This window comes from Stenotrophomonas sp. C-A (genome assembly GCF_054030835.1).
Genome location: NZ_CM132916.1, coordinates 1,348,984 through 1,405,366, shown reverse-complemented (window position 1 = coordinate 1,405,366; position 56,383 = coordinate 1,348,984). Strand labels below are relative to the sequence as shown.

Here is a 56,383-nt window from a genome sequence, read left to right as displayed (position 1 = left end):
CAGGTGCCATGCGCGTGCATTGGCGCCCAGCCGGGTCCACTCGGACTCATCCATCGCCAGCGCGCGCTCGACGGCCTGTTCCAGCGCCTTCTCATCCACATGCCAGGTCCTGGACAGATGGCAGGGCTCGCCCTCGTGCGCGGCAACCAGGATGCCTCGGCTGTCGTCGATCATCTGATTCATCGGCGCGCCGTCGCAGGTGATCACCACCGCCCCGCAGCTCATCGCTTCCACCAGGTAATGGCCCCAGCCTTCGGTCTGCGACAGGCACAGGTGGAACGCATGTTCGTTCTGCAGGCGCTGCACCTCCTGGTCGAGCAGCCGCTCGCGGACGATCCTCAGGTTCGCGGCACCGCCCTCATCTTCGTCCGAAGGGCCGCCGCGCAGGATGGTCAGCAAAGGCCATTCGGGGTGCCGTTTCCAGACATTGACGAGTGCAGCCGTCCCCTTCATGCGGCTGGTACCGGCCGCATGCAGGAAGCTGCGCGGCCTGCGCGGCACCGCCGGGTCGTAGCGGTCACGGCTGCAGAAACCGACCTCCAGTGCGCGCATGCCCAGCGCGTTGAAGATGCGCGTGGCTTCTTCGGTCTTGGTCAGCAACGCATCGAACCGCGGCAGGATCCGCAGGCTGCGTGCGGACACCCATTCCGGATTCGGGATCAACAGATTGACGTTGGCCAGTCCGAAGCTCGCCGGCCGGACATGTTCCAGCGAGATGTTGATGTCGAACCGGGCCGGCGTGCGCCCCAGGCTCAGCCACGAGGCCAGCAGCCTGCGCAGGCGCATGCCGCGGAGTTTCCAGGCACCACCATTGCGCACCGCGTCCAGGCGGCTGACCGTCACCGTGTGCCCGAGCTGCTGCAACGAGCGCTCGATCACCTGGATGTCATGGGACAGGCCACGCTGGTTGTCGGCAGCCAGCAGATGGATATGCGCCATCAGGAGGGACTCCCTTGCCGGCGCAGGTCACGCGCCGGCAAGGCGGTCGCCAGCATGAAACCCAGCACCAGGTAGAAATAGAACGAATGCGGCATCGCCCGGTAGAACACGTTGTCCGTGAACGCCGAAAGCGCATAGACGATGACCACGGCAAGTCCGGCGGTGGCGATCATCGCGGTGATGTCGTCGGCGTGGCCGAGACGTCGCACGAAATGGATGCCGGGCAGGATGAAGACCAGCAGCATGATCAGCAGCAACGGCACGCCACCGGTCACCGCCGCTTCCAGGTACTCGTTGTGCGGGTGGTTGTAGCGGAAGATCGACTCGGACACCTCGCCGCGGGCGATGCCCTCACGTGCATAGGTACCGAACTGGTTCAGGCCCACCCCCGCCACGGGATGCTCGGCGAAGGCGTCGACCGCCACGCCCCACATGGCGATGCGCTCGCGGACCGAGCCGACCTCGTTTTCCTGGTTGAAACCGGAGATCTCGCCACTGACTTCACCGAAGCGCTGGATCACCTCATGGTTCAGCACCGAGGTGGCGCCGACCACGCCAATGACCAGGGCACCGACAAAGGCCAGTGCCCCCCGCCAGCGCCGGGTGCGCCGGACGTGCACCGCAATCACCATCAGCATGGCGGGAATGAACGCCAGGATCGGCCCGCGGCTCTGCGCCAGGATCGAACCATAGACGCCGACGGCGATGGCCACGCCGTGCAGCCAGCGTTCGGCCGGATGGACATTGGGCTGGATCAACCGGATGACCGAGAACAGCGCCATGCACAGCGTCACCATGGTGAACTCGATGGCCGTCCATTCGCCGCCACTGAAACCATGCGCGCGTTCAAGGCCCATCACGTGGTGCTGCACGATGCACGACCCGCCGAAGACCAGGGTGGACAGGGCGAAGATCTTCCAGATCAGGCGCCAGTCCAGCGCAGTGGCGAACACGGCAGCGGTGCCCAGATAGAGCAGTGTCTGTGCCGGCAGGTCCAGTTCGTTCCAGCGCAGCCCGTGCCAGAGGATGCTGTAGAAGGCATAGGCCAGGCGCAGGAAGCAGACGATCACGATGAACCGGGCGATGCGGTAGCGCAGGCGGACATCGGGCTGGCGGCGGATCAGAACCACGCCGGTGACCAGCAGGGCCAGCAGCAGCACCGCCTTCAGCAAGGTGTAGGGTGCGGAGCCGGCAAGCGGAACGATGGCGACCAGGATGCTCAGCAGGACGGTACGCCAGGTGTAACGAGGTTCGGCGGCCATGCAGGCTGCAGTCATGCTTGTTCTTTCCATCAACGCCCGCCCGGGATGAGTCGCCCCGGTTTCCATGGAGGCCGCTTGGCGGAAATCGCCGGGGCTGACACTACCGTGGGCCCCTGGGGAAATCAACCAAAGTGCCCGCGCCGGGGCGCAGGCGTTGGCGCACGGACAGCCTCGGGCCCAGCGCGGGTGCCGGGGATCATCGACCGCCCCAGGTCGCTACACTAACGATCTCTCCGGCCATGCCTGCGCGTGGCCACGCCCCGACGCCCTGCCAAGACGCGAAACGCCCCAAGTGACTGATACAAAAGACAACACCAGCAACGCCAAGGCGTCCAAGGACCACACCCCGCTGATGAAGCAGTTCTTCGCGGCCAAGTCCGATTACCCGGACCTGCTGCTGTTCTTCCGCATGGGCGACTTCTACGAACTGTTCTATGACGACGCCCGCAAGGCGGCGCGCCTGCTCGACATCACCCTGACCCAGCGCGGCAGCTCCGGGGGCGCACCGATCCCGATGGCCGGCGTGCCGGTACATGCCTATGAAGGCTACCTGGCGCGGCTGGTGGCACTGGGCGAGTCGGTGGCGATCTGCGAACAGATCGGCGACCCGGCGCTGGCCAAGGGCCTGGTCGAACGCAAGGTAGTGCGCATCGTCACCCCCGGCACCGTCACCGACGAGGCGCTGCTGGATGAACGCCGCGACACCCTGCTGATGGCCCTGTCGCGCAGCAAGCAGGGCTACGGCCTGGCCTGGGCCGACCTGGCTGGCGGCCGCTTCCTGGTCAACGAAGTGGAAACCGACGACGCCCTGGAAGCCGAACTGGCACGGCTGGAGCCGGCCGAGCTGCTGGTACCCGACGAAGAAAACTGGCCGGAGTTCCTGCGCCAGCGTACCGGCGTGCGTCGCCGCGCGCCGTGGCTGTTCGATGCCGACAGTGGCCGCCGCCAGCTGCTGAACTTCTTCAAACTGCATGATCTGAGCGGTTTCGGCATCGATGACAAGCCGCGCGCCACCGCTGCGGCCGGTGCCCTGCTTGGCTATGTCGAGGAAACCCAGAAGCAGCGCCTGCCGCACCTGACCTCGATCGCGATGGAAACCGCCGGCGAGGCGATCGCGATGAACGCCGCTACACGCCGCCATCTGGAACTGGATACGCGTGTTGATGGCGACACCCGCAATACGCTGCTGGGTGTGCTCGACAGCACGGTGACGCCAATGGGCGGTCGCCTGCTGCGGCGCTGGCTGCATCGTCCGCTGCGCCTGCGCGAGGTGCTGGTACAGCGCCACCATGCGGTGGAAACCCTGATCGATCGCGGCAGCGACGCCGACATCCGCGAGCAGTTCCGCCGCCTTGGCGACCTGGAACGCATCCTCACCCGCGTGGCGCTGCGCTCGGCGCGCCCGCGCGATTTTTCCACCCTGCGCGACGGCCTGGGCCTGCTGCCGGCGGTGCGCGACGTGCTGGCCCCGCTGGACTCACCACGCCTGCAGGCCCTGCATGCGGCGCTGGGCGAACACGACGAGTGCGCGCAGCTGCTGGCCAGCGCCATCGCCGAGATGCCGCCGCTGAAGTTGAGCGACGGCGGCGTGCTGGCCGATGGCTTCGATGAAGAGCTGGACGAACTGCGCCGCCTGTCCACCCACGCCGACCAGTTCCTGGTCGACCTGGAACAGCGCGAGCGCGAAAGCAGCGGCATTCCCACCCTGAAGGTCGGCTACAACCGCGTGCATGGCTACTACATCGAAATCAGCAAGGGCCAGTCCGACCGCGCGCCGGTGCACTACACCCGCCGCCAGACGCTGACCAATGCCGAGCGCTACATCACCGAAGAACTGAAGGCGTTCGAGGACAAGGTGCTGTCCGCGCGCGATCGTTCGCTGTCGCGCGAGAAATACCTGTACGAGCAGCTGCTGGATACCCTCGGCGGGCAGCTGGAGCCGCTGAAGCAGTGTGCTGCCGCACTCAGCGAACTGGACGTGCTGGCCGCCTTCGCCGAACGCGCGCAGGCGCTGGACTGGGCGCGACCGGAACTGCAGGCCGAGCCGTGCCTGAAGATCGAACGCGGCCGCCACCCGGTGGTCGAGGCGGTACGTGAGCAGCCGTTCGAACCGAACGACCTGGACCTGCATCCGGACCGTCGGATGCTGGTCATCACCGGCCCGAACATGGGCGGTAAATCGACCTACATGCGGCAGAACGCGCTGATCGTGCTGCTGGCCCACATCGGCAGCTTCGTGCCGGCCAGCCGTGCGCTGATCGGCCCGATCGACCGCATCCTGACCCGCATCGGCGCCGGCGACGACCTGGCCCGCGGGCAGTCGACCTTCATGGTCGAGATGGCCGAGACCAGCTACATCCTGCATCACGCCACCGCCCATTCGCTGGTGCTGATGGACGAGATCGGCCGTGGCACGTCCACCTACGATGGCCTGGCACTGGCCGACGCGGTGGCCCGCCACCTGGCCTACCAGAACCGCTGCTACACGCTGTTCGCCACCCACTACTTCGAGCTGACCGCGCTGGCCGATGAGCAGCACGAAGGCGGCCGCAGCGGCATTGCCAACGTGCACCTGGACGCGGTCGAGCACGGTGAGGCGCTGGTGTTCATGCACGCGGTGAAGGACGGCCCGGCCAACCGCAGCTTCGGCCTGCAGGTGGCCGCGCTGGCCGGCCTGCCGCGCGCGACCGTGGCGCAGGCTCGCCGTCGCCTGGCCGAGCTGGAGCAGCGTGGCGGTGAAAGCCATGCCGCCGAGTTGGCGCCGCAGGCACTGGATGCCCCGCAGCAGTTTGGCCTGTTCGCCGCGCCGACCAGCAAGGCACAGGAAGCGCTGGCGACGATCGACCCGGACGAACTGACCCCGAAGCAGGCGCTGGAAGCCCTGTACCGGTTGAAGGCGCTGCTGTAACCACAGCGCCGCGATAGGCCCTGGGCCCGGGGAGTTTCCCCGGGCTATCGAAAGGCCCCGCAAATCTGATTCTGCATTTCAATTGACAGAATCTATCAACCTGAACGAATCATTCGATTATTCATTTCATCTGGCCCTAGCTACAGTCGAGTGAAGATGTTTCCAAGTCTTCACCGCCACCAGGAGCCAGCCGATGAGCCAGTCCGACAACAACAACGCCAAGTGCCCGTATCACAGCGCCCCGTCGCCTGAGGAAGGCGCCCAGCAGCAGCGCGAGCTGAGCACCACGCCCAAGCAGAAGCATGGCGATGATCCGGTCACGCCGATGACCACGGCCTTCGGCGCGCCGGTGGTGGACAACCAGAACAGCAAGACCGCGGGCCCGCGTGGCCCGCTGCTGATGGAAGACGTCTGGCTGCTGGAGAAGCTGGCCAACCTCAACCGTGAGATCATTCCCGAGCGCCGCATGCACGCCAAGGGCTCGGGCGCGTTCGGTACCTTCACCGTCACCCACGACATCAGCAAGTACACCCGCGCCAAGCTGTTCGAGAAGGTCGGCAAGCAGACCGAGATGTTCGCCCGCTTCACCACGGTGGCCGGCGAACGTGGCGCCGCCGACGCCGAGCGTGACATCCGCGGCTTCGCACTGAAGTTCTACACCGAAGAAGGCAACTGGGACCTGGTCGGCAACAACACGCCGGTGTTCTTCCTGCGCGACCCGCGCAAGTTCGCCGACCTCAACAAGGCCGTGAAGCGCGACCCGCACACCAACCTGCGCAGCGCGCGCAACAACTGGGATTTCTGGACGCTGCTGCCCGAAGCCCTGCTGCAGGTGACCGTGGTGATGAGCGACCGCGGCATCCCGCGCAGCTTCCGCCACATGCACGGCTTCGGCTCGCACACCTACAGCTTCACCAATGCCGACAGCGAACGCTTCTGGGTGAAGTTCCACTTCGTCAGCCAGCAGGGCATCGAATCGCTGACCGACGCGCAGGCGCAGATCCTGGTCGGCCATGACCGCGAAAGCCACGGCCGCGACCTGTTCGCCGCGATCGAGAAGGGTGACTTCCCGAAGTGGAAGCTGTTCATCCAGGTCATGCCGGAACTGGATGCGGAAACCTACCGCGTGCATCCGTTCGACCTGACCAAGGTGTGGCCGAAGAGCGACTACCCGCTGATCGAAGTGGGCCAGTTCGAACTGAACCGCAACCCGGTCAACTGGTACCAGGACGTGGAGCAGTCGGCATTCGCACCGAGCAACCTGGTGCCGGGCATCGGCCCGTCGCCGGACAAGATGCTGCAGGCGCGCCTGTTTGCCTACTCCGATGCGCAGCGCTACCGCCTGGGCGTGAACCACCACCAGATTCCGGTGAACGCCGCACGCTGCCCGGTGCACAGCAACCACCGCGACGGTGCGATGCGCGTGGACGGCAACTACGGTGGCCTGCCGCACTACGAGCCGAACAGCTACGGCCAGTGGCAGGAGCAGCCGGAGTACCGCGAGCCGCCGATGAAGATCCGCGGTGATGCCGACTTCTGGAACTTCCGCGAGGACGACGCGGACTACTTCAGCCAGCCCGGCGCGCTGTTCCGCAGCTACAACCAGGCCCAGAAGGACCGCCTGTTCGCCAACACCGCCCGCGCCCTGGGCGACGCGCCGGACTTCATCAAGCAGCGCCACATCGACAACTGCAGCAAGGCCGACCCGGCCTACGGTGCCGGTGTGGCTGCGGCGCTGAAGGCGCTGGCCAGCCAGCCGTCGGATCCGTTCAAGCCGGCGCAGCCGGAAACCGACTTCCCGGCCGCCACCCCGGGCGCGGAAGACATCGAGCTCTGATCGCCCCTCCGCGCGTACGGCACGCCGCCTCCCTGTGGGGCGGCGTCGCCGTTTTAACGGTCCGCGTCGTATCGTCTGCACGCCCAACCCCAATCAAGGAGCCCCCTGATGAGCCTGACCGATGAACTTCTCGCCAAACTGCAGGGCGCGCCGCTGCAGCAGGTGTCGCAGCAGCTCGGCATCAGCGATACCCAGGCGTCCGGTGCGATCAGTGCCGCACTGCCGGTGCTGATGGGCGCGCTGGGCAACAACGCCTCGCAGCCGCAGGGCGCGCAGGCGCTGCTCGGCGCCTTGCAGAACAATCATAGTGGGCTGGACCTGGGCAGCGTGCTCGGCTCGGTGCTGGGCGGCGGTGGCGGTGGTGCTGCCAGTGATGGCGCCGGCATCCTCGGCCATATCTTCGGCGGCAGCCAGCAGAAGGTGGAAACCGGCCTGGCCCAGGCCACCCAGCTCGACAGCGGCCGCACCAGCCAGCTGCTGCAGATCCTCGCGCCGATCGTGATGGCCTTCCTTGCCCAGCGCCTCGGTGGCGGCCAGGCCGATGCCGGCTCGCTCAGCCAGGCCCTTGGCCAGGAAAAGCTGCAGGTGCAGCAACAGGGCGGTCTTGCCGGTGGCCTGCTCGGCAGCCTGCTGGACCAGGACGGTGACGGCCAGCTCGGCGTGGGCGATCTGCTCAAGATCGGCGGCAGCCTGCTGGGTGGCAAGCGCTGAGCGATGCCGCCGCCGGGCGTGGCCCGGCGTGATCGGCATCTCCATGGGAAGCGCCGGGCCGTGCCCGGCGTCTTACCGGTTGCCCGCCTTCAACCGCTCCAGGATCGGCGCAAACACCGGTGCCTTCATCGAACGCGGCGGCGCCACGGACTTTCCCTGCTCCTGTGCCTGCCAGTACGACCACGGCAGCGGCCCGTCGCCCAGCTCGTAGTCCATGCCATCCCAGCCATCCTCGCGGAAGGCGTAGAACGCCCAATGCACCTTGTCCTGCTCCAGCACCTGCAGCACGTCCCGCAGGTAGCGCTGGCAGTCGGGCCAGCGCCGCATGCAGCCGAATTCGCTGACCACCATGCGGTTAGCGCCCACGCCATGCGACTTCGCCCAGTCCATCGGCTGCTGCAGGTAACTGCGGACCCGCGCGGCATCCCAGCGTTCGCTGTGCTCGCCAAACGGCACCACGCCGGGGTAGCGATACGGCGTGGTGCGCTTCTGGTTAGGTGCGCTGGTTGCGGCATACGGCTCATACATGTGCACGCTGTACAGCAGTTTCGAATCCGCCAGCGGCGCCGGCCAGTAGTTGAAACCATCGGCAGCGGCGTACCAGCCGGCATCCAGCATCAACGGCATGTCCGCATCGACCTCGCGGATGCTGGCGATCAGTTCCGAATAGAAACGGCGCAGATCACGTGGACCGTCTTCCACACCGGCGTACCACTGCTGCATGGCCGCGGCCGAGGCATGTTCGGCCAGGCCAGCACCATACTCGGGAACCGGTTCGTTGATCAGGTTGTAGGCAGCCAGTGCGGGATGGCCCTTCAATGCCGTGGCGAGGTCGCTCCAGAAGCGCCGGGCCGGCACGTGATTGTCGAAGGACCGCCACAGGCGCGGATCGACCTTGTCGCCGTTGTGCTGCTTCCAGCGCAGCAACGGCAACGACAAAGGAGTCAGCACCACTTTCAGCCCAGCCGCGTCGGCATCATCCAGCACCCGCCGCAGCGTGGCCAGGTCGGCCGGAACCAAGCCACGGTAGTCGTCGGCGTTGCCAATCAGGAAGTCACGCCCTCCCTGCCCCTTCCACTTGTCCGGTACCAGCCGTACCCAGGTCGCACCGGTTGCACGCAGCGCCTCGAAGTAGCTCCTGTCCGGAGGCGACATGTTCATGCTGTTGCCGCCGCGTTGCGGAGTATCCCAGAAGCTGATGTCGGCGGCGTACACCGGGGCGGCGGCGAGGGTCAGGCACAGCAGGCTGTGGCGCAGGCGCATTGCGATCTTCCATGACAGGATGTTCCGACCCTGCCGGAGGCCTGCCCAACAACGGCTGACCGGAACCTTACCCGCCGGGCATGGCCCGGCGCTACCGACGGAATCCCGCGCACACGGCATCCGCCATGCATGGCGGATGCGTCACAGCGCGTCGATGTCTCCCAACGCACGGATCAACCGCCGCGCGCGCTTGTCCGGTTTGTGCTCTGGCGGTTGGAACCCATCGCGTGCGGCGATGCGCAGCGCACGCTGTTCGGCACGACGGGCCTTGGAGGCCTCGCTCTCGGCATACAGTTGCTGCGCCGTCGGTGCGGGCCCGCGCTGATCGCTCAGGCCGAGCACCCGGATCTCGAAATGCTCCTCGCCGCGATCGACCTGCAGCCGCTCACCCACACGCACCGCGCGTGAGGATTTCGGGCGCTGCCCCGCGACGCTGACCTTGCCGGTTTCGATGGCCTGCTTGGCCAGGCTGCGGGTCTTGAAGAAACGGGCCGCCCACAACCAGATGTCCAGGCGGACACTGGGCGACAGCGGGGAAAGCTCAGTCATCGGCAGGGACTACTCCGTTCGCTTGTTCAGGGGACGCGGGTTGTCGGGGTCGGTGCGGCAACCGCTGCCCCCGATCAGGGTGGGTACGCCGGCGGAAAGATCCTGGCGCTGGCTGCCGACCAGGCACTCGGGGCGGTCGGTTGGCCGCACCTGGGTATCGCCCAGCCGGTCACCTGTCGAACATGCGGCCAGTGCGGCGCCGATCAAGGCCAGCGCCACGCTCCGCTTCATCTGCAGTCGTTGATGCATTGCCACATCCTGCAAACCGGCTTGGTGCTAGTGTGCGCCTCCCGGGATTCGATCACCACTCCATGGCCAAAGCGCCGCTTGACCTGACCTCCGGCCCGATCGGCCGCAATCTCCTGCTGTTTTCCCTGCCGATCCTGGCAGGCAACATCGCGCAGTCGCTGAACGGTTCGGTGAATGCGGTCTGGGTCGGGCGCTTCCTCGGCGAGACGGCACTGACCGCCACCGCGAACGCCAACAACATCATGTTCTTCCTCATCGGCTCGGTGTTCGGCTTCGGCATGGCCTCGACCATCCTGATCGGCCAGGCCATCGGCGCGCGCGACATCGCGCAGGCGCGGCGCGTGGTCGGCACCAGCGCCACCTTCTTCATCGGCCTGTCGGTAATCATCGCCATCGCCGGCTGGTTCATGGCCCATCCGCTGCTGGCGGCGATGGGCACGCCGGCCGCCTCGCTGCCGCTGGCCGAGGCCTACCTGCAGATCATCTTCCTGGCGATGCCGACGCTGTATGCGTTCGCCTTCCTCACCGCCGCGCTGCGCGGTGCCGGTGACTCGCGCACGCCGTTCCGTTTCCTGATGGTCTCGGTGGCGCTGGACATCGTGCTGAACCCGGTACTGATCTTCGGCATGGGCCCGTTCCCGGCGCTGGGCATTGCCGGCTCGGCCTGGGCCACGCTGGTCGCGCAGACGCTGTCGCTGGTAGGCCTGCTGCTGTACATGCGGCACAAGCGCCACACGCTGTGGCTGGGCCGTGCCGACATGCGCCTGTTCAAGCTCGACCTGACCATCCTCAAGGCGCTGGTGGTCAAGGGCGTACCGATGGGCCTGCAGATGGTGCTGATCTCGCTGTCGGTGATCCTGCTGATGACCATGGTCAACCAGTACGGCACCGACACCGGCGCGGGTTACGGCGCCGCGCTGCAGTTGTGGAACTACCTGCAGATGCCGGCGATGGCGATCGGCGCCGCGTGCTCGTCGATGGCCGCACAGAACGTCGGTGCGCAGCGCTGGGACCGCGTGCGCGGCACCGCGCGCCAGGGCGTGCTGTTCAATTTCCTGCTGACCGGCGCGCTGATCCTGCCGCTGGTGCTGTTCGACCGCCAGCTGCTGGCCCTGTTCCTGCCACCCGCCAGCCAGGCGCTGGACATCGCCCGCCACCTCAACCACGTGGTGATCGGCTCGTTCCTGTTCTTCGGTGTCAGCTTCGTGATCTCCGGCGTGGTGCGCTCCACCGGCGCAGTGATTCCGCCGCTGCTGATCCTGGCCGGTTCGCTGTGGGGCGTGCGCGTGCCGTTCGCCGAGCTGCTGCAGCCGTACTGGGGCGCCGATGCGATCTGGTGGAGCTTCCCGGTCAGTTCGCTGGTGTCGATGCTGCTGTCGCTGGCGTATTACCGCTGGGGTGGCTGGCGCAAGGCGAAGATGATGGGCAAGCCTTCGCACGCCGAAGAACTGGCCACGCCGTCGGAAATTCCGGCCTGCCCACCGTCGCCGGTGGCCGACCCGGATGCCGCGCTGGATGCCACTCCGCCGCGCTGAGGTGGGTGCGGACCGTTGGTCCGCACAGGCGCAGCCCTCCAAGCCGAGCATGGGCTCGGCGTTACAGAAGGCGGTCAGCGTTTCTTCTTCGCCGCGTTGTAGGTCGCCGCCGCGCGCATCAGCGCCTTGAACGCAGCGGCATCCGGCATCGCACCTTCATGGATGTCGATCGCGCGCCGCGTGTTGCCCTCCAGGCTGGCGTTGAACAGGCCTTTCGGATCGGCCAACGCCGCACCGTTGGCGAAGGTCAGTTTCACCGCCTGCTTGTAGGTCTCGCCGGTGCACAGGATGCCGTTGTGCTCCCACACCGGTGTACCGCGCCACTTCCAGGTTTCCTGCACGTCCGGCAGCGCTTCATGGATCAACGCACGCACGCGTGCCAGCACTTCGCCACGCCAGTCGCCCAGCTCGGCGATGCGTGCATCGATCAGTTCAGCTGCCGGGGTTCCGGCATCGTCAGGGTTCGGCGCGTGCGTGGCCATCAGCGGTTCTCGTCGGCAAGCAGATCAGAACGGTGGGCTTACATGTGTTCGCCGGGCAACGCGGCGGCCTGGCGCACCCAGTCAAGGAACTGTGCTTCATCCAGCGCGCCATCCTGCGGGATGTGCAGGTAGCGCGTATCGGCACTCCTGGACGGCTCAGGTGGCATCGGCTTCAGTGCAGCGCCACGGAAGAACGCCACCTTGATGTAGCGGGTGAAGTAATGGAAGCTGAGAAACCAGCCTTCGCCCGCGGCCACCGCATACATCGGCGAGTTCCATTTCACCGCCTTGTGCACGCCGGGTACGGCCTGTTCGATCAGCGCATCCAGCTGTTCGCCGATCGGACGTTTCCAGCCAGGCATGGCGGCAATGTACGCCTGCACCGGGGCATTGCCCTCGCCCTTGGCGATCTGCGGGTTGCCGCCGGACAGCAGCGTGGGTGTGGCGGAGGGTGCGGTTCGCTTGGCGGGCATCGCACGGCACGTCCATCGGGATGACACCGCAGCCTAGCGCGGCCTGTACCGTGCGGTCACGGCGCGGTGCGCCATCGGTTCAGTCCGCCTGCCGCGCACGGAACTGCCGCCAGTCCGGCAGCTTGCGGTGGCGGCGCAGCGAGCGCATCAAGGCCGCCATCACCACGCCGAACAGCGCACCAGCCAACAGCCCGGCCACCAGCAACAGCGCCAGCGGGCGCTCGCTGCCCTGCCACAGCATCAGCCACATCAGCGCGGTCCAGAACAGACCGAACAGCAGGCCCTGCACCAGCGCATTGGTGGCGAATCCGGCCAGGATCGGCGGCGGCAAGGCAATGCCCATGCGCCACAGCAGGCGATGCAACAGCGGCGCGGACTGCACGCGCGCCATCCCCTTGCCGTCGAGAAAGCGCAACGCCGACTGGATCACGGCGGGATAGCGCGGGTTGATGTCGTTCATCAGCTGATCGTGGCCGATGCGATGCCGGAAACGCAAACGGCCACCCGAAGGTGGCCGTCGCGGCAACAACCGAAGTTGTTTATCAGGCCTTTTCGGCCAGACGGGCAGCCTTGGCGGCAGCAGCGGCAGCCAGGTCTTCCTTGATGCGGGCAGCCTTGCCTTCCAGGCCACGCAGGTAGTACAGCTTGCCGGCGCGGACCTTACCACGACGCTTCACTTCGACCGAGTCGATGATGGCGCTGTGGGTCTGGAAAACGCGCTCGACGCCGTAGCCGTGCGAGATCTTGCGGACGGTGAACGAGGAGTTCAGGCCGGCGTTCTTGGTGGCGATGACAACGCCTTCGTAGGCCTGCACGCGTTCGCGGCTGCCTTCCTTCACCTTCACGTTGACGACAACGGTGTCGCCCTGGCTGAACTTCGGCAGTTCACGGGTGATCTGGGCGGATTCGAATTCCGCGACGATGGACTTGTTCAGCTTGCTCATGGGTTACACCGATTCTTGTTCGGGTGGGCGTGTCGTATCGACAACGTAGGCTCATGCAGTCACCGGACTGTGCTGCACGTTTGTTTTGGGTACTGCGCGCGCCGACCGGGGCCGGCGGGAATTAGCCATGATAGCCGATAAAGCCAGCCCTGCGCTAGGGGCTGGCCTTGTGTTTCTGGGCCTGACGGCCCTGCTCCAGCAGCTTGCGGTCGGCCTTGCCCAACGCCTGTTCATCCAGCAGGTCCGGGCGCCGCTGCGCGGTACGGACCAGCGACTGCTGGCGGCGCCAGGCCGCGATGGCCGCGTGGTTGCCCGAGCGCAGCACATCCGGCACGTCACCCAGCGGATGCTGGGCCGGCTGGCTGTAATGCGGGCAGTCGAGCAGGCCGAGGTCACCCTCGAAGCTGTCCTGCGCCGCCGATTCAGCGTCATTCAGGGCGCCGTCCTGCAGGCGGGCCACGGCGTCGATGATCACCGCCGCACCCAGTTCGCCGCCGGACAGCACGTAGTCGCCGAGGGAAATCTCCTCGTCGACGTTGGCCTCCAGGAAACGCTCGTCGATGCCTTCATAGCGGCCGCAGAGCAGGACCATGCGCGGCAGCGCCGCCAGTTCCCGCACCTTGGCCTGGGTCAACGGCGCACCCTGCGGGCTGAGGTAGATCACCCGCATTGGGGTCGGATCAGCATCGCGGATTGCCTGCAGGCAGGCCTGCAACGGCTCGATCAGCATCACCATGCCCGGGCCACCACCGAACGGACGGTCGTCCACCCGGCGGTAGTTGCCTTCGGCGTAATCACGGGGATTCCAGCCGTGCAGGCTGAACAATCCCTTTTCCTGCGCACGCCCGACCACGCCCAGTCCGGCGGACTGGGCGAGGAACTCGGGAAACAGGGTGATGACGTCGAAACGCATGCTCACACTCAGAACTCGGGATCCCAGTCGACCACGACCAGGTTGGCCTCGAAGTCGACCGACTTGACGAAGTCCGGCTGCACGAACGGAATCATCCGCTCGCGGTCACCACGGACCACCACCACATCGTTTGCGCCGGTGCTGAACAGGTGCGAGACCTGGCCCAGGGCAACGCCCTCGGTGGTCTTCACATCCAGGCCTTCCAGGTCCACCCAGTAATACTCATCGGGCTTCGGCGGCGGCAATGCACTGCGGGCCACGTAGATCTCGGTGCCGTGCATCGCTTCGACGGTATCGCGGTCCTCGACGCCGGGGAAACGGGCGACCAGGTGCTTGCCGCTGTCGCGGCCGCGTACACCTTGAATCGTGGTTTCCACGCCGGACGGGCTGCGCACGATCCACGGCTGGTAACGGAAAATGGCGGAACGTGGCTCGGTCCAGGACTCGAGCTTGATCTCGCCGCGCACACCAAAAGCGCCGACAACCCTGCCCAGCAGGATGCGGCGCTCGATATCTTTCATCTGCTTCAACCAAGAGGGCCACGCCGAAGCGTGGCCCGTCAGGATCAGGCCGCAGCGGCCTGGGACTTGGTCGCTTCCTTGATCAGGTTGCGGACCTTGTCGGTCGGCTGCGCGCCGTTCTTGACCCAATGATCAACGCGGGCCAGGTCCAGCTCGATGCGCTTCTCGGCGCCCTGGGCGACCGGGTTGTAGAAGCCAACGCGCTCGATGTTGCGGCCGTCGCGCGCGCTGCGCACGTCGGTGACGATGATGTGGTAGAACGGACGCTTCTTGGCGCCGCCGCGGGTCAGTCGAATCTTGACCATGGTGTTTTTCCTATTGCCCAGTCGCCAGGATGGCGAGGTAAGCGGGCGATTATAGCGGCAGAGCCCGGCCGAGCCAACCCCATGGTGACCAGCCTTCACGGTAGTGCCGGGCCATGCCCGGCGGGCTTTTCACCCCAAACCGTCCCAAGCCACCGCCGCCAGCACCGCCCTGCCCTGTTCAGCCAAGGCCTGCGAGCCGGGCAGGACATGCCCGTCGATGGCCTCCAGCGCCCACAGGCCGCTGGCGTTGCAGGCAAAAGCGGCCTTCACGCCAGCCATATCCGCCAGCCGCAACGGCTGCGTAGCCTGTGCCCCCGGCCAATACTGCTTCAGCAGCGCCTCGGCGGTGCCGCGCAGGGCAGGCGCCTGCGGCCAGAGCAGCCGTTCACCATCGTGCACGGCCAGGTTCCAGGTGCTGCCTTCACTCATTTCGCCATCGGCGGTCACGAACAGCACATCGTCGAATCCTTCCGCCATCGCCGCGCGGCGCTCGGCGAACAGGCCGAAGGTGCCCACATGTTTGATCTGCGGCAGTTCGCGCTGCCAGGCCACGCTGCGCACACGCTTGGAGGCGGTCAGCGTCACCGGCGCGGACACCGCCACCAGCACGTCCACCGGCACCGCCGCCAGCGGATTGCGGAAATCGAAGTGGCGCGAATACACCGTCACCCGCAACGAGGCATCGCCCTGCCCCGCTTGCCGCAGCGCCTGCACCATCCAAGCCCGCACCTGCGCCATATCCAGCTCGCTACCGAACAGCTCGCGCGTGGCATGCGACAGCCGCGCCAGATGCAGGTCCAGTCCCTGCACCGCGTGGTCGCGCACCTGCAGCGAGGTGAAGTGGCCGTAGTTGACGAGCGCCGGCAGCAGATCCTCCACCTGTGCCGGCTGGCCGTTGCAAGTCAGCGTCATCGCAGCAGTGCCTGCGCCTGGCTCCACATGCCGCGCAGCACGTCTGCGGCCGGCTGTGCCGGCGCCATCCACGCCGACTGCCCGGCCCAGGCCTGCATCGCGGCCAGGCGGTTTTCCTGCACGGCCTGCCTGCGCATCGGCGCGGTCAGCCCGCGCTGCACCGGGTACGGACGCGGCGCCGGGGCGCCTTCTGCGGCGGCGGCGCGCACGTAGGGTGTCGCCAGACCACGGCCCAGACGACCGCTGAAGGCGCGGGTCGGCCAGGTGTCTTCCGGTTCGCTGGCGGCCAGCCCATCGGCCCACGCCGAGGCGATCGCTGCTTCCGGCGTGCGCAGGAACGCGGTGCCGATCTGCACGGCGCTGGCCCCCAAGGTGAGTGCGGCGGCGATACCACGGCCATCGGCGATGCCGCCGGCGGCAATCACCGGAATGTGCAGGTGATCGGCCAGCCGCGGCAGCAGCGCGAACAGGCCGACCAGCTGGCGTTCGGCCATCGCCGGATCGAATGAACCACGATGCCCACCCGCTTCCACGCCCTGTGCCACCACGGCATCGGCACCGGCGTCCTGTGCCGCGCGCGCTTCGGACAACGTGGTCGCACAGGCGATCCAGGCAATGCCGGCATCCTTCAGCTGCTGTACGTGGCGCGGCAGCAGCACGCCCATGATGGTCGAGGCCACCGCAGGACGCGCCGCCAGCAGCGCGGCGAACTGTTCTTCGAAGTAGGCGGGCGTGGCATCGGCGGCGCTGGCCGGCACTTCCGGGCCCCACTGCGCCAGGAAGGCGCGGCTGGCGGCCTCGGCGGCTACGTCACGGGTCGGCACCGGATCAGGCACCCACAGGTTCACCTGTGCCGGGCCGGTGGAGGTCGCGCGGAAGTCCTCCATCCAACGACCGATATCGGCAGATGACGACAGCACCGCGCCCATTGCCCCCATGCTGCCGGCATTGGCCAGCGCAGCCGACAGCGGCACCGGGCAGGCACCGGCCATCGGTGCCAACAGGATCGGAAGCTGCAATGAAAAACGCCGACAAAAGGTGTCGGCGCGTTCAAGAATCGGCGATGCGTTCACGCGACATACCTGTTGGAGAAGTCGCCGCCCAGCATACGCCAGTCATTGTGACCGGGGCCGGATCGCGATTCGCGCCGGCCCCGTCGCTGCATCAACGGAACGGCATGCCGCGGCCGCCCATGGCACCCATCATGCCCTTCATGCTGCGCAGCATGCCCTTCATGCCGCCGCCAGCCATCTTGCTCATCATCTTTTCCATCTGCATGTACTGCTTCATCAGCTTGTTGACGTCGGCCGGGGTCACGCCCGAGCCCTTGGCGATGCGCGCGCGGCGCGAGCCATTGAGCAGGTTCGGATTGCGCCGTTCCTTCTTGGTCATCGAGCTGATGATGGCGATCATGCGCGGCACTTCCTTGCCCTGGCTGACCTGCTGCTTCAGATGGTCGGGAATGTTGCCCAGGCCCGGCAGCTTGTCCATCAGGCCGCCGATGCCGCCCATGTTCTGCATCTGCTCCAGCTGGTCACGCATGTCGTTCAGGTCGAACTTCTTGCCCTTGGCGACCTTCTCGGCCAGCTTGGCGGCCTTGTCCTTGTCGACCTGCTGCTCGACCTGCTCGACCAGCGACAGCACGTCGCCCATGTCGAGGATGCGGCTGGCAATGCGGTCCGGGTGGAACACGTCCAGGCCTTCCGGCTTTTCGCTGACACCGACGAACTTGATCGGCTTGCCGGTGATGTAGCGCACGCTCAGCGCGGCACCGCCGCGGGCGTCGCCGTCGGTCTTGGTCAGCACCACGCCGGTCAGCGGCAGGGCGTCGCCGAAGGCCTTGGCGGTGTTGGCCGCGTCCTGGCCGGTCATGGCGTCGACCACGAACAGGGTCTCGGCCGGGTTCACCGCCGCGTGCAGGGCCTTGATCTCGGCCATCATCGCTTCGTCGATGGCCAGGCGGCCGGCGGTATCGACCAGCAGCACGTCGACGAACGACTTGCGTGCATCGTCGATGGCGGCGCGCACGATGGCTTCCGGCTTCTGGTCGGCGCTGGACGGGAAGAACAGCACGCCCACCTGCTCGGCCAGGGTCTTCAGCTGCTCAATCGCGGCCGGACGGTAGACGTCGGCCGAGACCACCATCACCTTCTTCTTGCGCTTTTCCTTCAGGTGCTTGGCCAGCTTGCCCACCGTGGTGGTCTTGCCGGCACCCTGCAGGCCTGCCATCAGGATAATGGCCGGGGCCGGAACGTTGAGGTTCAGGTCGCTGGCTTCGGCGCCCATCACCGCGGTCAGCTCGTCGCGCACGACCTTGATCAGGGCCTGGCCCGGGGTCAGCGACTTCAGTACTTCCTGGCCGACCGCGCGCACCTTGATGCGCTCGATCAGGGCCTGCACCACCGGCAGCGCCACGTCGGCTTCGAGCAGCGCGATGCGGACCTCGCGGGTCGCCTCGCGGATGTTCTCCTCGGTCAGGCGGCCACGGCCACGCAGGCGCTCGATGGTGCCGGAAAGGCGCTGGGTCAGGGACTCGAACATGCGACGCAACCTGTCTGAAAGCGGGGGACAATAAGGCAGAGAGTATAACGGGTCCGGCTGTCTCCCCGGGCTGCGACCACGGGGCCGTCGCCACCGCCGCAGGGGTATGCGAAACTGCAACGATGACAATCGTTCTCATCGCGGTCCTGCTCTACCTGGCAGCCAGTGCCCTGCTGGTGCGCGCGCTTGGCCGCGATGAAAGCACCGGCTCCCCCACCTGGCTGTGGCCCGCCCTGCCGGCGATGCTGCTGCATGGCGGCTACCACGTGATGGTGGCGATGCGTACCAACGGTGGGCCGGACATGCACTTCTTCGCCGCGCTGTCGCTGGTCGGCCTGGGCATGGCCTGGCTGACCTCGCTGGTCGGCGCGCGCGGGCGGATGTCGGCACTGGGCGTGGTGGTGTTCCCGCTGGCCGCGGTACTGCTGCTGGCCTACCACGGCTACGGCCACGAACCGAGCAAGGTGCTGGGCTGGCGCCTGGCCAGCCACGCCTGGCTGGCGCTGCTGGCCTACGCCACGCTGAGCATCGCCGCGCTGCTGGCGATCATGCTGTGGCTGCAGGAGCGCGCACTGCGCCGCCGCGAGTTCCGCCCGTGGCTGCGGGCGCTGCCGCCGCTGGCCGACCTGGAATCGCTGTTGTTCCGGGTCATCACCGTCGGCTTCGCGCTGCTGACCCTGACCCTGGTCACTGGTGTGCTGTTCGTCGACGACCTGCTGGCACAGAAGCTGGTGCACAAGACCGTGCTGAGCGTGCTGTCGTGGATCGTGTTCGGCGTGCTACTGATCGGCCGCCGCCGCTATGGCTGGCGCGGCATGAAGGCGGTGCACTGGACGCTGGCGGCGATGCTGTTGCTGCTGCTGGCGTTCTTCGGCAGCCAGTTCGTGATCGAACTGGTGTTCGGGCATTCGCGATAGGCGGTGTGCCGACCAACGGTCGGCCCCCACCGGCGCTACCGTCAAGGCTGGGCCAGGATCTTCCGCACCGAGCGGCCGCTGTTGGTGAGGATGTCATCGACCTGCCAGCAGCCCTGCCCCTGGCGCACCATCGGAAGGCGGGTCACGTAGGCCTTCTTCCATACCGAATAGCGCATCTCGACCTGGCCGGCGGTGGCCGACGCCTCCTTCCAGCTGTAGCGCACGGGGGTTTCGATGTCGCCGTCCTGCGCATCCAGCCACGGATCGGAATCGATCGTGCAGATGCCCTCTTCGCGCTGCTGGCAGGCGCGCTCGCCACGCAGTGCCTTGCCGAAGGCCGGGCTGACCAGCGCGGGCGGCGGCTCCAGCAGGTCGCCATCGCCCGTCGTCGCCTCGTAGAACGCGCGGGCCACAACCACTGGTTCCTGGCAGGCGGGCGCGGCCTGTGCCGCTGGCGCCAGCAGCAGGCCGGCAATCATCAACATCCCTGTCTTTCGCATGTCCAATCCCTTTGGTCGTGATGGCGATCTGTTGTAGAGCCGAGCCCATGCTCGGCTGCGTTCCAGCATAAGCCGAGCGCAGGCTCGGCTCTACTTACAACCCGTAGCGCTCGATCACGTCCAGATGCGGCTGGCGGTCCTGGTCACAGGCCTCGGCCAGCCGCAGCCAGCAATGCGGGTGCGGCCATTTCGCGGTCTCCTGCTGCAGGAAACGGTGCAGCGCCAACGGCGCATGATCCTGCGGCTGGGCGACCGTGAACAGCAGGCCCGGCAGCGTGCCCTCCTCCATATCCGGATCGGTCACGGTGTAGTCCGCACGGCTGTGCGACCACACCTGCCAGCCCTGCGCCTCGGCAGCTTCAACGAAGGCATTCCACGCCTCCTCGCCGGGGTGAGCGCCGTCGATCAGCCAGCTGCGGGCGAAACCACCGCGTTCCAGCACGTGCACCTGCGCATAGGTCGGGATGAAATGCTCGCGCGCTTCCTCCTCCTCCGGTGCCGGATGTACCAGCGCGGCATCGAACACCACCCAGTCGCCCACCTGCTGCGCGCGGTTGGCCGGCGCGTTCTCGACGATGCGTGCGGTCACCGGCCCGCTGCGGCGTGCGTAGTATTCCATCGGCTCGCCGTTCTCCTCGCTGCGGATGATCACCCAGCCCCACGGCTCCTCGACCACGCCATCCTGGCTGGACAGCTCCATGCCGATCGCTGCGGCCGAGCGGCGCACCGCGTCCCAGTCGCGCGCCGCGCTGGCTGCGCTCATGTGGTCCCAATGCGCGGTGTTGGGCTCTTCCAGCAGCTCCACCAGCTGTGCAAAGCAGGCCTGGGCCTCGCTGAAGCGGCCGGTTTCCATGTACATCCGCGCCAGCGTGCCACGTGCACCGTGCGAACCCGGCGATGCGGCCAGCAGCGCCTGCGCGGCCTGCTCCAGCGCCGGCCAGTCGGACACGCGACGGGCACGCTGCACCTCGCACCAGTGCGCGAACACCGGCACGCTGCCGCGATAGGTATCCGCCAGCAGGCGCAGGCCGTCGTCGTCGCCCTGCTCGGTCAGCCAACGCATCAGCGTATAGGCGGCCGGACCATCCTCCTGCGTGTGCGCGCGCACGAATCGCCACAGCAAGGCGCGCGCTTCCGCCTGCGCACCACAGGCGCTCAACGCGGAGGCGGCCATCTCGGCCAGCGCCTCGTCATCGGGCAGCTGCGCCTGTGCCTGCAACAGCCACTGCGCCTCACGCTCCGGATCGCGCGACTGGTTCTGCTCCCCCTGCTCGTGCAGCCAGGCCAGCAGTTCGCTGGCCGGCACCGGCAGCGGCGCAACGTCCGGCAATGCATCGATACGCGCGGCCAGGTCGGCCACCAATGCTGCCGCACCACGGTCCTGGCGCAGCTGCGCCAGATGGGTACGCGCCAGTTCCAGCTGGCGCAGCGCCACCCAACGTGCACCTCGCTGCAGCGCCAGTTCAAGGCTCAGCGCAGCGACTTCGATCAGCAGGCGGTGCGAGCCAACCTCGGCAAAGTGTTCGATGATGGTGTTGAAGCGCGTGCCCAGATCCCAGGTATTGCGTGCAGGATCGCGCCGGCACAGCGCTGCGGCCGTGTTCGCCCACAGTCGCCAGTAGGTAGGCGTCAGTTCGCTCCACGGCACCAGCTGCTGCACGGCTTCTTCGTCGCGGCCCAGCTGGGCCAGCGCCCATGCCTTGGACAGGCGGCGCGGCACCGTGCAGTTGGCCGGCTCGTACTCGCCGGACGCGGCCACTTCGGCCTCGCGCTTCTCGATCAGCAACAGCGCTTCTTCGGCGCGGCCCATGCCCAGCAGGATCTTGATCTGCATTTCCGGGAAGCTGTCGAACACTTCCTTGCCGCAGGCCTCGATCGCATCCGACTGCACCTGCAGGTAATCCAGCGCATCCTGACCGCGGCCATCATCCAGCAGCGCATCGGCCTTTTCGCAGCTCAGGCACTGGAAGCAGGCCCAGCTTGGATCGATGCGTGCAAGCGTTTCATCGCACACCTCGACACGTTCGGGAACCCAGCCCGGGCCATCGATGTTGCCGTAGCAGGCAGCCAGATCCTGGGTCACGCAGATCGACTGCGGGCACTCCAGCGTGTCCTCACGATGCGCGCGTTCGAACAGCGCTACCGCTTCGCCCAGCGCACTCTCGCCTTCAACGCGGTTGCCGACGCGGTTGCGCAGCGCCCAGTGGCCGACGTAGACGTCGACCCACGGGTTGTCCAGCGCCTTGCCCAGCGCACGCGCTTCAGGCAGCAGCGCGTCGACGCGGTCGACACGCAGTTCGCTCACTTCGTCGGCGAGGCGGTTCAGCAGGTGCGCGTTCTGCGCCTGGCCGGCCTGGCGCAGGTCGCCCTGCAGTTTTTCGACCCAGTTCCAGATGTCCATGGGGTAAGTGCTCCTGTCTAGCGAAGGCTGGATGAGAGGATGCGGTGCTCAGCGCAGCATCTGCTGCAGGGCACCGGCGATATCGGTGAAGGCGCCGTTGAGGTCAGGGCCCACAGTGGTCGTCGCCCGTGCCAGCGGACGGCCCTGCGCGGCAACGATGATCTTCAGCGAGCGCAGCAGGCGTGCCGCAGCTTCGGCCTGCGGATGCCCGTCGCGTTGGGCGCGCAACAGCGCCTGCACGGCGGGATTGTCGAGGTTGAGGTACAGCCGCGACGGCGCACGCGCCTCGATGCGCGCGGTGAACTGCCGGGCCAGGCGCAGCGCCGCCATCGAGACGCGCTTGTCGTTCTCATCGTCTTCCAGGCGCTGCTTCAGTTCGGCCTCGCGATCGGGCACCACCACCACCGGCAATGCCTCCGGACTGAAGCGTGCCGGCAGCAGCTGTTCACCATCGCCCAGCTGCTCACGCAGCCATGCCAGCTGCGCCTCGTCGAGGCTGTCGTCAGTGCGGAACAGCGCGCGGTTGCCCTGCTCTGTGCCGAGCTCGACCAGGCGCAGGCCCTTGGCCTGGGCCCAGCGCCGCAGGAATGGCACCACCGCATAGCGATGGCCGTGCGCCACCGGCACGCCCATCGCACGGAACAGCATTTCCTCGAAGCCGCCGCCATTGTCGAGGATCACGTGCACCGCACCGCGTGCCGGCAACGCACTGGCTGGCAGGTCGCCCTGCGAAGTCGGCACGCGCACGTGTTCCAGCAGCAGGTCGAACAGGCGGTCATCGCACAGCGCTGCGCCCAGCAGGGCCTCATTGTGGCGCGTGAGAACGCGTCGCCAGGCCTCCGGCTGCTGCCGCGCGACGTCGGCCAGGCCGTCGATCAGCGCTTCCAGCAGTGCATGCTGCACGGCGCGGTACTGGTCGTCGCGCTGCAGGTCTTCGCGGCTGGCGGTAGGCGTCAGCCGCGAGGATTCGATCACCCCGCCAATGAACCCCGCCCAGGGCGGCAGCAGGTCGCGGGCGTCGTCGTCCAGCAGCATGCCGCGCACGAACACCGACAGGTTGCGGTTGTCGCTGGTGCCGTAGGTAGCGCCGTCCTGCACCCACAGCAGGCCGGTGGCATCGCTGTTGCCATCGGCACGCAGCGGCACGGTCACAATCGGTTCGAAATCATGCTCGAAGCGCGCGGCGAACTGCAGCGCCTGGCGTCGCGCCTGCACCGGATGCAGGGCAACCTCGCCTTGGCTACGCCACGGCGGCGGCTCGGGATTGAGCGCCTCGGCCGCGCCACCGATGAAGATCGGTTCGGACAGCAGCGCGCAGTAGCGGCCCAGCACCTCGTGCAGGCGCGCCTCGTTGGCCAGCGGCAGGAAGTCCGGATGCAGCTCCAGTTCCACCTCGGTACCGACCGCGCGTGCCGGCACTTCACTGACGGTGTACTGCTCGGCGTTGCTGGACACATACAGGTGCCCCAGTTCCGGCGTCTGGTACGAGGTGGTACGCACGCTGACCCGGCGCGCCAGCACGAAGGCGGACAGGAACCCGAGGCCGAACATGCCGATCAGGCCTTCGTCATCCTCGCCGCCCTGGCGCAGGCCGCGGGTATAGCCGACGCCGACAGTGGCCAGGTAGTCGTGGATTTCCTGGCGGGTCAGCCCGGCACCGGTGTCGGTGATGCGCAGCACGCCAGCGGCGGCATCGACCTGCACCGAAATGCGCGAAGGCACTTCGATGTCGGGCTGTTCGATGCGGCGACGGATGATCGAATCGTGCGCGTTCTGCACCAGCTCACGCAGCGCCACCACCGGGGTGGAATACAGGTGCTTGCCCAGCACCGTCATCAGTCCATTGAGATCGACCCCGGCGCGACGGATTTCGGCGTTGGGGGCGGTGAGCGCGGTGTCCTGCATGTAATCGTTTACTCCTGGGCACGGAAAGACGCCAGAGGGCGTCTTCGTCGAGCGGGAAAAACTAGCACAGGCAGGCTGACCGTTGCCGTGTCGGCTGCCGTATTCCGCGCGTGCGGTGGTGAAGCCGGGGCATGCCCGGCGCGATCACGCCGCGTCGATGGCCTCGGACAGGCGCTCCACCGCGATCACTTCCATGCCTTTCACCGAACCGCCCTTCGGCGCGTTGGCCTTGGGCACGATGGCACGCTTGAAGCCGTGGGTGGCCGCCTCGCGCAGGCGGTCTTCGCCATTGGGCACCGGGCGGATCTCGCCGGACAGGCCGACTTCGCCGAAAGCAATCGTCTTCTCCGCCAGCGGGCGGTCCTGCAACGAGGACAGTACGGCCAGCAGTACCGGCAGGTCGGCCGCGGTCTCCTGCACGCGGATGCCACCGACCACGTTGACGAACACGTCCTGATCGCCGACCAGCACACCGCCGTGGCGATGCAGCACGGCCAGCAGCATCGCCAGGCGGTTCTGCTCCAGGCCGACCGCGACACGACGCGGGTTCGACAGCGGCGACGCATCGACCAGCGCCTGCACCTCCACCAGCAGCGGCCGGGTGCCCTCGCGGGTGACCATCACACAGCTGCCCGGTTGATGGGTGCTGCTACCGGACAGGAAGATCGCCGACGGATTGGAGACTTCCTTCAGGCCCTTGTCGCCCATCGCGAACACGCCCAGCTCGTTGACCGCACCGAAGCGGTTCTTGAAGGCGCGCAGCAGGCGGAAGCGGCTGCCGCTCTCGCCTTCGAAATACAGTACCGCATCGACCATGTGCTCGAGCACGCGCGGGCCGGCGATGCCGCCCTCCTTGGTCACGTGACCGACCAGGAACACGGCGGTGCCGGTCTCCTTGGCGAAACGCACCAGCCGCGCCGCGCTCTCGCGCACCTGGCTGACCGAACCCGGCGCAGCGGTCAAACTCTCGGTCCACAGGGTCTGCACGGAGTCAGCCACGATCAGCCGCGGGCCGGCCTTGGACGCGTGCTGCAGGATCGACTCGACCCCGGTCTCGGCCAGTGCATTGACCCCGTCCAGCGGCAGCTCCAGGCGGTGCGCGCGACCGGCCACCTGCGCCAGCGATTCTTCACCGGTGACGTAGAGCACCGGCAGTTCGGCCGCCATCTTCGCCACCGCCTGCAGCAGCAGCGTCGACTTGCCGATGCCCGGGTCGCCGCCCACCAGCACCACCGCGCCTTCGACCAGCCCACCGCCCAACACGCGGTCGAACTCGCCGATGCCGGTCGTGACCCGCCGGTGCTCGGTCTGCTCCACGTCCTTCAGGGCGGTGACCTTCGGCGGATCAATCTTGCCGGCCCAGCCCGCCCGGCGCGAGGCCGGCGCCTTGGCGGCCGCCGCACTTTCCAGCACGATTTCCGACAACGAGTTCCAGGCGTTGCACTCGGTGCACTGGCCCTGCCACTTGCTGAATTCGGCGCCGCATTCATTGCAGACGTAGGCGGTGCGGGCTTTTGCCATCGGATGATTTCCAGCAACGGGAACAGGCGTGGCAGGATAGCCGAGCCGGGTCGCAGGTGCTGCGACCGCTCAAGTCCTGCCCACCCGCGCCGATAGGGGTCGCGGGCGTGCGCCTTGCGGGCGCCCCTTCCTCCCCCACTGGATTCAACATGACTGGCAGTTACAGTCAGAGCCTGGTCATCATCTCCCTGCTGGTGGCCATTCTTGCTTCGTACACGGCGCTGGACATGGCCGGGCGGCTGGCCACGGCCGAGGGCCGCGTGGCCCGCTGGTGGCTGGCGGGTGGCGCGGCGGCCATGGGCCTGGGCATCTGGTCGATGCACTTCATCGGCATGCTTGCCTTCGACCTGCCGATCCCGGTGGGTTACGACCTTGGCATCACCCTGTACTCGCTGGCGGTCTCGATCGGCGCCTCGGCCTACGCGCTGTGGCTGGTCTCGCGCCCCAGCCTGCCGTGGCGGCGGTTGCTGGCCGGCGCCGTGCTGATGGGGCTGGGCATCGCCACCATGCACTACCTCGGCATGGCCGCGATGCGCATGCAGCCGGGTATCGACTATCACCCGGGCTGGTTCGCCGCCTCCATTGCGGTGGCCATCGGCGCCGCCGGTGCCGCGCTGTGGATCGCCTTCCGCCTGCGTACCGAGCAGCGCAACACCATGCGCCTGCGCGCACTGGCGTCGCTGGTGATGGGCCTGGCCATCGTCGGCATGCACTACACCGGCATGGCCGCGGCGCGCTTCCCGGAGGGCAGCATCTGCGGCGCGGTCGGCAGCGGTGGCATCGACACGCGCTGGCTGGCGGTGCTGGTGATCGTCACCACCGTGGCCACTCTGGGTATCGCCTTGGTCGCCTCGCTGTTCGACCGGCAGATGCGCGTGCGCACCGGCCTGCTGGCCGATTCACTGGCGCATGCCAACGACAAGCTGATCCAGGCTGCGCTGCATGACCCGCTGACCCAGCTGCCCAACCGCATGCTGCTGCAGGACCGCATCGAGCAGGCCATCGAGAAGGCGCGGCGCCGCAACCATGCGGTGGCGGTGATGTTCTGCGACCTGGACGGCTTCAAGGCGGTCAATGATGCCTACGGACACCAATTGGGTGATCGCCTGCTGGTGGCGGTGGCGCAGCGCATCGGCAGCCTGCTGCGGCCGCAGGACACCTTCGCCCGCCTTGGCGGCGACGAGTTCGTGATCGTGCTGGCCATCGACATTCCCGACGATGCGGTGGTGGTCGCCGAGCGGATCATCGCGGCGGCGGGCGAACCGTTCCTGCTGGATGCAGCCGAGCTGCAGGTCAGCGCCAGCCTGGGCATTGCCCTGTACCCGGATGACGCCGGCAATGAGCGCGAGCTGATGGCCCACGCCGACGCTGCGATGTACCACACCAAGGAAACCGGGCGGAACGGCTATACGTTCTTCACCCCATCGATGCAGCTCAGCGCCAACCGTCAGCTGCGCCTGCTGCAGGACCTGCGCAAGGCCGTGATGCGCAATGAACTGGTCCTGCATTACCAGCCCAAGTTCCCGGCCGCGGGCGCGCCAGCCACCGGCGCCGAGGCGCTGCTGCGCTGGCAGCATCCGGAGCTGGGCCTGCTGGCGCCGGACGTGTTCATTCCCATTGCCGAACGCAGCGGCCTGATCCTGCCGATCGGCGACTGGGTACTGGACCGCGCCTGCGCACAGCTGCGTGCGTGGCACGATGCCGGACATGCCGAATGGTCGATGGCAGTGAACCTGTCGCCCCTGCAGTTCTCCTCCCCGGCCCTTCTGGACAGCGTGCGCGAGGTGCTCGAACGGCACCGCATCGAGCCGGCGCGGCTGACCCTGGAGATCACCGAGACCACGGCGATGAAGGACGTCGACGCCAGCCTGGCGATTCTCAACGATCTGACCGCGATGGGCGTGCACATTGCCATCGACGACTTCGGCACGGGCTATTCCAGCCTGCTGTACCTGAAACGCATGCCGGCCACCGAACTGAAGATCGACCGCGCGTTCGTGCATGACCTGGAATGCAATGAAGAGGATGCCGCCATCGTCTCGTCGATCATCGCGCTGGGACGCACCCTGCAGCTGCAGGTGGTGGCCGAAGGCGTGGAGACGCAGGCGCAGCGCGAGTACCTGAGCGAACTGGGCTGCGACCAGTTGCAGGGCTACCACCTGGGCCGACCGATGGACGCCGAGGAATTTCTGCGCCGGGTGGGCTGAGCCGATGTGCGGAGCAAGCTCCGCACCCACCTCATCAGTAGATCCACGCCGTGCGTGGATGTTCCTCGCCGCCCCCCACGGCAAACAGAAAGGCCGCCCGAGGGCGGCCTTTCTGCGTGGCAACGTCGCGAGGACGTCAGTGCATCATGTGCACGTTCATGTTGTGCATGACCCACAGGGTGCCGACCACGATGATGCCGATCACCACCACGGTGAAGGCCGCAGCGTTGACGTTCCAGCGGCTTTCCGAAGAGCGGTCCAGGTGCAGGAAGAACACCAGGTGGACCAGCATCTGCAGCACCGCGGTGATCGCGATCACCACACCGTTGACGGTGCGCGAGAAATCACCCGACATCACCATCCAGAACGGGATGACGGTCAGCACCACCGCCAGCACGAAGCCGATCAGGTACGACTTCACGGTGCCATGGCTTTCGCCGCCGGTGCCGTGGTCGTGTGCATGGTTGTCATGTGCCATTACAGGGCTCCATTGAGGTAGACGACGGAGAACACGCCGATCCAGATCAGGTCCAGGAAGTGCCAGAACAGGCTCAGGCACGCCATGCGGGTCTTGTTGGTCGGGGTCAGGCCGTACTTCTTCAGCTGCACGAACATCACCAGCAGCCACAGCAGGCCGGCGCTGACGTGCAGGCCGTGGGTACCGACCAGTGCGAAGAACGCCGACAGGAAGGCACTGCGGTCCGGACCGTAGCCCTGGTGGATCAGATGCTGGAACTCCCACACTTCCATGCACATGAAGCCGAAGCCCAGCAGCCAGGTGATGCCCAGCCACAGGTACATCTGGCCCATCTGCTTGCGGTGCATGGCAATCATGCCCAGGCCGAAGGTCAGCGAGGAGGTCAGCAGCAGCGCGGTTTCCCATGCAACGAACGGCAGTTCGAACAGGTCCTTCGCGGTCGGGCCACCATCGGTACCGCCTGCCAGCACCACATAGGTGGCGAACAGCGAGGCGAAGATGAGGCAGTCGCTCATCAGGTACACCCAGAAACCGAAGACGGTGTTGCCGCCGGTGTCGTGGTGCTCGTGGTCGTCATGGCCATGGGCCGCCGCGTGCGCGGCGTGCCCGTGGCTCAGGGTCGAGGTATTGGTGCTCATGCCTTCAGCTCCGACTTCACCAGGCCCTGGGCTTCCAGGTGCTTGCGGTGTTCGTTCTCGATGCGTTCCACCTCGGCGGCCGGGACCCAGTAGTCCACGTCCTGGTCGAAGGTGCGGTAGATGAACGTGGCGATCATGCCGACGAAGCCGACGATGGCCAGCCACCAGATGTGCCAGATCATCGCGAAGCCGAACACCAGGCTGAAGGCACCGATGACAACGCCCGTGCCGGTGTTGCGCGGCATGTGGATGTCGGTGTACTTGGCCGGCTTCGGCCAGGCTTCACCACGCTGCTTGCGCTCCCAGAAATCGTCCAGCTCGGTGACTTCCGGCAGCGTGCCGAAGTTGTAGAAGGCCGGCGGCGAAGAGGTTTCCCACTCCAGCGTACGGGCATCCCACGGGTCGCCGGTCAGGTCGACGGTCTTCTTGCGGTCGCGGATCGACACGGCCACCTGGATGATCTGGCACAGGATGCCGGCACCGACGATGAACGCACCTGCGGCGGCGATCAGCAGCAGCGGCTCGTAAGCCGGGTTGACCGTGCTCTGCAGGCGGCGGGTCATGCCCATGAAGCCCAGCACGTACATCGGCATGAAGGTCACGTAGAAGCCGATGAACCAGCACCAGAACGCGCACTTGCCCCAGAACTCGTTCAGGCGGAAGCCGAACATCTTCGGCCACCAGTAGGTGATGCCGGCGAACATGCCGAACACCACGCCGCCGATGATGACGTTGTGGAAGTGGGCGATCAGGAACAGGCTGTTGTGCAGCACGAAGTCGATGGCCGGAATCGCCAGCATCACACCGGTCATGCCGCCGATGACGAAGGTGACCATGAAGCCGATGGTCCACAGCACCGGGGTGGTGAAGTGCACGCGGCCGCGGAACATGGTGAACAGCCAGTTGAAGATCTTCACGCCGGTCGGGATCGAAATGATCATCGTCGTGATGCCGAAGAAGGCATTGACGTTGGCACCCGAGCCCATGGTGAAGAAGTGGTGCAGCCACACGATGAACGACAGCACGCCGATGCAGGCGGTGGCGTAGACCATGCCCTTATAGCCGAACAGCGCCTTGCGCGAGAAGGTCGCGATGACTTCGGAGAACACACCGAACGCCGGCAGGACCAGGATGTACACCTCCGGGTGACCCCAGATCCAGATCAGGTTGATGTACAGCATGGCGTTGCCGCCACCGTCATTGGTGAAGAAGTGCGTTCCCAGGTAACGGTCCAGGGTCAGCAGCACCAGGGTGATGGTCAGCACCGGGAAGGCGGCGACGATCAGCACGTTGGTCACCAGGGCGGTCCAGGTGAACACCGGCATCTGCATCAGCTTCATGCTGGGGGTACGCATCTTCAGGATGGTGATGAAGAAGTTGATACCGCTCAGCGTGGTACCCAGGCCTGCGACCTGTAGACCCCAGATGTAGTAGTCCATGCCGACGCTTGGACTGTATTCGATGCCCGACAACGGCGGGAACGCCAGCCAGCCGGTGGCGGCGAACTCACCGATCCACAGCGACAGCATGATCAGTACCGCACCGGATACGAACAGCCAGAAGCTGAGCGAGTTGACGAACGGGAACGCGACGTCGCGCGCACCGATCTGCAGCGGCACGGCCAGGTTCATCAGGCCGGTGATCAGCGGCATCGCCACGAAGAAGATCATGATCACGCCGTGGGCGGTGAAGATCTGGTCGTAGTGGTGCGGCGGCAGGTAGCCCTCGGACCCGCCGACGGCGAGCGCCTGCTGGGTACGCATCATGATGGCGTCGGAGAAGCCGCGCAGCAGCATGACGAAGGCGACGATGAGGTACATCACGCCGATCTTCTTGTGATCCACCGAGGTGAACCACTCCTTCCACAGATAGCCCCACAGCTTGAACTTGGTGATCAGGGCCATGACGCCCAGGCCACCCAGCACCGCGCCGACCAGGGTGGTCAGCACGATCGGATCGTGGGGGATCGACTCAATTGAGAGTTTACCCAACATGTTCATTCTCCCGAACCCGCGTGGCCGGCATGGCCCGCGTGTTCGTGTTCGTTGGCATCCAGGTTTTCACCCGATTCCTTGGAATCATGTGCGTCACTGGGGGCATGGCCCTCGTGCGCCTCATGGCTGGCGGCATCGGCAGCGGCGGCACCAGCGTGCGAGTGCTTCATGCCGTAGTGCTTGTTGTCGCCCATGTGCTTGGCGATCACCCAGTCGAACAGGCCTTCTTCGGTCTTGCCGAAGTAGGTGACCGGGTACCACTCGGCGTTGCGTGCTTCACCCAGCGCCTTGAACGAGGCCTTGTCCAGGGTCTGCTCGCCGGCACGGACCTGGTCCAGCCACTGGCGGTATTCGGCATCGCTGACCGAGTAGGCGGTGAAGTGCATCTTGGCGAAGCCCGCGCCGCTGTAGTGCGAGGACATGCCCGGGAATTCACCGGTCTCGTTGGCGATCAGATGGAGCTTGGTCTCCATCGCAGCCATCGAGTAGATCATGCTGCCCAGGTGCGGGATGAAGAAGGCATTCATCACCGTATCGGACGTGATCTTGAAGTTCAGCGGCGTGTTGACCGGGAACTTGATTTCGTTGACGACCGCCACCTTCTCTTCCGGATAGATGAACAGCCACTTCCAGTCCAGCGAGATCGCCTCGATGGTGACCGGCTTGACGTCCGATTCCAGCGGCTTGTACGGGTCCAGCGCGTGCGACGAACGCCAGGTCAGGACCGCCAGCACCAGCACGATCATGCAGGGAATGGACCACACCACCACCTCGATCGCCGTCGAGTGGGACCACTTCGGCTCGTAACGGGCCTTGGTGTTGGAGGCGCGATACTTCCACGCGAAGGTCAGGGTCATGATGATGACCGGGATGACGACCAGCAGCATGAGCACGGTGGCCGTGATCAGCAGGGTCTTCTCATCCTGGCCGATCTGGCCCTTCGGACTGAGGATGGCCACGGCATCGCAGCCGGTGAGCATCACCAGCAACGACAGCAGCAGGCCCGGGCGCAACCAGCGCCCAAGGGTTTTCAACGGAATCATCGGTCGATCCAATTGCGAGGGAATGCCGTTCCCCGTCCTGCCTGTTCCGGCCAAAGCCGGTCCCACCGGTCCGGAAGACAGGTAGGGAGGTGGGGTCGAGTCAGCCTTTCAATTTTAGGCCGTCACCCACCATTTAAGAAAGGCATTGACAATGATCGAGCGCAGGAAAGGCCCGTTTCTGGCTGCGACACGTTGTCGCACCGCGCAGGCGCGGCGGGCAGAACACCCGGGGGCGGCATCCTAGCATCGGGCGATGGCGGCTGCTCCGCCCGTGTTCGGCAAAGTCGCCTGAACATGTTCAGGCATGCCCGCGAAGGTAATGCATGGGATGCTCGGCGTTGGAGGAAGCCCATGGACAAGATCGACTTCAAGAAGCGCGATCGCGCGTTGTACCAGCCCCCGGTGGGCCGGTTCGTAACGGTGGACGTACCGCCCCTGCCCTACCTGATGGTCGACGGCCACGGGGATCCGAATACCGCCCCCGCGTATGTGCAGGCGGTACAGTGGCTGTACTCGGTCAGCTATGCACTGAAGTTCGCGCTGAAGGCAAAGGGCCAGGACTACGTGGTGCCACCGCTGGAAGCGCTTTGGACCGCAGAGGATCCGTCAAGCTTTGTGGCACGCCGCAAGGATGAGTGGAGGTGGACGGTGATGATCCGTACGCCGGACGGGATCCGTCCAGAGCAGATGGAGGCTGCCGTCGCCAAGGCGGCGAAGAAACTGGGCGACGCTCCGGCCAGTCTTCGCCATCAGGTGATTGAGGAGGGCCTCTGCCTGCAGACCCTGCATGTAGGCGCCTACGATGACGAAGGTCCGGCCCTGGCCCATCTGCACGACGAACTGATGCCTTCGCTGGGCTACACCTTCGCCGGCCCCCATCACGAGATCTACCTGGGCGACCCTCGCAGGACCGACGCTGCGCGGTTGAAGACCGTGCTGCGGCAGCCGGTACGGGCGCTAGAACCTGACAGGGGTTCGCGCTCATGATTTCCCACATCCGCCCAAACAAAAAGCCCCGGCCAAGGCCGGGGCTTTTCATGCAGCTGGTGCCGGAAACAGGAGTCGAACCTGCGACCTACGCATTACGAATGCGAACGATTATAATCTTAGTCATTTACAAACAATGACTTGTTGCACGGAAGGGAAACTATTGGGAAAATCCACCCCTCTATTCGAGGATTGAACGAATGGCCCGCCCCAAAAAAACTGCACGCACGAAGGGCGTCTACGACCGCGGCTCGGCGTTCCAAGTGAAGATCAAGCGCAAGGATGCAGGGGGCAACCTGCACGCCATCAACCGCACTTTCCCTTACAGCGAAGCGACCCGAGCCAAGGCCCTCGCCCAGGCCGAGGCGTTCGCTTCTGCAGAGCGCGCCGCGCTCCACGAAGAGAAGCAACCCGCCTCCAACCTGATGAGCAGCCAGAGCCTGGGGGTCTGGATCGAGCGCTACATCGCCGAGGTGCTCTCACTCAAAGCCAAGGATGACAAGAAGAAGTCGGGGGACAACGATGCGCGCCTCTTGCGCCTGCTCGCCAAGCGCTTCCCCGCCACCTTCAGCAAGCCGGTGGACAAGCTCACGCCCCAGGACTTCGGCCTCGCCAACGGCGGCATGGCCCGGTCGTTGGAAGATGACTACTACCTCGCCCCGGCCACCATCACTCGCCAACTCGCCGTTCTCTCCAGCGTCTTCACGGCAGCGATCAAGCGCTGGGGCTTCAAGATGGACAACCCCATCCACGCCACGCTCAAGCCCAAGGTGAGGAACGAGCGCGAGCGGGTGGTCACTGATAAGGAGTGGGCGGACATACTGACCGCCCTTGCCCCCATGTCCGCGGCCACCCGGGGCGCCATTGCCTTCCTGCGCTGGACCGCGGCCCGCCGCAGCGAAGCCATCAAGCTGCGCTGGGAAGATTTGGACTACAGCAAGCAGCGGCCCGAGGCCACGTTCCGGGACACCAAGAACCCCAAGGGTGGCAAGCCCATCCATCGGACCATCTTCCTCACTCCTGAAGCGGTTGCGGTGCTGGACACCCTGACCAAGGAGCTCCACGCCGCCAAGCTGCGCAAGGATCGCATCCCGCCCTCCCCCCAGAACCCGCCCGCCGTGCGCCCCAGCTCCGGTTTTGTCTTCAGCTTGGACGAGGGCAAGACCTCGATTGCCTCGGACACGCTCACCCAGGCCTGGGGACGCGCCCGCGAACAAGCGGGGGTGACCGACGCCACCCTGCACGACCTGCGCCACACCCGCATCACCGAGCTGGCCAACTTGCTGCCCATGCACCAAGTCATGCAACTCTCGGGGCACAAGACCACCCAGATGCTGACCCGTTACTACAACCCTGACATGCAAGATTTGGGCGAGCTTTTTGAGGTCACGAAAGCAGCGGCTGAAAAAGCCCAGCGGGACTACTTGAAAAAGACGAGGAAGAAAAACGGCAGTTGACTTCGCCCTTGTGTGTGCTATGGCTTGCAACGGGGCAGGGTTTCTTACTCCTTTTTCCCTGCCCCACTAAGCCCCCGAGCTGCTGGTCTCCTCCCCCGGTCGTTCGGGGGCTTTTTGTTTTAGCCCGCTTGCGCTTTCCTGAAAATCCACTACCCCTGAAAGCATCTATCTACCTTTCTGGGAGGAAAGCATGCAACCGCGCTTTACCATCGCCGTCGTTCTGGCTTGCCTGACACTGGCTGGGTGTTCGACCGTTCAACCCAACCCCAAGCCCAGCAGCCCTTGGATTTTCCAAACCCCGAAGCCGCACGGCGCCATTTACCGATTCTTCCACCCTAAAAGCGAAAGGATGTGGAAAGGGGTTTCCCCAGCGCTGCGGGAAAAGGTGGAAGCCGTCCAAGCCCAACTGGCCGCGGAAGGGTTTGATGTGCGGCCCGTGGAAGGGTATCGAAGCCCCGAGCGTCAGGCGGCCCTGCTTGCCTCCGGGTCTGGCGTGACCAGCGTTGGGGCATTCTCCAGCTGCCACAACTTCGGGCTGGCCCTGGATGCCGCCGTGTTCGTCAATGGGGAGCCCAGCTGGAACTTGGACGATGCCCATGTGATGGCCGGCTATCAACGCTTTGGGGAGCTGGCGGAGATCGTGGGGCTGAGCTGGGGCGGCCGGTGGACCAGCCCGAGAGACTATCCCCACGTGGAGCTCAAGCAAGAGTGTGGCCAGGCCAAGTGGGCCTACCGCCAGGGGCGCAAACCGGGCGCGTTTCCTTCGGTGACCGGGGAGCCCTCTTCGGAAGTGCTGGCCCGGGCGCTGGCGCCGGCTTGGTGCCCTGCGGGAATGGAAACGGCGTGCTTGGCTTGGGGCAATGAAAACCGGATGGCCTGGAACTGGACACTCCCGGCGCGGGTTTGTTTTGCAACTTTCCCTAACACCTTGAAAAAGATCACCTGATCGACTTGCGGAAATGAAATCGCCTGCTATGGATGAAGTATCAATCCATACTCGGGAGGGTTTTCATGTCTTCACTTCGCGCATCCATCTTAACGGCACTGGTCGGTCTCGCTGTCGTTGCAATCCCCAGCACCCCAGCGGCTGCTCAAACGGCTCAGAATACTTATATCGCCGGTGACGGAAACGAGTCCATCACCAACAAGCATTTATTGAATGGTGTTCTGGTGGGAACGAACAACACCACGCATTCGGCCGCAGAGCTCCTTTCGGCTTTCACTGTGATGGGCAGCAACAATGCGATTGATACGGCAGGTATCGTTTTCGGAAACAACAACTCTCAATCCTCCCCCACCCCCGGCCTTGCCTCAGGATCACTGCAAGTCGGACGCGGCAATACGGTTGAGGGTGAGAGCAACACCCAGGTTGGCCAGAACAACACGACGACGGGCTCCACAAACGCGACCATCGGGACGGGCAACGAAATCGAGGGCAACCAGAACCTGCTCACGGGGATCCTGGTCACCACGAAAGGGAGCGGAAACGCCATCACGGGGTGGGGAGGACAGGTTATTGGTGACAACAACGCACACATGGGCACCGGTGGCAGTATCAGTGGCAACAACAACGTGACCATGGGCAACAGCGTTGAAGTCACGGGAAACAACCAGGTCGTTGGCGGCACCTCGGCACGTGGCTTTGCGGACGGGTGCGTTGCACTCGGCGCTGGTTCCCAGTGCTTCGAATCAGACGAGTTCAGCGTCGGAATAACGAACAACGAGCGCCGTGTGACCAATGTTGGCGACGGGCGCAACTACACCGATGCAGCGAACGTGAGGCAGGTCGCCGCCGCCGTGAGGACGCTGGGCGCGGGTGCTGACATCGTCAGCGGTCAACTCGTGAAACCCCTCTTCCAGTTCCTCAGCGGCGCAACCTACACCAACGTCGCTGAGGCCATGTATGACCTGGATGGCAGGATCGCCAATCTCTCGCAAAATCCGGGTGGCAGCGCTGGTCCGCAGGGCCCTCAGGGGCCTCAAGGCCCCGCAGGAAAGGATGGTGTGGGCGGCTCTGATGTAAAGGCAGGTGCCAACGTCGTAGTCACTACCGACGAAGACGGCACCCAAACCGTGGCGGTCAGTGACAACGTGCAGTTGTCCGACCAAGGCTCTGTCCAGGTCGGCAAGACCACGGTCAACGCCCAGGGCGTGACCGTCCAAGGCGGCCCTTCGGTGACCACCGCGGGCGTCAACGCGGGCAATCAGCGCGTGACCAGCGTGGCTCCGGGACGCATCGAACAGGGCTCCACGGACGCCGTGAACGGTGGGCAGGTCTATGAAATGCAGCAGGTCTGGGATGACCGCTGGACCGACACCGACCGCCGTTTGCGGCACCAGGATCGCCGGATCAACGGTTTGAGCGCCCAACTCGGCGCGATGAGCCAGATGGCCACCGCTGCGGCCCAGAACGGGGGCACGGCCGTTGGACAGGTGAACCTGAACGTGGGCGTGGGGTTCTCGGGGGGCAGTGCTGCAATGGCCGTGGGCTGGGGTGCTCGGGTGTCTGAAAAGGTCAGCGTCTCGGCGGGCCTGTCCTTCGGCTCTGGCAACAAGCCGGTAGCCGGCTTCGGGTTGAGCATCAACTTGGGGCGCTAAACGATTGCGTGGTGGAAAAGGAGGTGATCGTATCTCGGCAAGGGCCCTTCGGGGCCCTTGTTCGTGCCATGGCTTGACGAATCGGTTCTTTCTTTTATGGGTATGTAGGTATACCCATCGATGGAGGACCCTTGAACTGGAAACGCAATCAGAAATACCTGCCCCGCCCACGCCATCTCTACGGGTTGTTCTTTGACAACGGGTGCTGCTACGTGGGGCAGACCGTCGATTTAAAGCAACGCGAGCAGCAGCACCGCAGTGCTCGTGGGGGCTGGCAGGGACGCCGATTCTCGTTCGTCCCGCTGTCGAGCATGACGGGCACCCAGGCCGATGCCGAGGCTCACGAATACGCGTGGCGCTACAAGGCCTTTCAGCATGGCTGGCGAATCTATAGCAAGCCGCCGGGCATTCTTATCCGCGACCCACGTCGCCGCACCACGGGTTACGTGAAGTCCTTGGCGGCAGGGTATGCGTGGCCCGAGGCGTTTCCGCGCCGCTCGGCGGGGGCTCCGTCGTCCCTGGCTTGGGGGTTCTTCAAATGGCTATTCCTCTACCCCTTCCTTTTCGGCGTGGCGGTGATGGTGCTGCAGGCCGTGGTCATGGCCACCCTGTAAAGCAAAGGCCCCGGCGGGAGCCGCGGGCCGCCCAGCCTGCTGCTCACAACGAGAAGCCCTGCCTGTGTTTCGGGGACTGCGCTGGCAGCTTGGGAGAGGCCTTTCGCGCCCGCCGCAACGGCTCCAGCACTTCCAGCAGCCAACGGGCCTTGCGCTCGCCCTCGCTCATCTGCGGTTTTGGGCGTTCCGCGTGCTCCTTCAGCAGTGCGTCGAGCTTGCCCTGGATGCGCGTTCGCTGAGCGGCTGGGCGTTGAGTGTTGGGGCGTGCAACTGCCCCAAGGCCCTGGACAACCGGCCGTTGCGGATCGTCTTTCAGTCCCGCGTCGAGCACGGTCTCTTTGAGGCGTTCCAGCCCCAGGCGTTCGCTCAACCGCTCCACGTCATCGGACGTCGCATACATGCGGTAGGAACCCTTCGTGAGTCGGGTGTAGGCCACCAGGGCGCTGTGGGCGTCGAGCATGCCCAGGTTCGCCAGGTGGTAGATCTCCCGCTTACCTTGGCCCTGGCTCTTGTGAACCGTCCCGGCATAGGAATGCGTCAGTGCTTTCATTTCGAAGCTGTTGAACGTCAATCGCCGGCCATCGGCCTTGGTCTCCGAGCGAATGGAAACGCTGATGTCGTAGCCGCCCACCCTTGAGGGCTTGATGTTCTCCACCACCGCCTGCGTGCCATTGATGACCCCCAGGTCCTTGTTCTTCGCGGTGAAGACGATCTGATCGCCTTTGGACAACGCCAAGTCGAACTTGCGCCCCTTGTCCCGGGCCTCGATCACCACTTCGTCCTGGCCCAGCTCTCCCCGTTCTTTCAACCCAGCCCGGATGCCCGCATTGAGCGCGGCCACGTCTGCACGGGTGTGGGCGATGACCAACTTCTCCTGCATCGGGGTTGGGTCTTCGAAGTATTCGTGCAGCAAGCGCTCGCGGGCGTCCTTCTCCGTGGCCGTTTCGCGGATGGTGTCGAGCAACCGGGCCTTGATTTCGTTGCCCTTGTCGAGGGTCTGGGCCCGGGAACGGCTGGCCTTTTTCAGATCGATGATCTGACCGCTTTCGTCCGTGGCGTAGAACGACAACGCGGTTTCTCGGTCTTCCTGTTTGCCCTGGCGTCGGATCTCGGTGAGCTTGGCATCGCCGACCGCTTGCTTGGTCAGCTGAAAGCCCGAGCCCGCCCCGATGGGCTGAAGCTGTTCCACGTCCCCCTGCATGATGACCTTCGCCCCCGCCTTGGCCGCGTAGCTGAAAAGCTTGTGGGTGTTGCGCGCATCGACCATGCCTGCCTCGTCCACCACAATGACGTCCGTCTTGCGGAACTGCATCTTTCCGTTGTCCAGGTCATGGAGCATCTGCGCCATGCTCACGCTGGACATGCCGCTTTCCGCCTCCAGCTTCTCGGCCGCGGCGTTGGAAACGCAGACGCCCAGCAACTCGAATCCTTGGGTTTCGTAAGCTGCCCGAAAACACTCACTGATCGTCGTTTTACCGGTTCCGGCGAGCCCGGAAAGATTGACCACGCCCCCGCTGCCCTGGGTGATGTGGTCCAGCGCGTGGCGCTGCTCCTTGGAGAGCTGAAAGCCCTTGGCCTTCTCGTAGTCTTCCACCACCCGGTCCACGTCGGCCTGGGGCACGTGGTGATGGGTTTCCTTGGCTCGCTCAATCGCGAAGGCCACCACCTCCTGCTCGATCTGGAGCATCCACGGGGCGCAGTAGCGCTCCTGGGTATGCCGCCTTGCCAGCGAGTCGCCCTTGTCGTCGTCGTGCAGGCGCATGGGGTTGACCAGCACCAGGCCGTGCTCCTTCTTGAACGCTTCAACCAAGCTGTAGAGCTCTGGCACGGTGACGCTGCCGGCGTATTCCTGGCCCAAGACCTCCAGGAGATTGTGGTCGCAGAAAATGGCGTCCGTCTCGTGGAGCCGCTCCAGCAGTTCTGCCGGGGATTTTTGCTCCATTTCGTGCGCGTTGCCCTTGGCTTGCTTCAAGCTTGCCGTGGATACGTCGAAGTCTTTCAGCGTGTCCTGCCAGTGCGCGATCAGCTCGTGGTAGGGCGGCTCGTCCTTGTCTTTGCGCGTGGCCAACGTGGCCTGCTGATTAGACACGTTGTGCTTGGCTGCGTAGGCCAGGATTTCCTTGCGGCGGTTGCCGTAGCGATCCGTCACCTCCTCGTCCAGACCCGCGATCCGAGCGTAGACGCGCCCGGTTTCCTGGCCGTCGTCGTCCAGTTCACGGATGCGGTCCACTCCATACCCCAGCGCCTTCATTCCTTGGTAGAGCTCTGTCTTGTAGACCTCGTCTATGGCTTTGCGGTAGCGGAAGATCTCTTCAGCAGAGAGGCTGGCCTCGCCACCGTCACTGCCCAGGCTGAGGTTGTAAAGCAGGTTGTGGGTGTGGAGGCTGGGCCCCATCTCGCCGGTCGCCTCATCGGTTCGGGCGGCGTAGTGGTGGTGAGAGCTCCAGATCAACCCATCAACCCCGATGACATCCTTGCCGGCCTTGTTGCGGCGAGTTTCGGACATGGCTTCGAAGGCTTCCATCGCCCTCTGGACCGCGTTGCGGTGCGCAGCGTGGATGGCTTCTTGTTCTGCGGGGTCAGAAGCCAGGGCAAACGCCACGCTGACATCCAGCGGCGCGGAAATGGTCATGTCGTAGCAAATGCGATGCCCACCTGCCAAGTAAGTCACGTCTTTGCCGTCCTTCTGTAGCGGCTTCCCCGTCTTGTCCTTCCTCACTCGGATCTGGCCGCGGTCGCCCGCGTTGTGGCATAGCGCACGCCCCGTCTTGGGGTCGAACCCATCGGTCAGTGGGAGCATCAGCTCCTTGGTGGCGCGCTGCTCGGCCAGGCCCAGGTGTTTCGCCAGGCCCCCATAGAACCGGGATTCGGCTCCATCGCTTGGTGCTGGCAAGTCGTAGTAACCCACCACCTGTCGAGCCTTCTCCCTAGCGAGTTCCTGGGCAAGCAGGTAATCAATGGACGCGCAGCCACCCTGGGTTCCGCTGGCATTTCGCTTGAGTGTGGTTCGGTTGATCATGGGTCCCCCAGTGCATGTTCTCTTCCACATGCTTAGCAGAAATGCTCGAATGAGCAATACGGTATAGGGGCTTCACGTGATCTATTTCTTCATAGAAGAGACCAACGAACAGGTAAAGGTTGGACGTGCCAAGAACATTGAGCGACGTCGTAGGAATCTACAGACAGGCAACCCAAGGGAGCTGCAACTCCTAGGGTGGATTCGCACTGATGACGATGTGCGTATCGAAAGGGAAATACATCAACGCCTCAATATCCTCCGTGGTCGAGGCGAGTGGTTTCACATCGACCCAGCTGATGTCCTTCCAATCCTGTCGCACTATGGCATTGACGGCTTCGTAGGGACAACGGAGGACTCATTCGCCATCGTCGGCCATGACCGAGATGGCATACCTGAATACATGGGTGTCTGGAACTGGGGAGACTTGGAGTTCGAGGAGTGCTGCCCTTTTTGCGGGTCTTTCTGCGGCATGCACTTCCAAGACGCTTCTCACATGTATCACTGCATCAACTGCGACCGACTTGAGAGTTTCGAGTTTTTGTCACCGGACTACGGTCGGGAGGATGAGGAGAGCGATTGATCTATTTCCGAAAGATCGCCTCCAGCTCGTCATTTGAAACCGCGCGGAGCTTCGGCGGCGTGGCACCGCGTTTTTGCAGCTCCGCGGCGACCTGGTCGGCGGTCATCTTCAAGACCCGCTGGACCTCTGCGGCGCTCTGCGCGTCGCTCGGGGGCATGGGCTTTTGCTCCACCGGGCGCGCGCCCTGCTTCGTCCACCGTGCCCGCTTCTGTCCATCTCGAACCTTCGGATAGCTCACGCCAGGCCAGTCCAGCAAGAGTGGGTCCCGGCTTGTCTGCACAATGGCCCGGATGCCCCAACCCTCGGAGCCATAGGCGCTGCCATTGCGTGGGCCCAAGTCGTCAGTGAGCCGCCCCGGCGGAACAACGGCTTTCGACTCCTCGTGGACGGTTGCTTTTTCGTCGTGGGTCCGCCAAGCCACGGTGCGCTTGCCTAGGTTCCGGGAGACTTTTTCCCGGGTCTCGCCGATTTGGAGATGGCAAATAATGTGTGTGCCGACCAACCCTGAAAAGGCTTGCGCGGTCTTGTCCCCATAGATCCTCTCGACCTGTGACCAATCCTGCACGGCCATGCAGGCCACCACGCCTTTTGAGCGTCCCAAGGCAAGCAACGGCTCGATGTTGAGCTTGCCGGCGGAGGTAAGCTCATCGAAGAAGAACCCCAGGAATCGCCCGGCTTCGTCATCCGGCAGGCTGGGCGAGATGATCTCCGGCACCGCGATGTTGATCATGGCCGAGATGTAACTGCGCGCCAGCACCTCGTCCGGGCCGCTCTGGACGATCACTTGCTTGCGCCCCGTGTAATCGTCCTTGATCCAATCCGACATGGAGAACATGCGGTCTGACTTACGCTCCGGCCACGCCAAGGCCAGGCGCTCAATGACCGCGGTGCCGTTGGCAAGCACGGCTATACAGCTGCTGGTGGTGTTGCTGTCGGGGTTGGCAATGAGCGCGGCGGCGCGGGGATAGTGGATTGAAAGCGCTCTAGCCATCGGTTCAGCGGGACGGGCAACCAACGCGGCCAACTCTGCCCACCCCCAGCTCTTGCCCTTCGTGGCCTGGAGTTCGCGCACGCACCCTTCCAGCAAGGCTTGCGCCGCAGACGCCCAGAATGCGCCGCTGCCCTCCTCCGGGGGGATGATGCTTTGGGAGAACGCGGCGGCTTGGGTTTGCGTCGCTACGTCACGGCCCACGTCCCAGATCCAGCTTCGCTTGTCGAAGGGGCAGACGATGACCGGTTGCTTAAAAATGGACGTAAAGTCCCCTTTGATGTCGTAGATAAAGGCCTTCTTCTTGTCGAGACGAACCACCTGCTCCAGCAGGTGCTTCAGGATCACGCTCTTGCCGCTGCCCACGCTCCCATAGATGAACATGTGGCGGGCCCAAAGCTTCTTGCTTGCGATCCAGTCGGGATGCAGTGATAAGGCGTGCAGTTCCTCCTCCTGTTCCTTCTTCGTGAGCGAGCGGCGGCGGGCTTCAGCCAGGGCTTCTTTCCCCTGCAGCAGTTGTGACCCAGATACGTGCCACATGTTCGAACGCGGGATGAGTGCCTTGCGGAGCACCCACGCCGACGCCCACCCAGACAAGGCTGCGGCGACGCCGATTCTGCATAGCGTGCCGAACGTGGCCTGCTCCTTGGCCACCTCCCAGAATGCGGCGGCAGGCTCTCGGAATGAGATCGTGCCGGTGGCAAGGTTGCCCAGCGCTGCCAGGCTGCCAGTCAGTCCCTGACCGAAGTTCATCAGCGAGTGTGAGGATGGGATTTGCCAGCCCAGCCAGAGCGCCGTGGGATAGGTCAGCGCCGCAACGCAAGCGCCTGACAGCAGGGCCTGGGGCCAATAGCGGACTTCGCGGCTCGGTTCAATGCTCGACGGAACCGTCCAGCTCCAGCAGTCATAGACCGAAGGCTTGCCCATGCTCCCTCTCCCTCACCCGATGCACGTCCCCCGGTTTGCGGCCGGCGCTGTCCAGCTGCCCAGGGTCCGCGCCTGCGGCCATGAGCTCCAGGCAGCACTGCGCGCGTTTGTGTTGGGCCGCCACATGCAGGGGAGTCTCCCCGCGGGGGTTCCCCAAGGCGGGGTCCGCGCCGGCCTCAATCAACCGACGAACGATGCCGGGGTGGCCGTGGCGCGCGGCGAGGTGTAGCGGCGTCTCGCCGTTGGCGTCGGGCACATTGGGCTCGGCCTGCATGCGCAAACAGGCCTCCACCCCCTTCAGGTTCCCGGTCGTGGCGTTCTCGCAAAGCCAGGTCTGCCAAGGGGCTCCGTATAGCCCCAAGTGCGGGGCATGCGCATGGGCTGCTGCCAGAACCTGGCTACCATGCATCGTGGTCAGCGCTCCTCCATAGGTTGCCTTGACGTGGTCCGCCGCCAACCGGGCTTGGGCATCGGAGACCTCAAACCGCCGGAGCAGTTGGGCGATGTCCAGAGGCGGCTGAGACGGCACCGGCAGTTCAGGCAGGGCTCGGAGGGTCTGGAGCTGCTTCGCTGCGGCACGGTTCGACTGAACCTGGTCGATGGATTCCCGCAGTTCTCTCAACAGCCCATCCCGCTGCTCGGCCGGGAGCAAGGCGTAAGCGGAGGCCAGGGGCTTGTGGCCCAGCACGCCTGCATGGATGGCTGCGTCGAGCGGGTGAGCGGACAGGTCCGGATCGACCTGAAGCAATGCGGCGTGGCCGCCCTGCCCCAACTCAACGGAAATGCGGTTGGAGAAACGGCTGGGGGTCAGCACCCAGTCAAAACCAGCGTCGGTTTGGGTGTCCAACCCGGAAACCTGGGCCTCTCGGCAGAACCGCGTGGCCAGGTCCAACACTTCCCGCGCATCGGCGGCAGCGGCGGCCTCGTGATGCTTCCCGTAGAACTGGGCCAGCGTCAGGGGGTGGAGAATGGGATGAAGCAACGGCTCGTGGGGACGATTCAAGAAATCGCCCCCACCGGGGTTGCCTACTGGGTTGTCGTGTTGGGGTTCCATCCCCTTTGCATACCGTCTTTTTCGGTTTTGGCAATCAGCAAGCGATCTTGATGATGAAAGCCGCGCCAATCAAAACCCCGGTTTGCAGGAAAAGCGAAACGGTGTGCAGATCCATCTGCTCCAAATCCTCCTTCAACCACGTCATCATGCCAGCAACCCCGCCACGTTGGCGGCCACGTAGCTCACCACCGAAAACGCGCCCAAAGTGATCAACAGGCTCCCCACATTGTCCACGGCATACTCGTAAGCATCGGCAAAAATATACATAGGGGCCTCCCCCGGTTGTGTTTGACTGATTACAGTCAACCACATCTCATAAAACTGGCAACCCTAAAAATCTCGATTGATCGACACTTTTGATGTTTAGTCACCCCCCCCCCCTCTTTTCCAGCTGCTCACCCCCACTCCTTGCTTTGTTTGCTTTTATGGGTATATCGATCCACTCACAAACAAGGGGACGTGCCCGATAAAAGGGCCCCGAAGGGCCCTGAGTGGTGTGTTTACTGGCGGAACACATTGGGTTGGCGCTCGCGATCTTGCTTCTGCCAATCGAACTCTTCCTCATAGAGGCGCATCTTCTTCTGCTCGGCCAAGGCCGTTGCGGCAAAGGTGGCCCCACCCCACTTGCCCGCGCCGTATTTCGGAAAGTCCACCTGCACGTCGTCGCTGCGCTGGCGCTGCTTGCGCCACTCGTCCAGGCGCATCATGGGAATCTCCACCTGTCCCGCGCGTTGCTGCTCTTCCTTGGCGCGCTCAGAGGGCATCTGGCTCACTCCCTGGCGCTGCTCGATGGTCTTGACCAGCTCCTCTTGCTTGCTCGCCATCCGCTCTTGATGCTTCGCAATCTCCGCCGGATCCGACTTCCGAAGCCACGTTCGAATGTCTTTGCGGGTCTCTTTGAGACCAGCCTCCAGCTCCGCCATTTGCTTGTCATACGCTGCCCGCTGCTTGACTAGGAAGAGATTGGGTCGCCCTCTCACCTCCATTTCATGGCGCTGATTGGCCAAGTCCGCTGCTCGCTCCTCCAGCGCCACCAGCCGCTCCGGGTCCAAACGTCGCTCCATCGAGCGCTGCATGCGCTCCACTTCGGATTTTTGCTCTTGGGCCTTCCGGTCCAACTCCGTCCATTTTTCTGCGACAGGCTCCTTGCTCGATGCCATCTGAGCGCGGAACTGTTGATCTTTCTCGTGATGATTGTGATTGTTCATTGCTTGGTCTCCTGCTGTGGGGATTGAAGGTCTTTGGAGCGCGCCTCGCGCTCCTTCTTGATGGCCGCAACCACCTCCTCGACTTGGCTAAGTGGAAGGAAGGGGGTGTTGCACACGTCGGCGCGACGAACGCCAGCCCGGTTGAACCAAAGAATGGCTCGCCCTTGCTGGTTCAGCAGGCCGGTGAACTCGGCTTGGGAGAACAACGGTTGGGCCTCGCGGTGACCGGACGCCGGCACCTCGATGTCCTTCACGGCGTTAACCCCAGTGAGCTTCTGGCCGGTCCAACGCATCTTGGTGACGGGGTCGATGTGGGTCGCCACCAAGCGCCCAGCACCCGCCCTGCGCAGTTGCTTCATGCCGGCCGCCATGGGGTGATTCGGATCGAACAACGAGTTGTCCAGCGCCATCTCAATCCCACCGGAGAAGTCCAAGCCAACGGCCTTCTGCTTGAAGGAGGTCATTTCTTCAACGCCATAGCGGCTGGCCGCATACTCGTAGCTCTTCGGGGTGGTGCGCTGCAGAACGAGGTTCTGGAAGCTGCCCAAGAACTGATCAGCCGCATCCCCGGGCAGCTTCACCCGAATGCCGTCCACGTTCTGGGTGGCGTAGATACAGCCCATCTTCGTTGAGCGGCAGATCGGCAGGATGATCTGGTCCTCGCGCCCAATGAGGTTCTGGCACTCGTCTTTGATCAAGATCACCGGCAGCTCGCCGCGCCCGCGCCATTCTTCTTCACTGACTTCGTTCCGCAGCTTGATGCCGTTGTTCAGACGCTGGCAGATGAGGTTCTGAACCAACACGCCGGCAGTGCCGTGGCGCGTGTCGGGCAGGTTCACGCCCATGGAGGTGCCCTTGAGCATCTGGCCCACGTCTACTTCGCCTCGCTCAATGCTGTGCCAGGGCACGCCGTTCTCGTCCACCAAATACTTGCCGCGCATCAGGGGATTGATCCGACGGTCCACGTTGGCCATGAAACTGCCGCGCGTTTCGGCCGGGTAGGTCGGCCACTTCTTGAGCACGAACTCAAACGACATCTGAAGCAATGAGCCGCCGACGAGAAGGTCCGGGTGAATGGTCTTTTGAGCCGTTTCCAGCCGAAGGTCCCAGTCCTTCTTGCGAGCCGCAAAGTCCTCATCGCTTCCCAGATGCATGGGTTGCACGCCGAGGAAGTTGGCCGCCGCCAACAAGCTTTCACCGGGCAAGCTGCTGGTCTGCGTGGTGCGAATGTCGTTGATGGCGATGAGAACCTTGTTCAGGCGCTCCAGCGTCCACTGCCACTCGCGCTCCTTGGAAAGCTCTTGCTGGCGAATGGCCATTTTTGCTTCCAGGTCGGCGATCACCAGATCGATATCAGCACCATCCCCGCCATTGGCCACCTCAGCATCTTGCTTCTGAAGCAATCCTTCGATCTCAAGCTCCAGGCCCAGTTTCTCTGCGGCATCCAACGCCCGCATCTTGTTCTCATGGTTGTGGAGTGCTTCCAGGATGACGGTCGCGTGATCGATGATGTCCGCGGACATCCCCTTCCAAATATCCGTCTCGTCGTCTTCCATGCGAGTGTTGGTCAGCGCAGCCTTCACGCCTTGCGCATCCAGGCCTTCAATCATGCCCAAGTGAACGCCGGTCTCCACCACGTAATCCAACATGCCGCGAACCTCGCCAGCGAGCGCGCCCTTGCCGCAGAACACCGCGAACGCGCAGGGGTAGCCCGACTTCATGATTTCGGCCATCAGCCACCGAATGTAGGACGATTTCCCCATGCCGCTTTCGGCCAAAATCATGGCGTGCATGTACAAGTCATCGACGCTGATTCCTGCCGGGGAACCGGCGTCGTAGCAGAACTTCGCCCCTTTTTTCTTCAGGTGGCCGGTCGCCGTGCCCCAGGCAATGAATGGGGTTTTGTCAGCCAAGGCTTTCCGAACTTGGTTTTCCAAGGCTTCGGCCGTCGCCCGCTCCATCAACCCTTGCTTGCCCAGGTTGAACCGGGAGCTTTGGGACTGAAGCGCCAACGTCCGCTCTTTGTAGTCCCGCGAGTAGTAGACAAACCCGTATGCACCGGCCATCACGAACCAGGCGAAACCGCCGATCACCGGAGGGAAGAGCGTCGTGATCAGCAGCGCAACCATGCCAACACTGCTCCAAAGGACAAAATCCTTCAGACGTGCCAGCCTTCCGCCCCACGCTTCCTGATCTTGCTCCACCGGAGCAATCAGGCAGTAGAGGAACCCGGCCACGAGATAAAGGGTCAGTGCCGTCATGGCACCGTTCAACACGGTGTCGCTGGTCCAAGCCGCCGTCCCCAGGCCGTTGATGAGCACCAACGGCAATGCAAAGGTCAGGAAGAACGCCCGCAACGCATCCGCGGTGCCCTCGCTCCTCTGAATGGCCCTCACGTAGGGGACGACGACCGGAAGCAGCAACCAGCCCAAGATGCCGACGTAAGGGACGGAGGTGATAGCTGAGATCAGCGCACCAAGGATTGGAAGCGCCGCATACATCAAGAACAGCGCCGTGCTATCTCCCCCTTGGAACTTGTCCCTGGGCAGCACTCGGCTCTCGATCAGTCGACCGTCTTTTGTCAGCTCCGCGCGGCCCTCCTGATTCTGCAGATCCAATGGAGCCGAAGGCCAGAAGACAGAGAACTTCTCGTCCTTCTCGTCCATCGACTCCGGAACCACGTAGCAGCCGCTTACGGCGTCGTATTCTGCTCCCAAATCCGTGGCGTTTTTCTCACGACCTTTTGGAACCACCAGCCGGCGGCTCGAGACACGATTGTGCGCGTTGACCAGGCCTTGGACGTTCTTGTAGTTGGCCGAGGATTTTTGACGCATGGCATCAACGATCCCTTGAGGCGCTCCGCGCAGCAGGATCCGATGCTTGAGCTGGTTGGCAAGATCCAACAGGCTGTAAAGATTCAGTCTCATTTCAGTTCCTCCTGGCCCAACTCATTCCAAATCGTGCGGCACCGCACAATCGCATTGTTGGAATAGTCGTTCCTTTTCCATTTGTCCTCGCACTCAGCGCGAAGCGCGGCAAGTTCCTCCGCAGTGGCCTCCTTCTCAGCAGGTAACGCAGCCCTTTGAGCAGGTGCCGTGCTCGCTTTTGGCTCGGCGGACGCCGCCGCCCTTTTGGGGCGGGCTTCTTGTCCACTCAAGCGATCCAGAGCGCCGGCAACCAACTGAACTGCCATCCCAACCGGCGATTCAGCCCAGTTGGAGAACGGCACCGCGATCAGGGCGCAACCAAAGCTGACGGCCATCACGGCCAAAAAGGTTGCCTTCGGGATTTCGGCCTTACTGACCTGCCGGGCTTCCTCTGCGTGCTGCTGCCCAAGGGACCACGCTTTCAGATTGTGCTGCTGCAACTCAATCGGACGATCCTCGGCCAGATCGTAGTAACTGTCTTTGACGGCCTGCGGGACATTTTTCAAACCCAGATCATCAGGACGCCCCAAGAACGTCTCGCCATGCCACCGCATGAAGCGAGATGTGAAAGAAACCCCGGCGCCGCGATACGGCAAGAAGAACCAACCCAACATAAAACCTCCCTTAAATGCAACCACTATTTACTTGTAACCGATCATCTTGTTTGCGCAAGGGGGTTAGTTGATTCCAGCCTTCTTTGCCCAGGCATCCATGTCGCTTTCTGCCTTTTCCTGCCACTTCGTTTCTTCCCGGGGCTTTTCAGCCGCTGGTTTCTTAGCTGCAGGCGTTGCTCCTACGCCTGCCGAAGACGTCGTTTTGGTAACCACTGCCCTCGGCCTCTTCACTTCCTCAGGAGCGCGTTTTTGGCCTTTCTTCACCGGTTGAGCCTCGGCCCGTGCTGCCGCCTTGGGCGCTTCTGCGAGAGCAGGCACGCCGCCGTTCTCAACCGGCAACGCGGGTGGCGCTTCGACTGCAACCGGCGCTTGCTCGGGTTCAGGAGCCGAAACAGGGGACGCTTGCTTAACCTCTGGGACCGGCACTACCGGCGTTGAAACAGGCGCAGCCACCGCAGACGCAGGAGCCGCAGTGGGAGCGGGTTCGTTTTTCCCGGTGTCGCGAGTGACCCACCAAGCAATCCCCCCACCCAGCACCAGGCAGGCGACGCCGGCCACAACGACGATTGACCAACCCTTCTTGCGGCTGATCGTTGTTGAGATCGAGCCAGCAGGGGTGGCATGCGCTGGCGAGGGCTCCGGTTGAACCGCTGCAGTGTTCGCGACACAAAGCGCGGACGTGGACGGGGGCAACGCCTCCACGTCCTCCAATGCCTCCGAAGCAACGGAAAGGTCCGCCGGCTTCACTGCCTCCTCTTCCGCAAGCACGTCCAGCGTTTTCGGTTCTACGGCTTCTGGTTCGACAACGACCACCCGAACCAGCGGCTCGTAGGCCCGGCTGGGTTCTTCCAGTGCAACCGTTGTGGATTCCAAAACCGGCTCGGGGGCGCACACGTCCACCGGCTGCGCACGGGCGGCTGGCTTTGCCGCTTCCTCCCGCTCGGCTTGTTCTTGCTGTTGCCGCGCCTGCTCGGCTGCGGTGGCTTCCTTGCGTTCCTTGGCCTCTTCTGCTCGACGTGCCAAGGCCTCTTGGGCTTCTTTGGTCTTCTCGGCAGCCTTCTCCGTCAGCTCCTTGGTCTTGCGCCCGAAGGCACGGCCCCAATGCTTGGCAGCGTTCAACACCTCGCTACCGCCGCTTGGCGTTGTGGGCGGAGTGGTGGTGGCGGGCGACGGCGGGGTGTCGTCATCAAAAAGCTCAGCCAGCTCCTGCAGACGGCGAAGCTCTTCTGGGCTTTGGGGGGTGTTGCTCATCGGATCCTCCAAGAGTTTGAAAAAGATTTGGGCCAGGGGGCTTTCGCCCCCAAGCGCTCGGTTGGCTTAGCGAACGTCAGGGATCGGCGTCACACGGATGAGGAAGGGCTCGTTGTCTTCCCCACACGCCACAACAGAGCTATGCCCCTTCAACGCCCCACGGCTATGCAACTCCTCAGCGGGAATCGGACACACCGACAGGTCTCCACCCTCAAAGCGGATCGTCAACTGGTTCTTCGAGGCCTTTAGCAACCCGGCGAGCTTGTCCAGAGTGGCAGCGGTCTTTTGGCTCACCGGTTGCATGTCCAGGGGGTTGTAGCGAATCGTCAAAGCGTCCAATGCCTCGACCTGGCCGTCCGCGCTCTGCACTTCCTTAGTGCTGACTTGCGCATCCAGGCCTGCGGCTTTCGCAGCGTCAGCAACTTCTTTCGCTTCGTTGAGTTGGGCCCGAAATGACGCGACGCCTCCGACCACGCCCCCGGCCAGGCAAGCGGCAGCTGCCTGCTTCTTGTTACCGGTGATGAGGGCCAGGCCACCGCCGGCCAGGCAGCCAATGCCGCCGGCCTTGAAGAGGCGCAGCTTGTCGGTCTTCTTCTGGGGTTCGGGCTGGGTGGCGTCCTGGGCAAACGAAAGTCCGGGGGCCAGCAATGCGGCGATGGTGAGAGTAAGAGCAAAGCGTTTCATAGAGACCTCCTTTGAGGCAGTTGGGAAAAGGGTTAGGCGCGGTTGGCGTGACGCCGCCAATCCGCGCTGTTGTCTGAAGGGGTGGGTTCGGTCGTGGCGCGTGCCGGCGCCTCCTTCGGCGCTGCCTTGGTCGGAACCTCGGCGTCGGGTTCTTGCTGCGCCAAGAACTGGGAAAACGCTTGAAGGGTTTTCACCACCAGTTCTTCATTGGCTTGGAGTGCAGCGCTCTGCTCGGCTCGCAGGTCCGCCATCAGGCTTTCTAGGGCCATGGCATTCCGCGTTTCGGATTCGCGCACCGTGGCCCGGATGTCGTCCAAGGCGTCGCGGGTGTCCAACCCCTGCACCACGCCCCGGTTCTTTTCCAAGACCGCCAGGCGCAAATACTTGTTGAGCGAAACACCCTGTTCTTTCGCGCAGTACCTCGCGCCCTCCAGCTCGTCGCTGGCGATGCTGAAAGATTTGGTTAGAAGCGACGGACGACCCACTTAACCCCCTGCATTAAAAATCCATACTCATGGATTAGCAAAGGATTTAAGAAGCGCAAGTGGGCTGAGCCGTTTTTCTTCTGTTTTGCTGGGATGCAGGCCATTTTTCAGCCGAACGGTTGGCCAAGTTGTTAGCCAAGACTGAAAACAAGGCGCAGCAAGGCGTTCAAGGGTGGAAACGCGCAGCGTTTCTAGCCAAGCCGGAACCCATCGGAGGTGCGACTTGTGTATGGCCTACTCCCTTCACCCTTCGGAAAACCTTGAACGGTGAATGGGCAGCCAACCTCTTCCCCCGCAGTCCTCCCCAAGTTTTTGCTCCCCCGCTCTTGCCCTTCCGCTTTTCCCCGGTAGAAGTTAAGTAAAGCCCCAATCCTCAACCCAACCGGAGCCCCCTATGCCCCTCACTCCCGCCACGCCCAGCCGCTCAAAAAAGTTTTCGCCAGCCCCCGCAGCCTCCCTCCCCACTCAGCCAGCTCCCCACCTTCCCACCGACTCCGCACCCCTTGCCTTAGAAATCCGGGACCGCCGTTTTCCCCACTCCCGCGACCTGTCCCTGTCCGTTTTAGTCAAGCGGAGGCCAGCATGGGATCGCGTGAGTGGTTGGGTTCAGTCACGCTGCCCGGGTGTTCCGAAAGCCCTGTCTCCATCCGTTTTAGTCAACTCTGCTTGGGGGTTCTGGAGGACGAGTGCTGGGGTTGTTGGTTTTGGTTCGGGTGCCTGGAAAGCGTTGACCCCATCTGTTTTAGTCAAGCGAGTAGCCCCGGTTGAAGTTCACTGCCCCCCGGTATTAGATCAGCGGTTGGGGGGCCAGCGCTGGTCTGGAAATGTTTCGGGCAAGCGGGCTCTGGGTTTTGGATCGGCGGTCGCTGGGGAGGTTCGACAGGCTCGGCATAGCGTTTTAGTCAAATCTTTTTCAGGCTCCTGCAACGCCCCACTGCCCCCGTTCTGCGATCCAGGTGCTCGGCCTACGCAGAACGGCTGGGGGGTGTTCCGTGCTTGAGCTGACCCCCTTCTTGGATGCCATTGCCCGAGCCGATGCCCCGCTGGAAGGCAAGGCCAACGGGTGGCAACGCAAGGCTGTTTTGGCCGAGTTCGGCAACGCCTGCGCCTTCTGCTCCGCTCCACTGGACCTGTCCTCTCCCAAGTCTTGGACGGCTACGCCACTGGTCCCCGCGCAACTGGGAGGGCCAGCTTCCGTTGTCGAAAACTGGGTGCCTGCCTGCCGTCCCTGCGCTGCTGCCAAGGGCCTGCGCGATGTCGTGAGCTGGTCGGACTGGCAAGCGTCGGCGGACCCTGACCGGGCGGCCCTGCTGCTGGAGCGTCGGCGCTCTGCATTGCTCTACGCGGAGAACCATTTCACCCCGTTGAGCCATCACTCGAAGCGTGAGCGGCTGCTAGCACACCTGTCCGCCCGTTTCGACAAGCCCCGCTTCAGGGTCTATGCCTGGTCGGGTGAGGTAGATGGGGAGCGCGTGTGCTTAGTGGGCTGGAGCACCCGGTCAGGCGATGCCCTGGCACTGAGCGAGGCCCTGCTGGCGTTACGACTGAGGGACGGGGGCGAGGTGCTGGCAGAGGGCCAGTTGACCCTTCTGCGGGTTGCGGTGGACGCGTTCCTGCGGGCCGTGTGGGCGCTCATCGAGGCCCATGGGCTCGTCGTGGAGTTGGACGTGCCAGGCGGTGGCCCGCTCGATGTAAACGACTGGAGAGAATGTTGGCGCCACCGAGTCCAGGATCCTGTCAGCAACCACAAGCGCCTCCCGATGACCGGCGGTCCTGCCCTGCCTCATGCTTCCCGTGTGCTGTCTACGAACCCGGATTCGGTTCGCCGGTTGGCCCAGCTGCAGGCTGCGAAACGGGCGGATAGGTTGGAAGAAGCGGAGTTGCGGTATCGAGAAGCGATGGCCCGGAAGACCAAATACCTGGAGCGGGTGAAGCGCGGCCTGGAGGCCCCGATGCCGCTGGACGAATACCGGGCGTGGGCGGATGAGGTGCGTCAGCTAGGCGTGGACTGGGCACACCTTCTCGACCGACAGTCAAGCTCCCCTACAGATTGACATCGCTCATCAACATCTTCAAATCAAAGACCTCAACTTCAACTTCGACCTCGAGTTTCTTTGCATAGCCCCTGACCATCGAATCAATCTCATTAAAATCCTCGAGCTCCCTTACGACAACTGCAATCAAAAAAGAGACATCAGTCCTATCTCCTTCACTATCAAGCTGACGTTTGATACGCCGGAATATCTGCAGCTGGCTCTTGACCTTTGAGCTGATATCCTGACCGCGCTTGTAGATGACTTCAACTATCTCCACACTTCGGCCCTGAACCAAAACGCCATCGAACTGGTAAGCTCCATCCTGAACGGAAACAGTCGCCGGCGCGGTGAGGACCCCTCCCCTGAATGCCTGAATCTTTTTTAGCGCAAGGCTTTCTGCCATTGCCGCCTCACCCAGCTCTAGCGTTGCTTGCGCGATCCTCGGAGTGGGCGCAGGAGTCTTGAGTCGATACGACGACTGCTTGAGCTGATACGACGATTGGTCTTCGTCCCGTTTCTGTTCCATGGAAGATGCGTTTTGAGCATTCGAAACAGCCGACGCATCGCTGGCTGAACTTTTCCTGCCTCCATTTTCAGGAGATGAGTCGCCCGGTGCTACCGATGAATCCCCTACGCTATGGCCATTTCTATCCTCCAGGCCAGTTTCGCCTTCAATGATTAGTTCTGAGAGCAAGGAAGCTTGTGATGATTGCCTGACCCCCTGAATCTTTACATAGGTCTCGTCGTCCCTGTAATCAGTGGGCGCATAGAGGTTCGAAGAACGAGCCCAAAGAACGACAAAAAAAAGAACGACCAATAAACAGGGGAATGCCATTACAAACCAAACAAATGTTGCTTGCACCGACTGCTCGAGGAACGGCAGGACGGTAACCGCGCTAGTCTCGGCAATGCCCGCGAACAAAGCGATCAGCGTAAGAGGGTTACTTATGGCAACTTTTTGCACTCTGCCCCCAGCATAGAAATGCATTGACCCGATACGACTTCAGTAGATTACATGGGGCGACATCAAGAGTGAAGTCGGCTTTCAGTCGAAGAGGCGGGGCGAGAAGCCGCCACATCCTTGGTTCCGTTGTGCTCGCTGCGTAGGCACCGGTCCACCAGTTGCCTCATCGCCCTGCCCGGCGCGATCCCACCGGCTGTCTCCCTGGCCAGCCGGGTGCCGATCCCAGCAGCTCGACAGGAGCAAAAAGAAAACTGCGTCAGATGCCTGGTCGAATAGCAGGTGTGCTTAGGCGTCGCGCAACCAAATCCGGCGGACGTGTCCTTCGACGCACCCGTTGAAAGTTCCTCTCCTTGCGTGATAAGGCTAGGCACCATCAATGGTTCGGCTAAGATTGAACGCATCACCCTTTTGAGATGGAGATTTGATGGACGGCAAACAGGAAGCGAAGTTCGAACAGGTGCTTCTCGAAGCTGTGGACCAGGCCAAGGCATTCAACTATCACCCAAACCGTTTCGTAGCGATGATCCGCAGCAAGGGACCATTTCAAACGGTCAAGGACATCGTCGCGAGCGCTAAGCCCTCGGACGGTTTCAACGAGTTGCTACTGGCGGGCCGAATGGACCTGACCTGTGAGGCCATCATCGTGCAGACCGAATGGCGCACGTTCTTCGATGAAGATCTTCTGGCGATCGCAGAACGGCGGCTCACTGCGCATGGCTACGCTTGGACCCGATTCGCGGAATGATGGACCGATTGCGCCGGCTCCACTTGGGCCTGATTTGTCCCTCCGGAGGGCATCTGGGAACTACTCGGCTCTCGGTGAGAGCGTAGTCCAGACATTGAACCACCGGTCTGTGCTCCGCTCAATCAACCGAGCATCTGCCCTGCCCTACTTCTTCAATCCCAGCCAAGTCAGTAGCACTGCGGATGCAATCGCCACCAGCAGTGCAATCGCAGCCTTCCCTAGATTGTCTGCCAGCCAAGAGCCGATTCGCCGATAGAAGCTGTCTTCTCCTGGCGGGGCTTGGATGTAGTGAGAGGTGACATCCTCGCCCTCCTCCTCCAAGTCCTCGTGCCCCCAAGAGAAGCGCCCCAAGAAGACCACCCCGCCATCGCGATTGAGCTCGTCCGTGTGACGACGGCTTGCCTCTTGCAGCCCCTTCAAGGTGGGCACTGCCGCGTCAGCGGTGGCCCGGATTGCCGTCCATGTGATGTCACGGGTTTGGACCACCGAGTTGTCCTGCAATAGAACCGGCTTTCCCTGTTTGTATGACCTGACAAAGCGCCGCCTCAGCTCCTTGGCGCTCATGTCCACGAACAGAGCCCTCTTCGCTTCGCTCCCCTTCAGCACCACAATGACGTGGTGATAGCATCCGCTGCTCTCTTGGCTGGCCATGGGTCAGCGCCTCTTCCGCGCCTGACCGACCAACGCCTTCCGCACCTGTTTGCGCACCGGGTCCAGATCGTCGGTTGCCGTGGTGACCACCAAGCGCCTCTTCGACTTCTTGAGCTCCTGGCAGGCCCAGGACGCCAGCGCAATGAGCGCGGTGGTGAGAATCGGCTGCTCTTCCCCGGTGACGTCCTGAATCTGCTCCCGGAGCTTGGGCGGCACGGTGACCATCGTTCGCTCCACACGCGTCCCGTTCTCGTCGCGGTAGTCGAACATCGTTGAATCGCGCCCCACCTCCAGGTAGATCCTCTGCCCGGATCGGGTGTATGGCGTCTCCTCGCTGTAGTCAAAGTAAGTCTTGCGCCCCGCGGTGTCCCCTGCAGCCACCATGAGCTCGGCCAGCTCCTGCTCGGAGAACTGCCCCAAGTCGATAAGCGGCGCATACGTGCGCTCGGGCTTGGCATGGACAACCTTTGCGGCCTTGGAAAGGTCTTTGCGGGCCGGGGCCTTCTTGGCAACGGCGTTCTTGGCGGGAGTCTTCTTGGCAGCCATGAGGTCCGGCAGGGGCAGCATTGGGATGTCCATCATGCCTTCCCCCGCGCCGGGTTGACCAACCTTTTTTGGATAGCCTGACCTACCCGCAGGATGTCCT

General features: G+C 64.1%; 51 protein-coding genes (2 of these 51 running past the window's edge). 14 read left to right on the top strand and 37 right to left on the bottom strand.

Annotated elements, in window-relative coordinates; all coding sequences use genetic code 11:
• Both ACW5IY_RS06680 and ACW5IY_RS06675 read right to left on the bottom strand, forming a co-directional pair.
• A protein-coding gene (locus tag ACW5IY_RS06680; protein ID WP_019337566.1) for a glycosyltransferase crosses the window boundary here: on the bottom strand, window positions 1-939 show its 5' portion. Its footprint begins 54 nt before the window's first position; only the first 939 of its 993 coding nucleotides appear in the window; the start codon lies at window positions 937-939; its stop codon lies beyond the left edge, outside the window.
• A complete protein-coding gene (locus ACW5IY_RS06675) occupies window positions 939-2,216 on the bottom strand; it encodes an O-antigen ligase family protein (RefSeq protein ID WP_019337565.1) in 1,278 nt (425 codons plus the stop codon). The genes ACW5IY_RS06680 and ACW5IY_RS06675 overlap by 1 nt, the downstream gene beginning before the upstream one ends.
• A 337-nt stretch (window positions 2,217-2,553) precedes the next feature.
• Between ACW5IY_RS06675 and mutS the strand changes: the two genes are divergently transcribed.
• The 3 genes from mutS (at window position 2,554) to ACW5IY_RS06660 (ending at window position 7,657) form a co-directional block, all read left to right on the top strand.
• The gene (mutS, locus tag ACW5IY_RS06670) at window positions 2,554-5,109 is read left to right on the top strand and encodes a DNA mismatch repair protein MutS (protein WP_049433937.1); all 2,556 of its coding nucleotides are present in this window, start codon (window positions 2,554-2,556) and stop codon (window positions 5,107-5,109) included.
• A gap of 193 nt (window positions 5,110-5,302) precedes the next feature.
• Complete coding sequence (locus tag ACW5IY_RS06665) at window positions 5,303-6,946, top strand: catalase (RefSeq protein WP_049433938.1); 1,644 nt, start codon at window positions 5,303-5,305, stop codon at window positions 6,944-6,946.
• 108 nt (window positions 6,947-7,054) lie between these two features.
• A complete protein-coding gene (locus ACW5IY_RS06660) occupies window positions 7,055-7,657 on the top strand; it encodes a DUF937 domain-containing protein (protein ID WP_049433939.1) in 603 nt (200 codons plus the stop codon).
• A 72-nt stretch (window positions 7,658-7,729) separates the two neighbouring features.
• Here ACW5IY_RS06660 and ACW5IY_RS06655 read toward each other — a convergent pair whose 3' ends face one another.
• From ACW5IY_RS06655 to ACW5IY_RS06645, 3 genes are all read right to left on the bottom strand, one after another.
• Complete coding sequence (locus tag ACW5IY_RS06655) at window positions 7,730-8,920, bottom strand: glycoside hydrolase family 5 protein (RefSeq protein WP_049433940.1); 1,191 nt, start codon at window positions 8,918-8,920, stop codon at window positions 7,730-7,732.
• Between the two features lie 141 nt (window positions 8,921-9,061).
• Window positions 9,062-9,469 carry an RNA-binding S4 domain-containing protein gene (locus ACW5IY_RS06650; protein ID WP_049433941.1) on the bottom strand — a complete coding sequence of 136 codons (408 nt, stop codon included), beginning with the start codon at window positions 9,467-9,469 and terminating at the stop codon, window positions 9,062-9,064.
• 9 nt (window positions 9,470-9,478) lie between these two features.
• Entirely contained in the window at window positions 9,479-9,718 is a 240-nt protein-coding gene (locus ACW5IY_RS06645; protein WP_010483240.1) for a hypothetical protein, read from the bottom strand.
• A gap of 62 nt (window positions 9,719-9,780) precedes the next feature.
• Between ACW5IY_RS06645 and ACW5IY_RS06640 the strand changes: the two genes are divergently transcribed.
• Window positions 9,781-11,253 (top strand): MATE family efflux transporter, encoded by a 1,473-nt coding sequence (locus tag ACW5IY_RS06640; RefSeq protein ID WP_049433942.1) that lies wholly within the window; start codon window positions 9,781-9,783, stop codon window positions 11,251-11,253.
• A gap of 74 nt (window positions 11,254-11,327) precedes the next feature.
• Here ACW5IY_RS06640 and ACW5IY_RS06635 read toward each other — a convergent pair whose 3' ends face one another.
• From ACW5IY_RS06635 to ffh, 10 genes are all read right to left on the bottom strand, one after another.
• Window positions 11,328-11,735 carry a DUF1801 domain-containing protein gene (locus ACW5IY_RS06635; RefSeq protein ID WP_049433943.1) on the bottom strand — a complete coding sequence of 136 codons (408 nt, stop codon included), beginning with the start codon at window positions 11,733-11,735 and terminating at the stop codon, window positions 11,328-11,330.
• 38 nt (window positions 11,736-11,773) lie between these two features.
• Entirely contained in the window at window positions 11,774-12,208 is a 435-nt protein-coding gene (locus tag ACW5IY_RS06630) for a DUF1801 domain-containing protein (protein WP_457327055.1), read from the bottom strand.
• Window positions 12,209-12,287: 79 nt separating this feature from the next.
• Window positions 12,288-12,668 (bottom strand): DUF6404 family protein, encoded by a 381-nt coding sequence (locus ACW5IY_RS06625; protein WP_019337559.1) that lies wholly within the window; start codon window positions 12,666-12,668, stop codon window positions 12,288-12,290.
• A gap of 82 nt (window positions 12,669-12,750) precedes the next feature.
• Window positions 12,751-13,152 carry a 50S ribosomal protein L19 gene (rplS, locus tag ACW5IY_RS06620; protein WP_005408597.1) on the bottom strand — a complete coding sequence of 134 codons (402 nt, stop codon included), beginning with the start codon at window positions 13,150-13,152 and terminating at the stop codon, window positions 12,751-12,753.
• 154 nt (window positions 13,153-13,306) lie between these two features.
• Window positions 13,307-14,065 carry a tRNA (guanosine(37)-N1)-methyltransferase TrmD gene (trmD, locus tag ACW5IY_RS06615; RefSeq protein ID WP_049433945.1) on the bottom strand — a complete coding sequence of 253 codons (759 nt, stop codon included), beginning with the start codon at window positions 14,063-14,065 and terminating at the stop codon, window positions 13,307-13,309.
• Between the two features lie 8 nt (window positions 14,066-14,073).
• Window positions 14,074-14,586 (bottom strand): ribosome maturation factor RimM, encoded by a 513-nt coding sequence (gene rimM / locus ACW5IY_RS06610; protein ID WP_043396669.1) that lies wholly within the window; start codon window positions 14,584-14,586, stop codon window positions 14,074-14,076.
• Between the two features lie 44 nt (window positions 14,587-14,630).
• Complete coding sequence (gene rpsP, locus ACW5IY_RS06605; protein ID WP_005415733.1) at window positions 14,631-14,891, bottom strand: 30S ribosomal protein S16; 261 nt, start codon at window positions 14,889-14,891, stop codon at window positions 14,631-14,633.
• 129 nt (window positions 14,892-15,020) lie between these two features.
• Window positions 15,021-15,803 (bottom strand): aminotransferase class IV family protein, encoded by a 783-nt coding sequence (locus ACW5IY_RS06600; RefSeq protein WP_049433946.1) that lies wholly within the window; start codon window positions 15,801-15,803, stop codon window positions 15,021-15,023.
• Window positions 15,800-16,876 carry an NAD(P)H-dependent flavin oxidoreductase gene (locus tag ACW5IY_RS06595; protein ID WP_049433947.1) on the bottom strand — a complete coding sequence of 359 codons (1,077 nt, stop codon included), beginning with the start codon at window positions 16,874-16,876 and terminating at the stop codon, window positions 15,800-15,802. The genes ACW5IY_RS06600 and ACW5IY_RS06595 overlap by 4 nt, the downstream gene beginning before the upstream one ends.
• Window positions 16,877-16,967: 91 nt before the next feature.
• Complete coding sequence (ffh, locus tag ACW5IY_RS06590) at window positions 16,968-18,344, bottom strand: signal recognition particle protein (RefSeq protein WP_005408591.1); 1,377 nt, start codon at window positions 18,342-18,344, stop codon at window positions 16,968-16,970.
• A 122-nt stretch (window positions 18,345-18,466) separates the two neighbouring features.
• Here ffh and ACW5IY_RS06585 point away from each other — a divergent pair, with 122 nt between their 5' ends.
• Complete coding sequence (locus tag ACW5IY_RS06585) at window positions 18,467-19,261, top strand: cytochrome C assembly family protein (protein WP_010483269.1); 795 nt, start codon at window positions 18,467-18,469, stop codon at window positions 19,259-19,261.
• A gap of 41 nt (window positions 19,262-19,302) precedes the next feature.
• Here ACW5IY_RS06585 and ACW5IY_RS06580 read toward each other — a convergent pair whose 3' ends face one another.
• From ACW5IY_RS06580 to radA, 4 genes are all read right to left on the bottom strand, one after another.
• On the bottom strand, window positions 19,303-19,761 hold the full coding sequence (locus tag ACW5IY_RS06580) for a YqhG/Tai3 family protein (protein ID WP_049433948.1): 459 nt from the start codon (window positions 19,759-19,761) through the stop codon (window positions 19,303-19,305).
• A 94-nt stretch (window positions 19,762-19,855) separates the two neighbouring features.
• Entirely contained in the window at window positions 19,856-22,162 is a 2,307-nt protein-coding gene (locus ACW5IY_RS06575; RefSeq protein WP_049433949.1) for a tetratricopeptide repeat protein, read from the bottom strand.
• A gap of 48 nt (window positions 22,163-22,210) precedes the next feature.
• Window positions 22,211-24,067 (bottom strand): ATP-binding protein, encoded by a 1,857-nt coding sequence (locus tag ACW5IY_RS06570; protein ID WP_049433950.1) that lies wholly within the window; start codon window positions 24,065-24,067, stop codon window positions 22,211-22,213.
• 144 nt (window positions 24,068-24,211) lie between these two features.
• Window positions 24,212-25,588 (bottom strand): DNA repair protein RadA, encoded by a 1,377-nt coding sequence (gene radA / locus ACW5IY_RS06565; RefSeq protein ID WP_049433951.1) that lies wholly within the window; start codon window positions 25,586-25,588, stop codon window positions 24,212-24,214.
• A gap of 149 nt (window positions 25,589-25,737) precedes the next feature.
• Between radA and ACW5IY_RS06560 the strand changes: the two genes are divergently transcribed.
• Window positions 25,738-27,795 carry a putative bifunctional diguanylate cyclase/phosphodiesterase gene (locus ACW5IY_RS06560; RefSeq protein WP_049433952.1) on the top strand — a complete coding sequence of 686 codons (2,058 nt, stop codon included), beginning with the start codon at window positions 25,738-25,740 and terminating at the stop codon, window positions 27,793-27,795.
• A gap of 136 nt (window positions 27,796-27,931) precedes the next feature.
• Here ACW5IY_RS06560 and cyoD read toward each other — a convergent pair whose 3' ends face one another.
• Genes cyoD through cyoA form a run of 4 tightly spaced genes read right to left on the bottom strand, consistent with a single transcriptional unit; the run spans window position 27,932 to window position 31,948 of the window.
• Complete coding sequence (cyoD, locus tag ACW5IY_RS06555; protein ID WP_005408584.1) at window positions 27,932-28,273, bottom strand: cytochrome o ubiquinol oxidase subunit IV; 342 nt, start codon at window positions 28,271-28,273, stop codon at window positions 27,932-27,934.
• Window positions 28,273-28,911, bottom strand: a complete 639-nt coding sequence (cyoC, locus tag ACW5IY_RS06550) for a cytochrome o ubiquinol oxidase subunit III (RefSeq protein ID WP_005408583.1) — start codon at window positions 28,909-28,911, stop codon at window positions 28,273-28,275. Before cyoC ends, cyoD begins: the two co-directional genes overlap by 1 nt.
• Window positions 28,908-30,905 carry a cytochrome o ubiquinol oxidase subunit I gene (gene cyoB, locus ACW5IY_RS06545; RefSeq protein ID WP_049424462.1) on the bottom strand — a complete coding sequence of 666 codons (1,998 nt, stop codon included), beginning with the start codon at window positions 30,903-30,905 and terminating at the stop codon, window positions 28,908-28,910. The genes cyoC and cyoB overlap by 4 nt, the downstream gene beginning before the upstream one ends.
• Before the next feature lie 2 nt (window positions 30,906-30,907).
• Window positions 30,908-31,948 (bottom strand): ubiquinol oxidase subunit II, encoded by a 1,041-nt coding sequence (gene cyoA / locus ACW5IY_RS06540; RefSeq protein WP_049433953.1) that lies wholly within the window; start codon window positions 31,946-31,948, stop codon window positions 30,908-30,910.
• A 351-nt stretch (window positions 31,949-32,299) separates the two neighbouring features.
• On the opposite strand from cyoA, the gene ACW5IY_RS06535 reads away from it, so the two are divergent.
• The 5 genes from ACW5IY_RS06535 (at window position 32,300) to ACW5IY_RS06515 (ending at window position 37,604) form a co-directional block, all read left to right on the top strand.
• A complete protein-coding gene (locus tag ACW5IY_RS06535) occupies window positions 32,300-32,935 on the top strand; it encodes a GyrI-like domain-containing protein (RefSeq protein WP_049433954.1) in 636 nt (211 codons plus the stop codon).
• Between the two features lie 200 nt (window positions 32,936-33,135).
• Window positions 33,136-34,392, top strand: a complete 1,257-nt coding sequence (locus tag ACW5IY_RS06530; RefSeq protein WP_049433955.1) for a site-specific integrase — start codon at window positions 33,136-33,138, stop codon at window positions 34,390-34,392.
• Between the two features lie 190 nt (window positions 34,393-34,582).
• Window positions 34,583-35,338 carry a M15 family metallopeptidase gene (locus ACW5IY_RS06525; RefSeq protein WP_053091852.1) on the top strand — a complete coding sequence of 252 codons (756 nt, stop codon included), beginning with the start codon at window positions 34,583-34,585 and terminating at the stop codon, window positions 35,336-35,338.
• Between the two features lie 65 nt (window positions 35,339-35,403).
• Window positions 35,404-36,990 carry a YadA-like family protein gene (locus tag ACW5IY_RS06520; RefSeq protein WP_160314058.1) on the top strand — a complete coding sequence of 529 codons (1,587 nt, stop codon included), beginning with the start codon at window positions 35,404-35,406 and terminating at the stop codon, window positions 36,988-36,990.
• A gap of 131 nt (window positions 36,991-37,121) precedes the next feature.
• The gene (locus tag ACW5IY_RS06515) at window positions 37,122-37,604 is read left to right on the top strand and encodes a GIY-YIG nuclease family protein (protein ID WP_053091854.1); all 483 of its coding nucleotides are present in this window, start codon (window positions 37,122-37,124) and stop codon (window positions 37,602-37,604) included.
• Window positions 37,605-37,647: 43 nt separating this feature from the next.
• Here ACW5IY_RS06515 and mobF read toward each other — a convergent pair whose 3' ends face one another.
• The gene (mobF, locus tag ACW5IY_RS06510; RefSeq protein ID WP_457327054.1) at window positions 37,648-40,623 is read right to left on the bottom strand and encodes a MobF family relaxase; all 2,976 of its coding nucleotides are present in this window, start codon (window positions 40,621-40,623) and stop codon (window positions 37,648-37,650) included.
• Window positions 40,624-40,699: 76 nt separating this feature from the next.
• Here mobF and ACW5IY_RS06505 point away from each other — a divergent pair, with 76 nt between their 5' ends.
• Window positions 40,700-41,203: a GIY-YIG nuclease family protein gene (locus ACW5IY_RS06505; protein WP_049433957.1), complete on the top strand. Its 504-nt coding sequence runs from the start codon at window positions 40,700-40,702 to the stop codon at window positions 41,201-41,203.
• 1 nt (window position 41,204) lies between these two features.
• Here the strand turns inward: ACW5IY_RS06505 and ACW5IY_RS06500 are convergent, their stop codons facing one another.
• From ACW5IY_RS06500 to ACW5IY_RS06460, 9 genes are all read right to left on the bottom strand, one after another.
• A complete protein-coding gene (locus tag ACW5IY_RS06500; protein WP_457327053.1) occupies window positions 41,205-43,118 on the bottom strand; it encodes a type IV secretion system DNA-binding domain-containing protein in 1,914 nt (637 codons plus the stop codon).
• Window positions 43,096-44,121: an ankyrin repeat domain-containing protein gene (locus ACW5IY_RS06495; RefSeq protein ID WP_160314059.1), complete on the bottom strand. Its 1,026-nt coding sequence runs from the start codon at window positions 44,119-44,121 to the stop codon at window positions 43,096-43,098. Before ACW5IY_RS06495 ends, ACW5IY_RS06500 begins: the two co-directional genes overlap by 23 nt.
• 195 nt (window positions 44,122-44,316) lie before the next feature.
• A complete protein-coding gene (locus ACW5IY_RS06490; protein ID WP_275043848.1) occupies window positions 44,317-44,439 on the bottom strand; it encodes a hypothetical protein in 123 nt (40 codons plus the stop codon).
• A 233-nt stretch (window positions 44,440-44,672) separates the two neighbouring features.
• The gene (locus ACW5IY_RS06485) at window positions 44,673-45,380 is read right to left on the bottom strand and encodes a hypothetical protein (protein ID WP_049433959.1); all 708 of its coding nucleotides are present in this window, start codon (window positions 45,378-45,380) and stop codon (window positions 44,673-44,675) included.
• Complete coding sequence (locus ACW5IY_RS06480) at window positions 45,377-48,307, bottom strand: acyltransferase family protein (protein WP_049433960.1); 2,931 nt, start codon at window positions 48,305-48,307, stop codon at window positions 45,377-45,379. The genes ACW5IY_RS06485 and ACW5IY_RS06480 overlap by 4 nt, the downstream gene beginning before the upstream one ends.
• Window positions 48,304-48,921, bottom strand: coding sequence for a hypothetical protein (locus ACW5IY_RS06475; RefSeq protein WP_049433961.1), 618 nt, complete (start codon window positions 48,919-48,921; stop codon window positions 48,304-48,306). The genes ACW5IY_RS06480 and ACW5IY_RS06475 overlap by 4 nt, the downstream gene beginning before the upstream one ends.
• A 63-nt stretch (window positions 48,922-48,984) precedes the next feature.
• Entirely contained in the window at window positions 48,985-50,172 is a 1,188-nt protein-coding gene (locus tag ACW5IY_RS06470) for a hypothetical protein (protein ID WP_049433962.1), read from the bottom strand.
• Window positions 50,173-50,238: 66 nt separating this feature from the next.
• On the bottom strand, window positions 50,239-50,856 hold the full coding sequence (locus ACW5IY_RS06465; RefSeq protein WP_049433963.1) for a hypothetical protein: 618 nt from the start codon (window positions 50,854-50,856) through the stop codon (window positions 50,239-50,241).
• A gap of 32 nt (window positions 50,857-50,888) precedes the next feature.
• Window positions 50,889-51,341, bottom strand: a complete 453-nt coding sequence (locus ACW5IY_RS06460) for a hypothetical protein (protein WP_049433964.1) — start codon at window positions 51,339-51,341, stop codon at window positions 50,889-50,891.
• Between the two features lie 992 nt (window positions 51,342-52,333).
• Here ACW5IY_RS06460 and ACW5IY_RS06455 point away from each other — a divergent pair.
• Complete coding sequence (locus tag ACW5IY_RS06455) at window positions 52,334-53,395, top strand: hypothetical protein (RefSeq protein WP_152906209.1); 1,062 nt, start codon at window positions 52,334-52,336, stop codon at window positions 53,393-53,395.
• Here ACW5IY_RS06455 and ACW5IY_RS06450 read toward each other — a convergent pair.
• Window positions 53,385-54,365 (bottom strand): hypothetical protein, encoded by a 981-nt coding sequence (locus tag ACW5IY_RS06450; RefSeq protein WP_152906210.1) that lies wholly within the window; start codon window positions 54,363-54,365, stop codon window positions 53,385-53,387. The genes ACW5IY_RS06455 and ACW5IY_RS06450 overlap by 11 nt on opposite strands.
• Before the next feature lie 400 nt (window positions 54,366-54,765).
• On the opposite strand from ACW5IY_RS06450, the gene ACW5IY_RS06445 reads away from it, so the two are divergent.
• Window positions 54,766-55,086 (top strand): hypothetical protein, encoded by a 321-nt coding sequence (locus ACW5IY_RS06445; RefSeq protein ID WP_049433967.1) that lies wholly within the window; start codon window positions 54,766-54,768, stop codon window positions 55,084-55,086.
• A 144-nt stretch (window positions 55,087-55,230) separates the two neighbouring features.
• Here ACW5IY_RS06445 and ACW5IY_RS06440 read toward each other — a convergent pair whose 3' ends face one another.
• The 3 genes in view from ACW5IY_RS06440 to ACW5IY_RS06430 are tightly spaced (at most 11 nt apart) and all read right to left on the bottom strand, a layout consistent with a single transcriptional unit that may run on beyond the window.
• Complete coding sequence (locus tag ACW5IY_RS06440; RefSeq protein WP_049433968.1) at window positions 55,231-55,737, bottom strand: hypothetical protein; 507 nt, start codon at window positions 55,735-55,737, stop codon at window positions 55,231-55,233.
• A 3-nt stretch (window positions 55,738-55,740) separates the two neighbouring features.
• Window positions 55,741-56,304 (bottom strand): hypothetical protein, encoded by a 564-nt coding sequence (locus tag ACW5IY_RS06435; protein WP_152906211.1) that lies wholly within the window; start codon window positions 56,302-56,304, stop codon window positions 55,741-55,743.
• 11 nt (window positions 56,305-56,315) lie between these two features.
• On the bottom strand, window positions 56,316-56,383 hold the 3' portion of the coding sequence (locus tag ACW5IY_RS06430; RefSeq protein WP_049433970.1) for a ParA family protein. It continues 517 nt past the right edge of the window; only the last 68 of its 585 coding nucleotides appear in the window; its start codon lies beyond the right edge, outside the window; it ends in the stop codon at window positions 56,316-56,318.

What these genes read in the sequence shown, in the direction of transcription:
- ACW5IY_RS06675 (WP_019337565.1), bottom strand. Translation starts at nt 2,216, where the DNA reads ATGACTGCAGCCTGCATGGCCGCCGAACCTCGTTACACCTGGCGTACC.
- mutS (WP_049433937.1), top strand. Translation starts at nt 2,554, where the DNA reads ATGAAGCAGTTCTTCGCGGCCAAGTCCGATTACCCGGACCTGCTGCTG.
- ACW5IY_RS06665 (WP_049433938.1), top strand. Translation starts at nt 5,303, where the DNA reads ATGAGCCAGTCCGACAACAACAACGCCAAGTGCCCGTATCACAGCGCC.
- ACW5IY_RS06660 (WP_049433939.1), top strand. Translation starts at nt 7,055, where the DNA reads ATGAGCCTGACCGATGAACTTCTCGCCAAACTGCAGGGCGCGCCGCTG.
- ACW5IY_RS06655 (WP_049433940.1), bottom strand. Translation starts at nt 8,920, where the DNA reads ATGCGCCTGCGCCACAGCCTGCTGTGCCTGACCCTCGCCGCCGCCCCG.
- ACW5IY_RS06650 (WP_049433941.1), bottom strand. Translation starts at nt 9,469, where the DNA reads ATGACTGAGCTTTCCCCGCTGTCGCCCAGTGTCCGCCTGGACATCTGG.
- ACW5IY_RS06645 (WP_010483240.1), bottom strand. Translation starts at nt 9,718, where the DNA reads ATGCATCAACGACTGCAGATGAAGCGGAGCGTGGCGCTGGCCTTGATC.
- ACW5IY_RS06640 (WP_049433942.1), top strand. Translation starts at nt 9,781, where the DNA reads ATGGCCAAAGCGCCGCTTGACCTGACCTCCGGCCCGATCGGCCGCAAT.
- ACW5IY_RS06635 (WP_049433943.1), bottom strand. Translation starts at nt 11,735, where the DNA reads ATGGCCACGCACGCGCCGAACCCTGACGATGCCGGAACCCCGGCAGCT.
- ACW5IY_RS06630 (WP_457327055.1), bottom strand. Translation starts at nt 12,208, where the DNA reads ATGCCCGCCAAGCGAACCGCACCCTCCGCCACACCCACGCTGCTGTCC.
- ACW5IY_RS06625 (WP_019337559.1), bottom strand. Translation starts at nt 12,668, where the DNA reads ATGAACGACATCAACCCGCGCTATCCCGCCGTGATCCAGTCGGCGTTG.
- rplS (WP_005408597.1), bottom strand. Translation starts at nt 13,152, where the DNA reads ATGAGCAAGCTGAACAAGTCCATCGTCGCGGAATTCGAATCCGCCCAG.
- trmD (WP_049433945.1), bottom strand. Translation starts at nt 14,065, where the DNA reads ATGCGTTTCGACGTCATCACCCTGTTTCCCGAGTTCCTCGCCCAGTCC.
- rimM (WP_043396669.1), bottom strand. Translation starts at nt 14,586, where the DNA reads ATGAAAGATATCGAGCGCCGCATCCTGCTGGGCAGGGTTGTCGGCGCT.
- rpsP (WP_005415733.1), bottom strand. Translation starts at nt 14,891, where the DNA reads ATGGTCAAGATTCGACTGACCCGCGGCGGCGCCAAGAAGCGTCCGTTC.
- ACW5IY_RS06600 (WP_049433946.1), bottom strand. Translation starts at nt 15,803, where the DNA reads ATGACGCTGACTTGCAACGGCCAGCCGGCACAGGTGGAGGATCTGCTG.
- ffh (WP_005408591.1), bottom strand. Translation starts at nt 18,344, where the DNA reads ATGTTCGAGTCCCTGACCCAGCGCCTTTCCGGCACCATCGAGCGCCTG.
- ACW5IY_RS06585 (WP_010483269.1), top strand. Translation starts at nt 18,467, where the DNA reads ATGACAATCGTTCTCATCGCGGTCCTGCTCTACCTGGCAGCCAGTGCC.
- ACW5IY_RS06580 (WP_049433948.1), bottom strand. Translation starts at nt 19,761, where the DNA reads ATGCGAAAGACAGGGATGTTGATGATTGCCGGCCTGCTGCTGGCGCCA.
- ACW5IY_RS06575 (WP_049433949.1), bottom strand. Translation starts at nt 22,162, where the DNA reads ATGGACATCTGGAACTGGGTCGAAAAACTGCAGGGCGACCTGCGCCAG.
- ACW5IY_RS06570 (WP_049433950.1), bottom strand. Translation starts at nt 24,067, where the DNA reads ATGCAGGACACCGCGCTCACCGCCCCCAACGCCGAAATCCGTCGCGCC.
- radA (WP_049433951.1), bottom strand. Translation starts at nt 25,588, where the DNA reads ATGGCAAAAGCCCGCACCGCCTACGTCTGCAATGAATGCGGCGCCGAA.
- ACW5IY_RS06560 (WP_049433952.1), top strand. Translation starts at nt 25,738, where the DNA reads ATGACTGGCAGTTACAGTCAGAGCCTGGTCATCATCTCCCTGCTGGTG.
- cyoD (WP_005408584.1), bottom strand. Translation starts at nt 28,273, where the DNA reads ATGGCACATGACAACCATGCACACGACCACGGCACCGGCGGCGAAAGC.
- cyoC (WP_005408583.1), bottom strand. Translation starts at nt 28,911, where the DNA reads ATGAGCACCAATACCTCGACCCTGAGCCACGGGCACGCCGCGCACGCG.
- cyoB (WP_049424462.1), bottom strand. Translation starts at nt 30,905, where the DNA reads ATGTTGGGTAAACTCTCAATTGAGTCGATCCCCCACGATCCGATCGTG.
- cyoA (WP_049433953.1), bottom strand. Translation starts at nt 31,948, where the DNA reads ATGATTCCGTTGAAAACCCTTGGGCGCTGGTTGCGCCCGGGCCTGCTG.
- ACW5IY_RS06535 (WP_049433954.1), top strand. Translation starts at nt 32,300, where the DNA reads ATGGACAAGATCGACTTCAAGAAGCGCGATCGCGCGTTGTACCAGCCC.
- ACW5IY_RS06530 (WP_049433955.1), top strand. Translation starts at nt 33,136, where the DNA reads ATGGCCCGCCCCAAAAAAACTGCACGCACGAAGGGCGTCTACGACCGC.
- ACW5IY_RS06525 (WP_053091852.1), top strand. Translation starts at nt 34,583, where the DNA reads ATGCAACCGCGCTTTACCATCGCCGTCGTTCTGGCTTGCCTGACACTG.
- ACW5IY_RS06520 (WP_160314058.1), top strand. Translation starts at nt 35,404, where the DNA reads ATGTCTTCACTTCGCGCATCCATCTTAACGGCACTGGTCGGTCTCGCT.
- mobF (WP_457327054.1), bottom strand. Translation starts at nt 40,623, where the DNA reads ATGATCAACCGAACCACACTCAAGCGAAATGCCAGCGGAACCCAGGGT.
- ACW5IY_RS06500 (WP_457327053.1), bottom strand. Translation starts at nt 43,118, where the DNA reads ATGGGCAAGCCTTCGGTCTATGACTGCTGGAGCTGGACGGTTCCGTCG.
- ACW5IY_RS06490 (WP_275043848.1), bottom strand. Translation starts at nt 44,439, where the DNA reads ATGTATATTTTTGCCGATGCTTACGAGTATGCCGTGGACAATGTGGGG.
- ACW5IY_RS06485 (WP_049433959.1), bottom strand. Translation starts at nt 45,380, where the DNA reads ATGAACAATCACAATCATCACGAGAAAGATCAACAGTTCCGCGCTCAG.
- ACW5IY_RS06480 (WP_049433960.1), bottom strand. Translation starts at nt 48,307, where the DNA reads ATGAGACTGAATCTTTACAGCCTGTTGGATCTTGCCAACCAGCTCAAG.
- ACW5IY_RS06475 (WP_049433961.1), bottom strand. Translation starts at nt 48,921, where the DNA reads ATGTTGGGTTGGTTCTTCTTGCCGTATCGCGGCGCCGGGGTTTCTTTC.
- ACW5IY_RS06470 (WP_049433962.1), bottom strand. Translation starts at nt 50,172, where the DNA reads ATGAGCAACACCCCCCAAAGCCCAGAAGAGCTTCGCCGTCTGCAGGAG.
- ACW5IY_RS06465 (WP_049433963.1), bottom strand. Translation starts at nt 50,856, where the DNA reads ATGAAACGCTTTGCTCTTACTCTCACCATCGCCGCATTGCTGGCCCCC.
- ACW5IY_RS06450 (WP_152906210.1), bottom strand. Translation starts at nt 54,365, where the DNA reads ATGCATTTCTATGCTGGGGGCAGAGTGCAAAAAGTTGCCATAAGTAAC.
- ACW5IY_RS06445 (WP_049433967.1), top strand. Translation starts at nt 54,766, where the DNA reads ATGGACGGCAAACAGGAAGCGAAGTTCGAACAGGTGCTTCTCGAAGCT.
- ACW5IY_RS06440 (WP_049433968.1), bottom strand. Translation starts at nt 55,737, where the DNA reads ATGGCCAGCCAAGAGAGCAGCGGATGCTATCACCACGTCATTGTGGTG.
- ACW5IY_RS06435 (WP_152906211.1), bottom strand. Translation starts at nt 56,304, where the DNA reads ATGCTGCCCCTGCCGGACCTCATGGCTGCCAAGAAGACTCCCGCCAAG.